The organism is Streptomyces sp. NPDC005761 (assembly GCF_040630635.1).
Lineage (GTDB): Bacteria > Actinomycetota > Actinomycetes > Streptomycetales > Streptomycetaceae > Streptomyces.
This window is the reverse complement of the sequence record NZ_JBEXXX010000020.1, coordinates 57,672-115,342: the sequence shown is the minus strand read 5'-3', so window position 1 is coordinate 115,342 and position 57,671 is coordinate 57,672. Positions and strand designations below refer to the sequence as shown.

The 57,671-nt window shown below is 71.9% G+C and carries 47 protein-coding genes, 1 tRNA gene and 1 pseudogene (2 of these 49 cut by a window edge); 31 read left to right on the top strand and 18 right to left on the bottom strand.

The window, feature by feature from the left end:
- Both ABZ434_RS19930 and ABZ434_RS19925 read left to right on the top strand, forming a co-directional pair.
- Positions 1-961: the 3' portion of an aminotransferase class I/II-fold pyridoxal phosphate-dependent enzyme gene (locus ABZ434_RS19930; protein ID WP_359138245.1), read on the top strand. The gene continues 290 nt to the left of window position 1, outside the view; 961 of the gene's 1,251 nt are visible here — the last part of the coding sequence; its start codon lies off the left edge, out of view; it ends in the stop codon at positions 959-961.
- A 37-nt stretch (positions 962-998) separates the two neighbouring features.
- Complete coding sequence (locus ABZ434_RS19925; protein WP_359138242.1) at positions 999-2,063, top strand: MBL fold metallo-hydrolase; 1,065 nt, start codon at positions 999-1,001, stop codon at positions 2,061-2,063.
- A gap of 12 nt (positions 2,064-2,075) precedes the next feature.
- Here ABZ434_RS19925 and ABZ434_RS19920 read toward each other — a convergent pair whose 3' ends face one another.
- Both ABZ434_RS19920 and ABZ434_RS19915 read right to left on the bottom strand, forming a co-directional pair.
- A complete protein-coding gene (locus ABZ434_RS19920) occupies positions 2,076-2,705 on the bottom strand; it encodes a DedA family protein (RefSeq protein ID WP_359138239.1) in 630 nt (209 codons plus the stop codon).
- On the bottom strand, positions 2,702-3,484 hold the full coding sequence (locus tag ABZ434_RS19915; RefSeq protein WP_359138236.1) for an MBL fold metallo-hydrolase: 783 nt from the start codon (positions 3,482-3,484) through the stop codon (positions 2,702-2,704). Before ABZ434_RS19915 ends, ABZ434_RS19920 begins: the two co-directional genes overlap by 4 nt.
- 175 nt (positions 3,485-3,659) lie before the next feature.
- On the opposite strand from ABZ434_RS19915, the gene ABZ434_RS19910 reads away from it, so the two are divergent.
- On the top strand, positions 3,660-4,064 hold the full coding sequence (locus ABZ434_RS19910) for a hypothetical protein (protein WP_359138233.1): 405 nt from the start codon (positions 3,660-3,662) through the stop codon (positions 4,062-4,064).
- Between the two features lie 140 nt (positions 4,065-4,204).
- Complete coding sequence (locus ABZ434_RS19905) at positions 4,205-6,343, top strand: alkaline phosphatase family protein (protein WP_359138230.1); 2,139 nt, start codon at positions 4,205-4,207, stop codon at positions 6,341-6,343.
- 18 nt (positions 6,344-6,361) lie between these two features.
- On the opposite strand, the gene ABZ434_RS19900 is transcribed toward ABZ434_RS19905, so the two are convergent.
- From ABZ434_RS19900 to ABZ434_RS19890, 3 genes are all read right to left on the bottom strand, one after another.
- The gene (locus ABZ434_RS19900; protein WP_359138227.1) at positions 6,362-7,414 is read right to left on the bottom strand and encodes a LacI family DNA-binding transcriptional regulator; all 1,053 of its coding nucleotides are present in this window, start codon (positions 7,412-7,414) and stop codon (positions 6,362-6,364) included.
- A gap of 74 nt (positions 7,415-7,488) precedes the next feature.
- The gene (locus tag ABZ434_RS19895; RefSeq protein WP_359138224.1) at positions 7,489-8,070 is read right to left on the bottom strand and encodes a DUF305 domain-containing protein; all 582 of its coding nucleotides are present in this window, start codon (positions 8,068-8,070) and stop codon (positions 7,489-7,491) included.
- 71 nt (positions 8,071-8,141) lie between these two features.
- A complete protein-coding gene (locus tag ABZ434_RS19890; protein WP_359138221.1) occupies positions 8,142-9,092 on the bottom strand; it encodes a DUF1996 domain-containing protein in 951 nt (316 codons plus the stop codon).
- 283 nt (positions 9,093-9,375) lie between these two features.
- Here ABZ434_RS19890 and ligA point away from each other — a divergent pair, with 283 nt between their 5' ends.
- The 3 genes from ligA to secD all read left to right on the top strand — a co-directional run bounded on the left by ligA (position 9,376) and on the right by secD (position 15,695).
- Positions 9,376-11,466: an NAD-dependent DNA ligase LigA gene (ligA, locus tag ABZ434_RS19885; RefSeq protein ID WP_359138218.1), complete on the top strand. Its 2,091-nt coding sequence runs from the start codon at positions 9,376-9,378 to the stop codon at positions 11,464-11,466.
- A gap of 385 nt (positions 11,467-11,851) precedes the next feature.
- Positions 11,852-12,682 carry a rod shape-determining protein gene (locus ABZ434_RS19880; protein ID WP_359138215.1) on the top strand — a complete coding sequence of 277 codons (831 nt, stop codon included), beginning with the start codon at positions 11,852-11,854 and terminating at the stop codon, positions 12,680-12,682.
- A 733-nt stretch (positions 12,683-13,415) separates the two neighbouring features.
- Positions 13,416-15,695: a protein translocase subunit SecD gene (gene secD / locus ABZ434_RS19875; RefSeq protein ID WP_359138213.1), complete on the top strand. Its 2,280-nt coding sequence runs from the start codon at positions 13,416-13,418 to the stop codon at positions 15,693-15,695.
- Positions 15,696-15,826: 131 nt separating this feature from the next.
- Here secD and ABZ434_RS19870 read toward each other — a convergent pair whose 3' ends face one another.
- On the bottom strand, positions 15,827-16,636 hold the full coding sequence (locus tag ABZ434_RS19870) for a helix-turn-helix transcriptional regulator (protein WP_359138211.1): 810 nt from the start codon (positions 16,634-16,636) through the stop codon (positions 15,827-15,829).
- Between the two features lie 61 nt (positions 16,637-16,697).
- On the opposite strand from ABZ434_RS19870, the gene ABZ434_RS19865 reads away from it, so the two are divergent.
- The gene (locus ABZ434_RS19865) at positions 16,698-17,003 is read left to right on the top strand and encodes a 4a-hydroxytetrahydrobiopterin dehydratase (RefSeq protein ID WP_359138208.1); all 306 of its coding nucleotides are present in this window, start codon (positions 16,698-16,700) and stop codon (positions 17,001-17,003) included.
- Between the two features lie 56 nt (positions 17,004-17,059).
- Here the strand turns inward: ABZ434_RS19865 and ABZ434_RS19860 are convergent.
- Positions 17,060-17,399 (bottom strand): annotated as a pseudogene (locus ABZ434_RS19860) (LysR family transcriptional regulator); the annotation flags it as partial.
- Positions 17,400-17,639: 240 nt separating this feature from the next.
- Between ABZ434_RS19860 and ABZ434_RS19855 the strand changes: the two are divergent.
- Complete coding sequence (locus tag ABZ434_RS19855) at positions 17,640-18,380, top strand: class I SAM-dependent methyltransferase (RefSeq protein ID WP_359138205.1); 741 nt, start codon at positions 17,640-17,642, stop codon at positions 18,378-18,380.
- 72 nt (positions 18,381-18,452) lie between these two features.
- Here the strand turns inward: ABZ434_RS19855 and ABZ434_RS19850 are convergent, their stop codons facing one another.
- Positions 18,453-19,319 (bottom strand): NmrA family transcriptional regulator, encoded by an 867-nt coding sequence (locus ABZ434_RS19850; protein ID WP_359138202.1) that lies wholly within the window; start codon positions 19,317-19,319, stop codon positions 18,453-18,455.
- 81 nt (positions 19,320-19,400) lie between these two features.
- On the opposite strand from ABZ434_RS19850, the gene ABZ434_RS19845 reads away from it, so the two are divergent.
- Both ABZ434_RS19845 and ABZ434_RS19840 read left to right on the top strand, forming a co-directional pair.
- Positions 19,401-20,345 carry an AraC family transcriptional regulator gene (locus tag ABZ434_RS19845; protein WP_359138199.1) on the top strand — a complete coding sequence of 315 codons (945 nt, stop codon included), beginning with the start codon at positions 19,401-19,403 and terminating at the stop codon, positions 20,343-20,345.
- A 47-nt stretch (positions 20,346-20,392) separates the two neighbouring features.
- On the top strand, positions 20,393-21,322 hold the full coding sequence (locus ABZ434_RS19840; RefSeq protein WP_359138196.1) for a class I SAM-dependent methyltransferase: 930 nt from the start codon (positions 20,393-20,395) through the stop codon (positions 21,320-21,322).
- Positions 21,323-21,332: 10 nt separating this feature from the next.
- Here ABZ434_RS19840 and ABZ434_RS19835 read toward each other — a convergent pair whose 3' ends face one another.
- The 4 genes from ABZ434_RS19835 to ABZ434_RS19820 form a co-directional block, all read right to left on the bottom strand.
- On the bottom strand, positions 21,333-21,815 hold the full coding sequence (locus ABZ434_RS19835; protein ID WP_359138193.1) for an RICIN domain-containing protein: 483 nt from the start codon (positions 21,813-21,815) through the stop codon (positions 21,333-21,335).
- Between the two features lie 97 nt (positions 21,816-21,912).
- Positions 21,913-22,749, bottom strand: a complete 837-nt coding sequence (locus ABZ434_RS19830; protein ID WP_359138190.1) for an aldo/keto reductase — start codon at positions 22,747-22,749, stop codon at positions 21,913-21,915.
- 207 nt (positions 22,750-22,956) lie between these two features.
- Positions 22,957-24,756, bottom strand: a complete 1,800-nt coding sequence (locus ABZ434_RS19825) for a long-chain fatty acid--CoA ligase (RefSeq protein ID WP_359138187.1) — start codon at positions 24,754-24,756, stop codon at positions 22,957-22,959.
- Positions 24,757-25,099: 343 nt separating this feature from the next.
- On the bottom strand, positions 25,100-26,002 hold the full coding sequence (locus tag ABZ434_RS19820) for a LysR substrate-binding domain-containing protein (RefSeq protein ID WP_359138185.1): 903 nt from the start codon (positions 26,000-26,002) through the stop codon (positions 25,100-25,102).
- A 117-nt stretch (positions 26,003-26,119) separates the two neighbouring features.
- Between ABZ434_RS19820 and ABZ434_RS19815 the strand changes: the two genes are divergently transcribed.
- Positions 26,120-27,142, top strand: coding sequence for a bile acid:sodium symporter family protein (locus tag ABZ434_RS19815; protein WP_359138182.1), 1,023 nt, complete (start codon positions 26,120-26,122; stop codon positions 27,140-27,142).
- 143 nt (positions 27,143-27,285) lie between these two features.
- On the opposite strand, the gene fdhD is transcribed toward ABZ434_RS19815, so the two are convergent.
- Positions 27,286-28,482, bottom strand: a complete 1,197-nt coding sequence (gene fdhD / locus ABZ434_RS19810) for a formate dehydrogenase accessory sulfurtransferase FdhD (protein WP_359138179.1) — start codon at positions 28,480-28,482, stop codon at positions 27,286-27,288.
- A 71-nt stretch (positions 28,483-28,553) separates the two neighbouring features.
- Between fdhD and ABZ434_RS19805 the strand changes: the two genes are divergently transcribed.
- From ABZ434_RS19805 to ABZ434_RS19725, 17 genes are all read left to right on the top strand, one after another.
- On the top strand, positions 28,554-29,504 hold the full coding sequence (locus tag ABZ434_RS19805) for a beta-ketoacyl-ACP synthase III (RefSeq protein WP_359138176.1): 951 nt from the start codon (positions 28,554-28,556) through the stop codon (positions 29,502-29,504).
- A gap of 64 nt (positions 29,505-29,568) precedes the next feature.
- On the top strand, positions 29,569-30,246 hold the full coding sequence (locus ABZ434_RS19800; protein WP_359138173.1) for a GntR family transcriptional regulator: 678 nt from the start codon (positions 29,569-29,571) through the stop codon (positions 30,244-30,246).
- Positions 30,247-30,648: 402 nt separating this feature from the next.
- Positions 30,649-31,830 carry an ROK family transcriptional regulator gene (locus ABZ434_RS19795; protein WP_359138171.1) on the top strand — a complete coding sequence of 394 codons (1,182 nt, stop codon included), beginning with the start codon at positions 30,649-30,651 and terminating at the stop codon, positions 31,828-31,830.
- 206 nt (positions 31,831-32,036) lie between these two features.
- Positions 32,037-33,569, top strand: coding sequence for a sugar ABC transporter ATP-binding protein (locus tag ABZ434_RS19790; RefSeq protein ID WP_359138168.1), 1,533 nt, complete (start codon positions 32,037-32,039; stop codon positions 33,567-33,569).
- Entirely contained in the window at positions 33,566-34,615 is a 1,050-nt protein-coding gene (locus ABZ434_RS19785; protein WP_359138165.1) for an ABC transporter permease, read from the top strand. The genes ABZ434_RS19790 and ABZ434_RS19785 overlap by 4 nt, the downstream gene beginning before the upstream one ends.
- Before the next feature lie 69 nt (positions 34,616-34,684).
- On the top strand, positions 34,685-35,725 hold the full coding sequence (locus ABZ434_RS19780) for a substrate-binding domain-containing protein (protein ID WP_359138162.1): 1,041 nt from the start codon (positions 34,685-34,687) through the stop codon (positions 35,723-35,725).
- A 68-nt stretch (positions 35,726-35,793) separates the two neighbouring features.
- Positions 35,794-37,032 carry a Gfo/Idh/MocA family oxidoreductase gene (locus tag ABZ434_RS19775; protein ID WP_359138158.1) on the top strand — a complete coding sequence of 413 codons (1,239 nt, stop codon included), beginning with the start codon at positions 35,794-35,796 and terminating at the stop codon, positions 37,030-37,032.
- A gap of 12 nt (positions 37,033-37,044) precedes the next feature.
- Positions 37,045-38,049 (top strand): sugar phosphate isomerase/epimerase family protein, encoded by a 1,005-nt coding sequence (locus ABZ434_RS19770; RefSeq protein ID WP_359138155.1) that lies wholly within the window; start codon positions 37,045-37,047, stop codon positions 38,047-38,049.
- Positions 38,050-38,440: 391 nt separating this feature from the next.
- Positions 38,441-42,157 (top strand): ThuA domain-containing protein, encoded by a 3,717-nt coding sequence (locus tag ABZ434_RS19765; RefSeq protein ID WP_359138152.1) that lies wholly within the window; start codon positions 38,441-38,443, stop codon positions 42,155-42,157.
- 114 nt (positions 42,158-42,271) lie between these two features.
- Positions 42,272-43,390 carry an inositol-3-phosphate synthase gene (locus tag ABZ434_RS19760; protein ID WP_359138149.1) on the top strand — a complete coding sequence of 373 codons (1,119 nt, stop codon included), beginning with the start codon at positions 42,272-42,274 and terminating at the stop codon, positions 43,388-43,390.
- Entirely contained in the window at positions 43,387-44,286 is a 900-nt protein-coding gene (locus ABZ434_RS19755) for an SCO3242 family prenyltransferase (RefSeq protein ID WP_359138147.1), read from the top strand. Before ABZ434_RS19760 ends, ABZ434_RS19755 begins: the two co-directional genes overlap by 4 nt.
- Positions 44,283-45,161, top strand: coding sequence for a sugar phosphate isomerase/epimerase family protein (locus ABZ434_RS19750; protein WP_359138144.1), 879 nt, complete (start codon positions 44,283-44,285; stop codon positions 45,159-45,161). Before ABZ434_RS19755 ends, ABZ434_RS19750 begins: the two co-directional genes overlap by 4 nt.
- Positions 45,158-45,826 (top strand): EboA domain-containing protein, encoded by a 669-nt coding sequence (locus ABZ434_RS19745; protein ID WP_359138141.1) that lies wholly within the window; start codon positions 45,158-45,160, stop codon positions 45,824-45,826. The genes ABZ434_RS19750 and ABZ434_RS19745 overlap by 4 nt, the downstream gene beginning before the upstream one ends.
- Entirely contained in the window at positions 45,826-46,674 is an 849-nt protein-coding gene (locus ABZ434_RS19740; protein WP_359138138.1) for a TatD family hydrolase, read from the top strand. Before ABZ434_RS19745 ends, ABZ434_RS19740 begins: the two co-directional genes overlap by 1 nt.
- Before the next feature lie 4 nt (positions 46,675-46,678).
- Complete coding sequence (gene eboE / locus ABZ434_RS19735) at positions 46,679-47,854, top strand: metabolite traffic protein EboE (RefSeq protein WP_359138135.1); 1,176 nt, start codon at positions 46,679-46,681, stop codon at positions 47,852-47,854.
- Entirely contained in the window at positions 47,851-49,248 is a 1,398-nt protein-coding gene (locus ABZ434_RS19730) for a nucleotide pyrophosphatase/phosphodiesterase family protein (RefSeq protein WP_359138133.1), read from the top strand. The genes eboE and ABZ434_RS19730 overlap by 4 nt, the downstream gene beginning before the upstream one ends.
- A 49-nt stretch (positions 49,249-49,297) precedes the next feature.
- Positions 49,298-50,467, top strand: a complete 1,170-nt coding sequence (locus ABZ434_RS19725; protein WP_359138130.1) for a sugar phosphate isomerase/epimerase family protein — start codon at positions 49,298-49,300, stop codon at positions 50,465-50,467.
- Positions 50,468-50,545: 78 nt separating this feature from the next.
- On the opposite strand, the gene ABZ434_RS19720 is transcribed toward ABZ434_RS19725, so the two are convergent.
- Entirely contained in the window at positions 50,546-51,850 is a 1,305-nt protein-coding gene (locus ABZ434_RS19720; RefSeq protein ID WP_359138127.1) for a DUF2254 domain-containing protein, read from the bottom strand.
- A gap of 248 nt (positions 51,851-52,098) precedes the next feature.
- On the opposite strand from ABZ434_RS19720, the gene ABZ434_RS19715 reads away from it, so the two are divergent.
- Positions 52,099-52,186, top strand: a tRNA-Leu gene (locus tag ABZ434_RS19715).
- 104 nt (positions 52,187-52,290) lie between these two features.
- Here ABZ434_RS19715 and ABZ434_RS19710 read toward each other — a convergent pair.
- The 3 genes from ABZ434_RS19710 to ABZ434_RS19700 all read right to left on the bottom strand — a co-directional run bounded on the left by ABZ434_RS19710 (position 52,291) and on the right by ABZ434_RS19700 (position 56,572).
- Positions 52,291-53,850 (bottom strand): hypothetical protein, encoded by a 1,560-nt coding sequence (locus ABZ434_RS19710; RefSeq protein ID WP_359138124.1) that lies wholly within the window; start codon positions 53,848-53,850, stop codon positions 52,291-52,293.
- Positions 53,851-53,932: 82 nt separating this feature from the next.
- Positions 53,933-55,579, bottom strand: coding sequence for an FAD-dependent monooxygenase (locus ABZ434_RS19705; protein WP_359138121.1), 1,647 nt, complete (start codon positions 55,577-55,579; stop codon positions 53,933-53,935).
- A gap of 90 nt (positions 55,580-55,669) precedes the next feature.
- Complete coding sequence (locus ABZ434_RS19700; protein ID WP_359138118.1) at positions 55,670-56,572, bottom strand: SDR family NAD(P)-dependent oxidoreductase; 903 nt, start codon at positions 56,570-56,572, stop codon at positions 55,670-55,672.
- Between the two features lie 97 nt (positions 56,573-56,669).
- Here ABZ434_RS19700 and ABZ434_RS19695 point away from each other — a divergent pair, with 97 nt between their 5' ends.
- Positions 56,670-57,335, top strand: a complete 666-nt coding sequence (locus ABZ434_RS19695) for a TetR/AcrR family transcriptional regulator (protein WP_359138115.1) — start codon at positions 56,670-56,672, stop codon at positions 57,333-57,335.
- 214 nt (positions 57,336-57,549) lie between these two features.
- On the opposite strand, the gene sph is transcribed toward ABZ434_RS19695, so the two are convergent.
- Positions 57,550-57,671, bottom strand: the 3' portion of a protein-coding gene (gene sph, locus ABZ434_RS19690) for a sphingomyelin phosphodiesterase (RefSeq protein ID WP_359138112.1). Its footprint extends 862 nt past the window's final position; 122 of the gene's 984 nt are visible here — the last part of the coding sequence; its start codon lies beyond the right edge, outside the window; the stop codon is at positions 57,550-57,552.

Here is a 57,671-nt window from a genome sequence, read left to right as displayed (position 1 = left end):
CGCGCACGGCGGCGACGTACTGGTGCCGCGTCCCTGCCCCGCCTCCTGGATCCCGCAGGCCCGGCTGCTGGGCAGGCCCGCCTACCAGGTCCCGACCCCCGCCGAGTGCGGAGGCGTGCCCGACCCGTACGCGCTCCTGGAGACCGTGCGCCGGGTGCGCGCCGAGGGGGGACGACCACGGCTGCTGCTGATCTCGGTGGTGGACGACCCCACCGCCACGGTCGCCCCGCCGGAACTGGTGCGTGAGGCGTGCGAGGCGGCCGTCGCCGAGGGGCTGCACATCGTCAGCGACGAGACCTGGCGCGACACCCTGCACAGGCCGCACGACACGGTGCTGCTCAGCCCGGCCGAGATGTGCCCCGACGACGTGACGGTCGTCTCCGACCTGGCGGGTGCGCTGACCCCGTCGGCCTGGCCGGTCGCCGTCGCCCGGTTCCCGGACACCGAGCGCTCGGCGGTGCGCCACGCCCGTACGCTCGACGTTCTCACCGCGCTCGGCGCCCTCGTCGCGGGCCCGGTCGCGGCGGCGGCCGCCCATGCGCTGCGCGAACCGGACGCCGTCATCGAACGCGTCCGCCGGGCCGCGGCCCTCCAGGCCCGGGTCGCCGCGGAGGCCCACCGGGCGGTCCTCGCCTCCGGCGCGCTGGCCCGGCCCCCGCAGGCCGGCCGTCATCTGTACGCGGACCTCGGCCCGCTGCGCTCCCGGCTCGCCGCCCGCGGGGTCACGGACTCGCTGGAGCTGGAGGAGTACCTCTCGGACCGGCTCGGTGCCCCCGCCCCCGGCGGCCACCGGTTCGGCGACGAACTGGGCGCGTTGCGGGTGCGGCTGGGCACCGGAGCGCTGCTCGGATCGACCCCGCGGCAGCAGACGGAGTCCCTCACCGCTGCGGAACCCCTCGAATTGCCGCATGTCGCGGCAGCGCTGAGCATGTTCCGGGCAGCCCTCGACGAACTTCGCTGACACGCTGCGCCGACGCTCTCCGAGACGGGAGTCCTCGATGACGGAACAGACTGAGCGCTCCCTCGCCCGGGACCCGCGCCGTGTGACCTGCGGTGAGGTGGTCGCCCCGCGTCCTCTCGGAGAGGTGAGGTCCTGGCCCGGCAGCTTCGCCGACCGGCTCACCGCGCCCCTCCCCGGCATGGCGGGCATGTCCCGGCTGGCCCGAGAACACTCCATCCGGCCCAACGCCGAGGGTCTGCGCGGCATCCACCGGCTGCCGTACGCCCCCGAGCCGCTGCCCCCCACCCCCGCCGGAACCAGTTGCGTCACCTGGGCCGGTCACGCCAGCTGGATCATCCGTACCGGCGGACTGACCGTGCTCGCGGACCCCGTCTGGTCCCGCCGCATCCTCGGCACCCCGGCGCGGATCACCCCCGTCGGCGTGCGCTGGGAGGACCTGCCGAGGGTCGACGCCGTCATCATCAGCCACAACCACTACGACCATCTCGACGCACCCACCCTGCGCCGGCTGCCCCGGCACACCCCGCTGTTCGTCCCGGCCGGCCTGGGCCGCTGGTGCCGCCGCCGCGGCTTCGGCTGCGTCACCGAGCTCGACTGGTGGGAGTCGGCGGAACTGGACGGCGTCCGCTTCGACTTCGTGCCCTCGCACCACTGGTCCAAGCGCACCCTCACCGACACCTGCCGCTCGCTGTGGGGCGGCTGGGTGATCGAGGACACCGCCGGACCCGGCAGGGGAGGGCGGATCTACTTCGCCGGCGACACCGGATACGGCCACTGGTTCACCGAGATCGGCCGCCGCCACCCCGGCATCGATCTCGCCCTGCTGCCCATCGGGGCGTACGAGCCGCGCTGGTGGCTGGCCGACGTGCACGCGGACCCGGAGGAGGCGGTGCAGGCGTACGAGGATCTCGGCGCCCGCGCCATGGCGCCCATGCACTGGGCGACCTTCCTGCTGTCCGCGGAACCCGTACTCGAACCCCTCACCCGGCTGCGCACCGCGTGGCGACGGGCCGGCCACCCGCGCGAGCGGCTCTGGGACCTGCCGATCGGCGGCTCGCGCGTCCTCGACACCACGAGCGAACCGCGTGCGGTCAGCGGCTGACCCGGACCCCAGTCACCGCCCGGACCAGGCGCGCAACCGGTGCCACAGCGCCGGCGCCCCGCTGATGAGCAGCGTCAGGCCCACCGCCGCCACCACGCCCTGCCACGGCTCCGGGAACAGGGAGCCGCCCAGGATCCCGATCAGCTGATACGTGGCGGCCCAGGCCAGACAGGCCGGCACATCGCCCCGCGCGAACCGCTTGAGCGGCATCCGGCTCAGCAGACACGCCAGCATCACCGGGATCCGCCCTGCCGGCACCAGCCGGGACAGCACCAGCACCATCACCCCGTGCTCGTCGAGCTTCTGCTGCGCCTGCGCGAGCCGCTCGGGCGCGGCCCGGTCGCTGATCGCCCGCAGCCACTTGGAACCGTTCTTCGACCGCACCCCGCGCTGCCCCAGCCAGTACAGGCAGATGTCCCCGAGGAACGCCGCGGACGACGCCACCACGAACACGATCAGCAGCGCGAACGGCGACGACCGGTGAACGGCCACCACGGCCGCCGAGCTCACCAGCGCACCCGTCGGCACCACCGGCACCAGGGCGCCGAGCGCGACCAGGAGGAACAGCGAGGGGTAGCCGACCGCCTGCTGCGTCGACTCCGGCGGCAGCAGCACCGTCCGTCCGAGGAACTCGTGTATCACCCGGTGGCTCCCGGCCGCACGTGCTCGCCGTGCTCCAGCCGGTGCACCGCCACCCCGGGAGCCCGCAGCGCCGCCTGGCGCACGAACTCGTCACCCGGCGAGTGGAACTCGTGGGGCCGGACCGCGTCCATCCCGATGGGCCAGTACGTGCCGTAGTGCACCGGCACCGCGGCCCGCGGCGCGATGCGGGCCAGCGCCTCGGCGGCACGCGTCGCGTCGAGGTGACTGTGGCCCAGGTACGGCCCCCATCCGCCGACCGGCAGCAGGGCCACGTCCACCGGACCGACCGCGTGCGCCATGTCGTCGAAGAGCCCGGTGTCCCCGGCGAAGTACGTGCGTGCCTCGCCCTCGACGACGTAACCGAGCGCGGGGGAGCGGTGCGGGCCGACCGGGAGGCGCCGCCCGTCGTGCAGCGCCGGCACGGCCCTGACGCGCACCTCGCCGACGCGCACCTCGTCGCCCGCCGCCACCTCGGTGATCCGCAGCCCGCGCATCCGGCGCAGCACCCGGAGCCCCGGCACCGCCCGGACAGCCCCCAGGGGGACGACCAGCCGGGCGCCCGGGGCGATGCGGGCCAGGGACGGAAGGTGCAGATGGTCGGAGTGCAGATGCGAGATCAGCACGACATCGGCGACCGCGGCCGCCGGGCCGGGCAGCTCACCGCGCCGCCGGCGCAGATGCGCGAAGCGCCGTACGAAGAGCGGGTCGGTCAGGACCCGCACACCGGAGTCCTCGATCGTGCAGGTGGCATGACCCCACCAGGTGATCTCCACCGGCACCAGCCGCCTCCTGTTCTCCGGACCTGCCGACGAGCCTACGGGGCGGACGGCCCCCTCCGGGGCCTCCCCGGCGCGCCCGGGCGCTCTCGAGCGCCCCTTCCCGCCCTGACGTGCGCCTTCAGGTACGGGAATCCGGCCGGTAGGGTCGGAGAACGCCTAGCACGGGGGACCGGTCATGGGGGACGTACGGGTGGCGGCCATCGCCAGTCTCACGCCGCTGGAGGAACTCGACAGCGATCCGTTCCTCGTGGACACCCGCAGCCAGCACGCCATGTGCGCCCGGTGGGCCGCCGACCAGGGCTACGTCGTCACCCGGCAACTGCGCTTCTACGGACTGCGCCCCGACCACCACGCGCTCTGGGCAGACGTCGAGGGCGGTGAGGTCGAACTCTTCGTCGCCCCCACCGACCGGGTACTCGCCCGCGCCATCGCCTCGGTGCCGCAGTTCGCCGCGGAGTGCGAGCGGCGCGGCGTACGCCTGGAGATCGCCGGCCTCGACGAACCGCAGTACAGCTCCCGCACCAAAGCCAGCGTGCATCGCAGACTCTCCATGCCGACCGCCGGGTACGACGGCTGCTGACCAGCGGGCCCACCGCTCACGGCGGCGCCGAGCGCCGGGCCCGCTGTGAAAGGCTGGGGCAGGGCTCGGAACGGCGGGCCCGGACGTGAGGTGGCAGCGGCGTGGGTGACGGGCGATGGCGAAGAGCCGGTAGCGCCCTGATGCGAGTGATCCTGGTGTGGGCGGTCTCGACGCTCACGATGCTGGCGCTCGCCGGGATTCTGCCGGACTTCCAGCTCCAGTCGGACGACGGCGACAGCGTGACCAAGACCGCTTTCACGGCGGCATGGGGCGCGGGCGCGTTCGGCCTGCTCTCGGCGCTGGTCTGGCCCGTTCTCGTACGGGCCCTGCTCATCGTGCCGGCCCTCGTCCTCGGCATGCTGGTCTTCTTCCTCAACGGCTCGCTGCTCCTGATCGCGCTGCGGCTCATCCCGGACGGACGGGGTGTCGCCGCCCCGGAGACGGCCGTCGTCGTCGCGGCCGTCATGTCCGCCGTCGCTTCCGCCACCTCCACGGCACTCGCGGTCAGGGACGACAACGCCTACCGCCGCAGGCTCTCGCGCCTGGCCGAACGCCGTCGCCGCCGCAGCGGCACGGGCGGTGCGGACGGCGAAGGGCCGCCCGGCACCGTCTTCATCCAGCTCGACGGCGTAGGCCACGACGTCCTCGCGCAGGCCGCCGCCGACGGGGTCATGCCGACCGTCGCCCACTGGCTGGCCGGCACCGAGGGCCACCGCCTCCTCCCGTGGCGTACCGACTGGTCCAGCCAGACCGGGGCCAGCCAGCTCGGCATCCTGCACGGCAGCAACCACGACGTCCCCGCCTTCCGCTGGTACGAGAAGGAGACCGGCGACGTCATGGTCTCCAGCAGACCGGCCAGCGCCCTCGAGCTGCAGCGCCGCGCCATCGTGCGCACGCGTGACGGCGGACTGCTCACCCTCGACGGCGCCAGCCGCGGCAACCTCTTCAGCGGCGGCGCCGACCAGCTCGCCCTCGTCCTGTCGATGGCCGCCCGGCGTGGCAAGGGGCGCCGCTCCAGGGCCGGCTACTTCGCCTACTTCTCCGACCCCGCCAACGCCGTCCGTACCGCGCTCTCGTTCGTCGCCGAGGTGGGGCGCGAGATCGGACAGTCGACCCGGGCCCGGATCCGCAAGGAGACGCCCCGGATCAAGCGCGGCGGGCTCTACCCCTTCATCCGGGCCTTCGCGACCGTCGTCGAACGCGATGTGGTGGTCGCCGCCGTCATGGGGGACATGTTCGCCGGACGGACCGCCGTCTACGCCGATCTCGTCGCCTACGACGAAGTGGCCCACCACTCGGGGCCGCGCAGCCGGGACGCCGAGAAGGTCCTCGCCCGGCTGGACCGCTCACTCGCGCTGATCGCCGAGGTCGTCGAACACACCCCGCGTGACTACCGCATCGTGCTCCTGTCCGACCACGGCCAGAGCCCCGGGGAGACCTTCGCCGGAGCGTACGGGCTGACGCTCAAGGACCTGGTGCGTGCGGGCAGCGGGCTGCCCGTGCCCCGCAGGGCCCAGAGCACCCGGAGCGGCTCCGAGGCACGCGACGCGGTCCGGATCGCGCTCCACCGCCCGGTCGCCGCAGGTGAGGAGAAGCAGGTGGCGAAGGCCTCGGAGCCGGTCGTCCTCGCCTCAGGCAACCTCGGCCTGATCTCCTTCCCCGACATCGACGGCCGCGCCTCGCAGGAACAGCTCGACCGCCGACACCCCGCCCTGCTCGGCACGCTCGCCAACCACCCCGGAATCGGCTTCCTCCTCGTCCGCAGCGAGCGCGACGGATCGGTGGTGCTGGGGCGCGACGGCGCGCGGATCCCGGTGGCGGAACTGAAGGACGGACAGGGCCCGCTGGCCCCCTTCGGCCCGGGCGCGGCCGATGCGGTCCGGCGCACCGACACGTTCCCGCACGTCGCCGATGTGATGGTCAACTCGATGTACGACCCCGAGACCGGCACGGTGCACGCCTTCGAGGAGCAGATCGGCTCCCACGGCGGCCTGGGCGGGGAGCAGTCCCGGCCCTTCCTGCTCTGGCCGCCCGGAATGACGGACCCCCTGTACGCGTCCGCCGCCGAAGGCGGGGAACAGGCGGCCGAACTGATCGGCGCGGAGGCCGTGCACCGGGTCCTGAGGCGCTGGCTGCGCGAGGTCTCGGGGCCGCAGGTGCCGGTGGGGCGGGAGGGCAGGCCGAGCCGCCGGACGGGGCGGGGGACCGTGCGGGGTGGCGGTGACGGACTCCGCGGCCCCGGCAGGGAGAGGGATGCGGGCACCGGAGCGCGGGGCTGACCACCCCGGGTGCTCCGGTCAGGCCGACCGGCGCCGGACCAGCGTCGGATGGAAGATCACCGAGGGCGCCGGCGGCCCCGGCTTGCCGATCTGCCTCAGCAACAGCCGCGCCATCTCCGCGGACATCTCCTCCACCGGCTGCCGCACGGTGGTCAGCGGTGGATCGCAGGCCAGGGCCGCGCTGCTGTCGTCGAAGCCGACGAGGGCGACATCGCCGGGCACGTCCTTGCCGGCCCGCTGCAGCACCGGAACGGCGCCCAGAGCCATCAGGTCCGACGCGATGAAGACGCCGTCCAGGTCCGGCCGGTCCGCGAGCAGCCGCCGCATCGCCGCCGCGCCGCCCGCATGAGTGAAGTCGCCCTCCGCGGCCGCCACGTCCCGGATGCCGTGCGAGGCGAGCGCGTCCAGGAAACCGGTGAGCCGTGCCTGACCGGCCGGCATGTCCTGCGGGCCGGACACGGTGCCGATCCGGCAACGGCCCAGCGAGGCCAGGTGATCGGCCGCCAGCCGGGCCCCGGCCCGCTGGTCCGCCTCCACATAGGTGATCGGCGTCGGCCTGCGGGGCTGCCCTGCGAGCACGGCGGGCAGCCGCGTGTCGTACAGCAGCCCCGGGAGCGGATCCTCGGCGTGCGACGAGATCAGCACCACCCCGTCGACATGCCCGTGACGCAGGTAGGACAGCAACTGGTCCCGGGACTCCTGGTCGTCGGCCAGCATCAGCACCAGTTGGATGCCCGCCGGGCGCAGGACCTCCAGTAGTCCGCTGACCACTCGCCCGAAGTAAGGATCGGAGAACATCCGCCCGATGAACGGCTCGGACACGGTGCGCCGCTCCCGTTCGGAGACGACGAGCGCGATCGAGTCGGTGCGCCGGGTCACCAGCGAGCGGGCGGCACGGTTGGGCACATAACCGGTGGTGCCGACGGCCTCCTCCACCATCCGCCGCAGCACCGGGTCCACGGTGGTCGCCCCGTTGATCACCCGGGACACCGTCGCCCGTGACACCCCGGCCACCGTGGCGACGTCCTCCAGCGTGGCGGGACGGGCGGGCTGGGGCACGTCGGCAGTCATGCTGTCTTTATACCGGGTGGTACGAGCGGTGCGGAAACGGCCGTGGAGGCCCGGGGCGTACGTCGGCCGGGACATCAGGGCGCGCTCTTCGACAGGCCCGGGAGCCGGTCGAGTTCGGCTCGGCGGGCCGAGACGAGGGCGGCGGCGAGACGCCTGGCGTCGGGGCGGGTGCCGGCCTGCGTCTCGGAGCGCGACACCTGCGCGGACTGGCTCAGATGGTCACGGATCTGCGCCACGAGAAAGCGGTCGAGGGCGCCGCCGTCGAGGGTGCGGGCCCGTTCGAGATCGCGCTCCGTGACCATGCCCGGCATGTCGTGACCCTCGTGCACATTGGTGTCCGGCAGCCCCATTCGGGACAACAGCGGTCGCAGCCGCGCGAGTTCGTCGTTCTGCGCGATTCTCAGGCCGGCCGCCCAACTCCGTACACGCGGGTCCCCGGTGCTGTTCGCGGCGAGTGTCAGCAGCGCGACGGCCTGTTCGTTCATCGGTGTCATCAGCTGGACCCAGGCGGCGTCCGTCGGATCGGCCGGGACACGGAGCGGCGGAGCGGATGGTGCGGGGCTCGGCCGGGCCGGGTGCTCGGATTCCGCCGGGGCGGCGCAGCCGGCCAGGAGGAGAAGCAGGGGCAGCGCTGCTGTGGTGCGGGCCGCCTTCATCACGAGGTCCTCGGGGAAGGGCCCGTCCGGGGCCTGGGGCCCCGGGCGGGCATCGGACGGGTTCCGGGCGGTCAGGGGGTGCCGTCGGCCCCGCACTTCACGATGGCGTTGATGCAGTCGCGGACGCGCTGAGCCATCTCGGCCTCGGGCCACACGTTGAAGAAGTCGCCGTGCATCGTGTAACCGGGACCGGACGCCAGCCGGAGGCGCGCCGGGTCGCCGTTGACGGGATACCGCAGCACCTGGCGGAGTTTGGGAACCGGCACCGGGTGGGTCGACGGGCAGTCACCGCCGACCGGGTACGCCATGTGGCTCTTGTGGTCGGCCGAGTCGAGGTCCCTGCCGTTCCAGCACTGGGGGAAGTCCAGATACGACTCCAGCATGGCGCCCGCCGGACAGTTCACGAAGTTGTGGGACGGGTTGACCTCCCCGTGGTGCAGGCACGACCAGCGCGAGATCGTGTTGTCGTCGGGCCCGGTCGCCTTCGCGTTCCCCGCGACGATGCGCAGACCGCGGGGGAAGGGCTGGATCCGCCGGATGACGTCGTCCCGGACCCCTTCGCCCAGGTAGTAGAAGGTCGTGCCGGTGGGTTCGACCTCCTTGGTTCCGTCGTACAGGGTCGGCACCCAGTAGGACGACAGGTCCGTGTCGGGGGCGCAACTGGTCCTGGCCCTCTCCAGCGAGGCGAGGTCGGAGTTGCCGTTGGTCGAGTCGTTGCCGAAGAAGCTGTGCATGTGGGAGGCCCCGGGCAGGCCGGGGAAGACGATCGGGTCGTCGGGGGCCCGGTGGGTGTAGGGGCACTCGGCGAGGAACTCGGCCACCCGGACGACGTCGGCGGCCGCCTTCGGGGCGTTCGGGATCGCGGCGGCCGTCGCGGGCCCGGCCGACGCGTTGCCGTTGGTGGCCTGGAGGAAGGACAGGGCGAGCGCGGCGGCGACGAGCGCCGCGGTGCGGTAGCGCCGGGACGGAGAAGTTCTGCGGTGGCTGTCTTCGCCGGGGGGTCGGCGACGGAAGATGAGCACGGCACTCCTGTTCGGGGGAAGTGGGGTTCCTTGACCATGCGAGAGAGCGCTCTCTCGAAGGAACGTAGAAGTGTGTTCCGGGCATGTCAATAGAGACCGCAGACCTGCAATTTGCTTTCCTTTGAACCTGGTTGAGGTATCCATGCGGTGGGAGAGCGCTCTCTCAAGCTGGGTTCCGAGGCAGGGTGATGCTCAGGGACGGGCGGCGGCCGGAGGCAGCTCGGGAGCGCTGTCAGCCGCTCGCCACCAGGGCGTTGTCAGTGGTGGGCGGCAGGATGGGGGCATGACGAACTCAGCTGTTGTGCTCGCCGATACCGCTGCCTACGCCGCCGCGGTCGAAGAAGCGTCGCAGGCCGCCGCCGCGTACTACGCCACGGGCGAGAGCACGCTCGACGACGATGCGTACGACCGGCTGGCGCGCGGGATCGCCGCATACGAGCAGGACCACCCGCAGGATGTGCTGGCCGAGTCGCCGACCGGCAAGGTGGCCGGTGGCGTCGCGGTCGGGGACGTGCCGCACACGGTCCCGATGCTCTCCCTGGACAACGTCTTCTCGGCCGAGCAGTTCGCCACCTGGACCACCTCCCTGGAGCGCCGGATCGGGCGGCCGGTCACCGCCTGGAGCGTCGAGCCGAAGCTCGACGGCCTCGCGGTCGCGGCCCGTTACCGCGCCGGGCGACTGGAGCAGTTGATCACGCGTGGCGACGGCACGGCCGGCGAGGACGTGTCGCACGCGATCGGCACCGTCGTCGGACTGCCCCGGCAGCTCGCCGAGCCGGCGACGATCGAGATGCGCGGCGAGATCCTGATGACGGCCGAGCAGTTCGAGCAGGCCAACACGCTGCGCACCGAACACGGCGGCGCGCCCTTCGCCAACGCGCGCAACGGCGCTGCGGGCACCCTGCGCGCCAAGGACCGGCCCTACACGGTGGAGATGACGTTCTTCGCGTACGGCGCCCTCGCGCTGCCCGACTCCGGCGAGCTCACCGCCACGCTGGCCGAGCTGCCCCACAGCGAAACCCTCGAACGGGTCGCGGGCCTCGGGGTGCACACCGCGGCGGACACGGCGGTCGCGCCGCGTACCGTCACCACCGTCGGGGAAGTCCAGGCACGGGTCGAGGAAGTCGCCTCGCTGCGCGCCTCGTTGCCCTTCGGTATCGACGGCATCGTCATCAAGGCGGACCTCGCCGCCGACCAGCGCGACGCGGGCTCGGGCACCCGGGCGCCGCGCTGGGCCATCGCGTACAAGCTGCCGGCCGTCGAGAAGGTCACCCGGCTGCTCGGCGTCGAGTGGAATGTGGGCCGTACCGGCATCATCGCGCCGCGCGCCGTGCTGGAGCCGGTCGAGATCGACGGATCGACCGTCAGCTACGCCACCCTGCACAACCCGGCCGACATCACCCGCCGTGACCTGCGGATCGGCGACCACGTGATGGTCTACAAGGCGGGCGACATCATTCCCCGTATCGAGGCCCCCGTCGCCCACCTGCGGACGGGCGACGAGAAGCCGGTCGACTTCCCCGAAGCGTGTCCGCAGTGCGGTTCCGAGATCGACACCAGCGAGCAGCGCTGGCGCTGCGTCCGTGGACGCGACTGCCGGCTGGTGGCCTCCATCTCGTACGCGGCAGGACGCGACCAGCTCGACATCGAAGGCCTCGGAGCGACGCGGGTGGTCCAGCTCGTCGACGCCGGCCTCGTGGCGGACTTCGCCGATCTGTTCACCCTGGAGCGCGAGCAGTTGCTCGCGCTGGAGCGGATGGGCGAGACCAGCACCGACAATCTGCTGGCCGCGATCGAGGCGGCGCGCGCCCAGCCGCTCTCCCGGGTCTTCTGCGCCCTCGGGGTGCGCGGCACCGGGCGTTCCATGTCTCGGCGGATCGCCCGCTACTTCGCGGACATGGACCGGATCAGAGCCGCCGACGTGGAGACGCTCCAGCGGGTGGACGGCATCGGCAAGGAGAAGGCCGCAGGCGTCGTCGCCGAGCTGGCGGAGCTTGCGCCGCTGATCGAGAAGCTCGTGGCAGCCGGGGTCACCATGACCGAGCCGGGGGCGACGCCGCCGCCGGAGCCGGGTGTGGAGAGCGAGGCGGTCGAGGGCGGGGGCGGGGACGGGGGGCCGCTGGACGGCATGACCGTGGTGGTCACCGGAGCGATGACGGGTGCGCTGGAGAAGCTGTCGCGCAATCAGATGAACGAGCTGATCGAGCGCGCCGGCGGGAAGTCCTCCTCCAGCGTTTCCAAGCGCACCACACTCCTGGTGGCCGGTGAGAAGGCCGGCTCCAAGCGCACCAAGGCGGAGGACCTGGGAGTGCGGATCGCCGCCCCAGAGGAGTTCGCCGCGCTGATCGCGGAGTTCCTGCCGGCCGAGGTGTGAGCATGCGGCCGCCGGAAGCGTGGTGTGTCCGGCGGCCGGGGCGGGGCCGTGCGTCGGGCGGGCTGAGGCGGTGCCTCGGGGGGCGGGGGAGGAGCCGGGCGGCCGTGCGTCCGGCGAGTCGGGCGGCGGTGCCTCGGGCGGCTGAGGTGCTCGGGGGCCGTGTCTCCTGTCGCCGGAGGCGGGCGCGCGGTGCGGACAAGGAGGCGGGCCGTGCTGAGGAGGTGGGGGAACCGTTGACGCCTCGCGCATCACCCCGTCCTTCGATTCGGTGAGGGAGTGGCTTTCTTTGCCTCCCTATTGCATAGTGAGGGTTCGGCCATGCCTCGCTATCAGCGTGTCAATGGGTGTGTGAACGGCCGCCGTAGCAGGCCGGGGGTGAGGGGCGATGCGTTCTTTGCGCGAGGGACAGCGACCGACTCGTTCCGTTCACCGGCAGCTTCCGCAGCACCGGGGCCTCACCCGCGGGCTCGCGCTCGACCTCGGCAGTTCGCGCACGCGCGCCTGGGTCCCCGGCCAGGGCGTCGTCGCGGACACCGGCTCCGACCCGGCCGGTGAGTACGGCCACGGCGGCCGTCCGGTCCGCCGTGGACGCATCGTCGACGCGGACTCCTGCGGCCGGATGCTCGGCCGGATCGCCGACAGGGCCCTGGGCGCCGACCGCAGCGACACGGTGATCGTCCTCAGCCACCCCGTCCTCGCCGGATCCGGACACCGCGCCGCCGCCCGGGACCTGCTCACCGCGCTCGGCCCGTCGAGCGTCATCGTCCTTGACAGTGCCAGAGCCGCTGCCGCCTGTGCCGGACCGCAGGACGGCGGCCCGCTCCTCGTCGTCGACATCGGTGCCGAGCTGACCGAGGCGACCCTCCTGGTCGACGGAAGGGTCCGTGACGCGCGCCTGGCCGAGACGGGTACCAGCGACCTGGAACCAGGTGAGCCACCCACCGACGTCGTCCGGGCCGTCCTCGACATGGTCATGGCCATGTGGCACCAGGACCGGCACGGCGCGCTGCTCGGAGCCCTGCGCAGGGGCCCCCTGCTCGCCGGAGGCGGTGCGCTGCGCCCGGACGTCACCAACCGGATAGCCCTCCGTCTCGGCAGCCCCGTCCGCCTCACGGACGATCCGGCGACCACGGTCGTGCGCGGTGCCGGACTCATCCTCGGCTCCGTGCTCCGCCACGCCTCGGCGGCACCGGCCATCCCCGGCCGATCCGGGTGACCCCCCTCCCGGGGCCGCCCCCGGGCAGCGCGCCCGGCGGGAGCACGCCCGACATCTCGGCGCCCCACGGACGCACCGCGGCGGCCCGGCAGTTCCTCGCCGCGCTGCTCCTCGCCGTCCTCGCCGTCGCGGGCGCCTCACCCGCGGCCACCGGAGCCGGGCTCCCCACCCGCTCGCCGGCCGGTCCGCCGTCCACCGCCGAAGGGCCCGCCGGAAACAGCCGGCTGCCCGCCGCCCACGCCGACCGCTCCCAGCGCCCGGACCGCACCGCGCGGACCCACCCCGCCGGCCGTCCATCCGGCGACCGCGACCGCCGCGACCTCCTCCGCACCGGCGCGGCCACCGCCGTGGGCGTCCACCGTCCCGGACCGGCCCCAGGGCCACAACCGTGGGCCGCCGCAGAGCACCCCCGTGCCCCGCAGCTCCTTCCGCCGCCCGGCCCCGGCACCCTGTCACCGTTCCCGCCCGGGATCCCGCTTCCGCAGCCCGGCCCCGGCTCCGCGCCCGTCCCGCGCTTCGAGGCCGCCGACCGTCGCCTTGCTGCGCTCCCCGGCGTACGTGGGCCTCCGAGGGCCGCCGTTCGCCGGCCCGGGGACCTTTCACCGGTCCCTACCCCCAACACATCCGTGCCGTTCCCACCGTTCTGGGCCGTGTCCTCGAAACCGGCATGACCCAGCGCCCTTCGGGGTGACCCGGGAGGGGCGTGCGCGGCTGCCCCTCGGAGGAAACACACATGACCCGCGCCACCATGGTGCGGGCGGTTCTGGCTGCGGCCGTACTGCTCGTCTCCGTGCTCATCACGCTGACCATGTCCCCCAGACTCGGCCTCGATCTCCAGGGCGGCACCCGTATGGTGCTGCAGGCCAAGGACTCCGGCACCGCGAAGGCGGACCGTAAGACCACCGACCGCACCCTGGAGGTGCTGCGCAAACGCATCGACTCGCTCGGTGTCACGGAGCCGACCCTGACCCGTTCCGGCGAGGACCGGATCATCGTCGAACTCCCGGACGTCCAGGACCCGCGTGAGGCCGCCGACGTCATCGGCAGGACCGCGCAGCTCACCTTCCACGCCGTACAGCATCCCGGCGCCCCGGCCGGCGAAGGGCTGACCCTCCCCGACGAGGAGGGCCGCACCCTTGCCCTCGGCCCCGCCGCCCTCTCGGGCGCGGGAGTCAAGGAGGCATCCGCCGCGTTCGACACCCAGCAGGGCACGGGATGGTCCGTCGCCCTCGGCTTCAACAAGGACGCCGGCCGGGACTGGACCCGGCTGACCGGGGACGCGGCCTGCCACCCCGTCCAGGACGAGAGGCGCCGCGTCGCCATCGTCCTCGACAAGAAGGTGATCTCCTCGCCGCAGGTCTCGCCGACCGTCGCCTGCGGTACCGGCCTGCCCTCCGGATCCACTCGGATCACCGGCTCCTTCAGCGCCGACGAAGCCCGTGAACTCGCCCTGCTGATCCAGGGCGGAGCGCTGCCCGTGCCCGTGGAGATCGTCGAGCAGCGGACGGTCGGCCCGACGCTCGGCGCCGCCGCCATCGACGCCAGCGCCCGCGCCGCCCTCATCGGCGCCGCGGCCACGGCGCTGTTCATCACCGTCGTCTACCGGCTCTTCGGCGCCCTCGCCGCCGTGGCTCTAGGCGCCTACGGAGTGATCTCGTACGCCGCACTGGTCGCGCTCGGAGTCACTCTCACCCTGCCCGGACTCGCGGGGTTCGTCCTGGCCATCGGGATGGCGGTCGACGCGAACGTACTCGTCTTCGAACGCGCCAGGGAGGAACACGCACTCCGCCCGGGCAAGTCGCTGCGCACCTCGCTCACCGCCGGGTTCCGGCACGCCTGGAGCGCCGTCGCCGACTCCAACGTGACGACGCTCATCGCGGCGGGGCTGCTCTTCTTCCTCGGCTCGGGACCGGTCAAGGGCTTCGGTGTCACGCTCGGCATCGGCGTCCTCGCGTCGATGTTCTCCGCGCTCGTCATCGCCCGCGCCCTCACCGAGACGGCGGCCGGCTCCCGGTTCGTCAGCGACTACCGGGGCGTCAACGGCATCGCGAGCCCGGGCCGGGTCCGGACCTGGATCAACCGCCGCGACCCACAGCTGATGCGCTCCCCGCGGCGCTGGCTGCTGGTCTCCGCCGTCCTGATCGCGGTCGCGGTGGCGGGCATCCTGGTGCGCGGCGTCAACCTGGGCGTCGAGTTCACCGGCGGCCGGCTCGTCGAGTACGCCACCAGCCGCCCCGTCGACGTGGAGAGCGCGCGCACCGCCCTGGCAGGCGCGGGCTTCGGTGACGCCGAGGTCACCACGGCGGGCGCCGGTGACATCTCGGTTCGCACGGGAGACCTCGACAACCACGAGGAGCACGCTCTGCGCTCCGCTCTCGCCGCGGAGGGCGGCGGGACGACCAAGGTCCGCGACGAGCTCATCGGGCCCAGCCTGGGCGACGAACTGCGGCGCAACGCCCTGATCGCGCTGGCCATCGCCGTGCTCGTCCAACTGGGCTATCTGGCGATCCGGTTCCGCTGGACGTTCGCCGTGGCCTCCGTCGGGGCGCTCGTCCACGACGTCATCATTCTGGTCGGCGCCTTCGCCTGGCTGGGACGCACCGTCGACGGCATCTTCCTGGCGGCGCTCCTCACCGTCATCGGGTACTCCGTCAACGACTCGGTCGTGGTCTTCGACCGGGTCCGGGAGCTGTGGGCGAAGGCCCGCAGGACGCCACTCCCGGACGTGGCGAACCGGGCCGTCCTGCAGACCGTTCCCAGAACCGTCAACACCGGTATGGGCGCCCTGTTCATCCTCGTCGCGCTGGCGGTGCTGGGCGGCGACTCCCTCGCGGACTTCGCACTCGCCCTGCTGATCGGCATCCTCGTGGGGACGTACTCGTCGGTCATGACCGCTGTCCCGGCCGCGCTCCTCCTGGAGCGCGCAGTCAAGGCCCCGCCGCCCACCCCCACCCCGCGCAAGAAGTCCGGGGCGGGGCGGCGGGATCCGCTCGACAACGGGGCGCGTGTGTAACGCACGTTCGCACGGCGCTGCCTCGCGCCGGTGGCGTCGCCCCTGTGCCGTTCGACCGGCACGGGGTCGACGCGCGCCGGCCGCGGCACCCGGCCCGGCCCGGGCCGACGCCCTGTGGGCGCTGCTCGTCGTCAGTGGATGAGCGACCGCAGGTAAGCGGCCGTGGCCGCGTCGGCCGGCAGCAGTGTCTCGATGGCCAGCTCCGCGACGGTCACGTCCATCGGGGTGTTGAACGTGGCGATGGACGCGACGAAGGAGAGCAGCTGCCCGCCGTGCTCGATCACCAGGGGAAGGGCGAAGGGCACCGAGGAGGAGGGCCCTGCCCGGTCCGCGTCGCCCGCCACCTCCGCCGGTACGGGATAGCCCGCCACCTCCTCGTACAGTGCGCGCAGCTCCGCCGAACGGACCAGCGCGATCTGACGCTCCATCTGGGCCAGCAGATCGGCCCGCCACTCCCGCAGGTTGCGGATCCGCGGGGCCAGCCCCTCCGGGTGCAGAGTGAGCCGCATCGCGTTGAGCGGCGGGGCGAGCAGATGCTCCGCCACCCCGTCCAGCATGCGGGTCATCCCCTGATTGGCGGCGACCACGGTGTAGAGGCCGTCGACGACGAACGCCGGGTACGGGTCGTACCCCTGGAGCAACCGGTCCATGCCCTCGCGCAGCGCGCCCATCGCCGGGTCGTCGAGCGCGGTCTCCGTGAAGCGCGGCGCGTATCCGGCGACCACCAGCAGGGCGTTCCGTTCCCTCACGGGCACGTCCAGATGGTCCGCCAGGCGCAGGACCATCTCCTCGCTGGGGCGTGAGCGGCCCGTTTCGATGAAGGAGATGTGGCGGGCCGAGGAATCGGCCCGGAGCGCGAGCTCGAGCTGGCTGATGCGGCGACGCTCCCGCCAGCTGCGCAGCAGCGGCCCTACCCCCGTGTCAAGCGCGACAGTTGTCATACCGAGACCGTAACGTCACCGGCATCGTTGACCAGCAAGGCCCTACTGAGGGAGCCATCGCATGCCCGCCGCACCGCTGCCGAAGGACGAGATCGAGAACCGGCTGCGCGACCTGCCCGGCTGGACGCTGGAGGGGGACCGGATCACCCGCACCTACCGGCTCCCCTCGCATTTCGCCGCCACCGGCCTCACCGTGCATGTGGCCCGGATCCAGGACGAGCTGAACCACCACTCCGACCTGACGCTCGGATACAACACGGTCGCCCTGATCGTGAACTCCCACGACGCGGGCGGAAAGGTCACGGAGAAGGACCTGGCCCTGGCCGCCAGGGTCGAGGCGATCGCCTCCGGACACGGCGCGGAGTAGCGCCCGCCCGGCGGGTCAGGACGCGGCACCGAAGCGGGGATGCGCGGCGAGCCAGGGGTGTACGTGGACACCGGCGCCGCCGGGTGCGCCGGGGCAGCCGGTCGTCCAGCCCGCCGGGCAGCAGACCGTGCGTACCGCCCAGCCGGAACCGCTCCAGGGCCCCCACGCGTCGGCGAACCGCACCGCCTCCTCCTGGAGCTCGCTGACCGCCGGCAGCACCACCCGTGCCCGCTCCAGCACCAGTTCGCCCAGGGATGTCGGCCGCGCACCCCTGTGATCCCGGTCGAACAACGGACCGCCGAGCGCCTTCTCGATTCGCCGCAGCCGCGCGCTCAGGGCAGGCTGCGCCGGCCCGAGAGCGGCGGCCGCCTCGGTGAGGCTTCCGGTGTCGGCGATGGCACGTACCGTCCAGGTCGCCGAACCAGGATGCGTAGGTGTCCGTCGTCGGGGCGTCCGGCAGGGAGGCCGTCGCCGAAGAACCGGCCGATGTCCGGGCCCCGCCGCGCCCGGACCGCACCGTTCGCAGATGGCGCAACTCCCGGTCCATGACGGCACGTTATGGCCCCGTGGCCCGCCGGGCATTACGGGCGTAACCTCCACGCCGCGCGAACCGGGCCGTGGCGTACAGTCGGCCGGATGCTGGACTACGACGACGAGGCAGCCGTCTACGACGCCACGCGCGGCGGCGTGCCCCGGGCGGAGGCCGCCGCGGGTGCGGTGCTCGGCCTCGTCCCGGACACCGCCCGCACCCTGCTGGACATCGGCTGCGGTACGGGACTGGTCACCGAGCGGATCGCCGGCGGCCGCCCCGGGCTGCGGGTGTTCGGCTCCGACGCCGCCCACGGCATGGCCCGTGTCGCCCGGCAGCGCGTCGCTGCCGTGGTGCTCGCCGACGCGCGCCGGCTGCCCGTGCCGGAGGCGGCGCTCGACGCGGTGACGGCCGTCTGGCTGCTGCACCTGCTGCGCGAGGAGGGCGCCGCGCGGGCAGTGGTGGCGCAGGCGGCGCGGGTGCTGCGGCCCGGCGGCGTGTTCGTCACCACCGTCGACAAGGACGCGGGACACGATGTCGGCAGTGACATCGACGAGGCGTTCGCCCCTTACCTGGCGCCGAGCCCGTCCGACGGGGCGGAGCGGATCATCGAGTACGGCGCCGCACACGGTCTCGACGCCGTGGGCAGCGCCGTGTTCCGCGGTCACGGACAGGGACGCACCCCGCTGAGCGCCGCACACGGTGTGCGGCGCGGGTACTTCACCTCGCGCCTCGCCCTGCCCGGGGCGGCGGCCGAACAGCTCGCACAGGCCCTGACCGCGCTGCCCGGGCCCGACCGCCGGCGCGCGGACCCGCAGTACCGGCTGATGGCGTTCCGCCGCCGGTAGGGCGTGTGCTGACTGCCGGCGATCGCGGTGACCCCTGCGGGCGGCGCCGCGCCGTTCGCCGTCGGACGCCGGCTACGCGTCCCAGGCGCCGTCCCGCGCCGCCTCGGCGGCGAAGGCGCCGAACGGCTTCGGGTCGCGGCCCAGCGCCTGCTTCACCCCGTCGGTCACCGGTGTGTTGTGTCCGTCCAGCAGGAACGTGAACAGCCCGGCCAGGAAGCCCGCTTCGGCCTCGGGGACGCCGTACTCCGCCAGCATCGTCGCGTACCGGTGGCCCGTCACCGGGACGTACCGCACCTCGCGCCCCGTCGCACCGGTGAGTTCGGCGGCGGCCTCGGCGAAGGTCAGCGCCCGGGGGCCGGTCAGTTCGTGGACGACGCAGGCGGCGACGTCCCCGCAGAGCGCGGCGACCACCACATCGGCCAGGTCGTCGGCGTCCACGAACGGCTCGGCACAGTCGGCCGCCGGGAACGCCAGTTCACCACCGAGCACTCCGTCGAGCAGGGCCCCCTCGCTGAAGTTCTGCGCGAAGAACGCCGAGCGCACCACCGTGAGTCCGGCGTCACCCGCAGCCGCGCGCAGGGCCTCCTCCGCGACCACGGCCTGCGGTTCGCCCCGCCCCGAGAGCAGCACCAGCCGCCGCACCCCGCACCGCCCGGCGATCTGCCCGAACGCCGTCATCGCCTCGGGTGCGCCCGGCGCCGCCAGATCGGGGTAGTACGCGACGTACGCCGCGTCCGCGCCGCTCAGCGCGGCCTCCCATCCCGACGGGTCCGTCCAGTCGAAGGGGACCTCGCCGCGGCGTGATCCGGCGCGTACGGGCACCCCGCGCGCCGCCAGCCGTTCCACCACCCGGCGACCCGTCTTTCCCGTCCCGCTCGTCACCAGCATCGGGCGTACGGCGGGGAATTCCTGCTTCCGGTTCTCCGTGTTCCGTGTCATGACCCCAGACTCTCCGTCTCGCCCGTCCCGCTCCATCCCCGAGCCGCTCAGCTCCCTACGCGTGCGTCTACGCTGCCCCGCATGGACGCACTCGCCGGACTGCTGGACGGGCCGCGCGCCCGGGGCGCCTTTCTGCTGCGGATGGTGATGGAACCGCCCTGGTCCGTACGGATCGAGGACCGGGCCCCGCTCTGCCTGATGTCCGTGACCGCGGGCCAGGCGTGGATCGTTCCCGGCGGAGGAGCCGAACCGGTGCTGCTGCGCCCGGGAGACTTGGCCGTCGCGCGCGGCCCGGAGCCGTACACCGTCGCGGATCTGCCGGACACCGGACCCCGGGCACGCATCGGCCCCGGCGGCACCTGCACCACGCTGCGCGGGGAGCCGCTCGCCCAGTCGATGGACCTGGGGGTGCGCACCTGGGGCAACGCACGGGACGGTTCGACGGCCGTCCTCGTCGGTACGTACCTGCTGGACGGCGAGATCAGCGGACGGCTCCTCGACGCGCTGCCCCCGCTGATCGTCCTGCCCTCCGGCGGCCGGGCCGGGCCGCTGCCTGCGCTGCTCGACGACGAGATCGCGCGGGACGAACCGGGGCAGAGCGTGGTGCTCGACCGGCTGCTGGACCTCCTGCTGATCGACGCCCTGCGCACCTGGTTCTCCCGGCCGGGCGCCGAGACCCCCGCCTGGTACCGGGCCATGGGCGACCCCGTCGTCGGCCAGGCGCTGAGGCTGCTCCAGGACGAACCCGCACACCCCTGGACGGTGGCCGCACTGGCCACCCGGACCGGCGTCTCCCGGGCCGGGCTCGCGCGGCGTTTCACCGAGCTGGTGGGGGAGCCCCCGATGGCCTACCTGACAGGGTGGCGCCTCGCCCTCGCGGCGGACCTGCTCCGCGAGACGGACGCCACCGTCGAGGCGGTGGCCCACAAGGTCGGCTACAGCCAGGCGTTCGCCTTCAGCACCGCGTTCAAACGCGTCCGGGGTGTCAGCCCACAGGAGTACCGGAAGGGCGGCGCCTTGCCATAACGGCAACAAAGTTTGCCCCGCGGACGCGGTGTGGTGAGGCTGTTCCCATGAGCAAGCACACCGGCCACGGTCACCACCACGACGGCAGCCACGCGCAGGACCACCAGCACGGCGGCGCGCACCACCACGGTGCCGCCGACCCCGACTGGGACGTCATGGGTCCGCTCCTGGAGCAGAACGCCGAACTGAGCAGCGAGCAGTACACGCAGGCGGCCCGCTGGATCGCCGGCCTGCCCGACGCCCCGAAGGTACGCAAGGTCCTGGACATCGGCAGCGGGCCCGGCGTGGTCTCCTGTCTGCTCGCCGAGGCGTTCCCCGAGGCGGAGGTCGTCGCCGTGGACGGCACCCCGGCCCTGCTGGAGCGCACCCGCGACCGGGCCGGACGTCTCGGGCTGGGAGCCCGGGTCAGCACCCTGCACGCCGAGCTTCCCGGCGAGCTCGCAGGACTGGGGCAGGCGGACCTGATCTGGGCGGGCAACACCCTGCACCACATGGGCGACCAGCGAGCCGTGCTGGCCGGCTTCGCCGCGCTGCTCAACCCCGGGGGCACCGTCGCACTCGTCGAGGGCGGCCTGCAACCGCGTCAGCTCCCGCGCGACCTCGGCTTCGGGCGGCCGGGCATCGAGGCCCGCATGGAGGCGATCCAGGCCGAGGCGTTCGAAGAGATGCGTGCGGACCTGCCCGACGCCCGCCGGGAGAACGAGGACTGGGCCGCCCTGTTCACCGCGGTGGGCCTCACCCCTCAGGGCACCCGGAGCTTCCTGCTCGACCTGCCCGCCCCGCTCGGGGACGTGGCGCGTGACCATGTCATCGCCGAACTGACCCGCCGCCGCGACGGGCTGCGCGACCGGCTCGACGCCGATGACATCGCGGTGCTGGACCGGCTTCTCGACCCCGAGGACCCGGCCGGACTGCACCGCCGCCGCGACACCTACCTGCTGCTGGCCCGCACGGTCCACCTGGGCCGCCGCGCCTGAGCGGGAGAACTCACCGGGGCGCGCTGCCCGACACCGGCTCCAGCCGCCACCACTGGCCGGGGGAGTCGGTGTCCTCCCACTGCTGGACCGGCGCGCCCTTCGCCGTGCTGCCGTCGGCGACCTCCAGGACCAGACCGCTGACGAAGCTCACCAGAGTCACCGTGCCGGGGGCCTCCAGATGCCGTTCGATCTGCCACTCCTGGGCACCGAAGTTGTTCGCCCGCCACTGCTGGATCACGGCCCCGTTCTCCGTGGAGGCGCCACGCACGTCCAGCCGCTTGCCGCTGTGGGCGTTGACCACGTGGTGCAGGGCCGCGCCCTCGTGGACGGGGGTGAACTCCCAGTGCTGTGCGGCCGATCCGTCGACGTCGTTCTGCTGCACCGGCGCGCCGCCGCCCTTCGCGGCGTCCCGCACCTCCAGCACCAGTCCGCTGCCCACGTTGCGGAGCCGGTAAAGACCCGCCCCGACGACGGGCGCGGTGTCCCCGGTCATGTCCGGTGTTCCCTTCGTGCGGCTGATACGGCGAGACCGCCGCCCGGCTCCGGGCCGGGCGGCGGTCACAGGTCTATCGACGGCGGTACGTCACGTCCTACGCGCCGGCGTTGAACTCACCCGGGTTCGGGCCGAGCCGCTTGCCCTCGTCCAGCGCCGCGAACGCGGCCAGGTCGTCCGCGTCCAGTTCGAAGCCGAACACGTCGATGTTCTCCGCGATCCGCGACGGCGTCACGGACTTGGGGATCACCACGTTGCCCGTCTGGAGGTGCCAGCGGAGCACCGCCTGGGCGGGGGTGCGGCCGTGCTTCTGGGCGACCGCGACGACCGTCGGGACCTCCAGGAGGCCCTTGCCCGAACCCAGCGGCGACCATGCCTCGGTCGCGATGCCGTGCCGGGCGTGCAGTGCGCGCGACTCGGCCTGCTGGAGCTGCGGGTGCAGCTCGATCTGGTTCAGGGCGGGCACCACGGACGTCTCGCCCAGCAGGCGCTCCAGGTGCTCGGGGAGGAAGTTCGACACGCCGATGGCCTTCGCGCGGCCGTCGGCGTAGATCTTCTCGAACGCCCGGTAGGTGTCGACGTAGGCGTCCTTGGCCGGTACCGGCCAGTGGATCAGGTACAGGTCGACGTAGTCGAGGCCCAGCTTGTCGAGGGAGGCGTCGAAGGCGCGCAGCGTCGCGTCGTAACCCTGATCCGAGTTCCACAGCTTCGTGGTGACGAACAGCTCTTCGCGGGCGACCCCGGAGGCCGCGATCGCCTTTCCGGTGCCCACCTCGTTCTGGTAGATCGCGGCGGTGTCGATGCTGCGGTACCCGGCCTCGATGGCCGTGGCGACCGCTGCCGTGGCCTCGTCGTCCGGCACCTGCCAGACTCCGAAACCGAGCTGCGGCATCTCGACGCCGTTGTTGAGGGTGAGGGAGGGGACCTGGCTCACGAGCGGTCGATCCTAACGTTGTGGGGGTGGGACTCCCAGGGTGAACGATCAAGGCGGCCCGCACATTCCCGCGCACGCCGTTTTCACCGGAACGGTACTCGCCGGGCGTCCCTCCCGAGCCGTATGTGAGGGTGCGTGCCGCCCGAGCCGTACGTTCCGGGCGTGCCGTCGCAACGGTACGGAGAGCCGGGCACGGGCCGGAGGCGGTCAGCGGTAGAGCGCGTCCACCTCGGACGCGTACGCCGTCTCGATCGCCTTGCGCTTGAGCTTCAGGGACGGCGTCAGCAGCCCGTGCTCCTCGGTGAACTGGTGGGCCAGGATGCGGAAGGTACGGATCGATTCGGCCTGGGACACCGCGGTGTTGGCGGCCACCACCGCCCGCCGGACCTCCATCTCCAGATCCGGGTCCCTCACCAGTTCTCCCGGAGACAGCGCCTGCCGCCCCTGCATGGCGAGCCAGTGCTCCACGGACTCCTGGTCGACGGTGACGAGCGCCGCGATGTACGGCCGGTCGTTGCCGACCACGATGCACTGCGCCACCAGCGGATGCGCCCGAACCCGCTCCTCCAGCCCGGCCGGCGAGACGCTCTTGCCGCCCGACGTCACCAGGATCTCCTTCTTGCGCCCGGTGATCGTCAGATAGCCGTCGTCGTCCAGCGCCCCCAGGTCGCCGGTGGCCAGCCAGCCCTCGTTGAGCACCGCGGCGGTGGCTTTCGGGGCGCCCAGGTACCCCCCGAACACATTGGCGCCGTACACCCACACCTCGCCGTCGTCCGCGATGTGCACGCTCGTCCCGGGGATCGGCTGCCCCACCGTTCCGTACCGGGTGCGCTCCGGCGGGTTGGCCGTGGCCGCGGCCGTGGTCTCCGTCAGCCCGTACCCCTCGTACACCGTCACGCCCGCGCCCGCGAAGAACAGCCCGAGCTGCCGTTCCATCCCCGAGCCGCCCGACATGGCGTGCCGGATCCGGCCGCCCATCGCCTCGCGCACCTTCTTGTACACGACCTTGTCGAAGAACTGGTGCTGCATCCGCAGTCCGGCGGACGGGCCGGGGCCGGTGCCGAACGCCCTCGCCTCCATCGCCTCCGCGTACTTCACCGCGATGTCGACGGCCTTGTCGAACGGCCCGATCCGGCCCTCCGCCTCGGCCTTGCGGCGGGCACCGTTGAAGACCTTCTCGAAGATGTACGGCACCGCCAGGATGAAGGTGGGACGGAACGACACCAGGTCCGGCATCAGGGCCTTCGCGGACAGCTCCGGCTGGTGGCCCAGCTTCACCCGGCCGCGGATCGCCGTGACCTCCACCATCCGCCCGAAGACGTGCGCCAGCGGAAGGAAGAGCAGCGTCGCCGCCTCGTCGCCCGGCTTGGAGTGGAAGACCGACTCCCAGCGGGACGCCATCGTCTCCGTCTCGAACATGAAGTTGGCGTGCGTGATCACACAGCCCTTCGGGCGTCCCGTGGTGCCCGAGGTGTAGATGACGGTCGCGACCGACTCGGGCGTCACCGCGCGCCGGTGCCGGTGCACGACCTCGTCCTCGACGTGGGCACCGTCCTCGACCAGCTCGGTCACGGCCCCGGCGTCCAGCTGCCACAGCCGCTGCAGCTGCGGCAGCCGGTCGATCACCGAGGCGATCGTCATCGCATGGTCCTCGTGCTCGACCATGACGGCCACCACCTCGGCGTCGTGCAGCATCCACAGGACCTGCTCGGCCGACGACGTCGGATAGACCGGCACGGACTGCGCGCCCACCGCCCACAGGGCGAAGTCGAAGAGGGTCCACTCGTAACGGGTGCGCGACATCAGGGCGACGCGGTCGCCGAACCGCACTCCGTGCGCGATCAGCCCCTTGGCCAGCGCCAGCACCTCGTCACGGAAGGTCGCCGAGGTGACATCCCGCCAGCGTCCGTCCGCGTCCTTCCGGCCGAGAGCGACCCGGTGCGGATCTTCCTCCGCGTAGTCGAACACGACATCGGCGAGCCCGCCTACGTGGGGCGCGGCCGCCATGGGTGGGACAGTGAACTCACGCAATGACCTGCTCCTTGTGGCGCTCCGCACAGCGCCGTGACGCTACCCCACCGGACGCCGCCACGGGAGTGCCGGGAACGGTGCGCGCCAGGTGCCCCATGCACTGGTCAGGTGGTGAAATCCGGCCAGATGGGCAAGGCCCGGGCATGCTTCCGACCATGAAGTAAGTGGCTCGCGCGGGAATCTCCACCGAATCTGTACGCCGCGATCACGCGGTTGTGTGTGGCTGTGCGCGACTGGTCCGCATTCGTGCGGCCGCCCGGGTGGGCCGCTCCGGCAGGTACCTCCGCGTCCCGTTCATCCTCCCCCTCCCCGCCCCCCGTCATGCGCGGCCCTGCGCACTGACCGCACCGACACCGCCGCGCGGACGGACCAGTCGGTCGCCGCCCGCCAGGATCGCGGCGGCCAGCGCGTCCGCGGCCTGCTGCGCACCACCCCGGTGCCGGCCGTGCAGCAGGACGAAGTCCACGTCGCCGAGCTCCGGGAGCCCCGCCCTGGCCGCCACCGGTGCCAGCCCCGGGGGGATCAGGCCGCGACTGTGAGCCATCACCCCGAGCCCCGCGTGGGCGGCCGCGATCAGTCCGCTGAGGCTGCCGCTCGTACAGGCGACCCGCCACGAGCGGCCCTGCCCCTCCAGAACCTCCAATGCCCGGGCACGGGTGATGCCCGGCGGCGGGTAGAGGATCAGTGGCACCGGCCCGTCCGGGTCGATCCGCAGCCGCGGCGCACCGATCCAGACCAGCGCGTCCTGCCAGACCAGCTCCCCGTGGGTGTCCCCGGTCCGCCGCTTGGCGAGGACCAGGTCGAGACGGCCCGCGGCCAGCTGCTGGTGCAGCGTCCCCGACAGCTCGACGGTCAGTTCCAGCTCGACCTCCGGATGGTCGCGGCGGAACGACTGGAGGATCTCCGGGAGCCGGGTCAGCACGAAGTCCTCCGAGGCCCCGAAGCGCAGCCGACCCCGCAGCCGGGTGCCGGTGAAGAACGCCGACGCCCGCTCGTGGGCCTCCAGGATCGTCCGTGCGAAGCCGAGCATCGCCTCGCCGTCCACCGTGAGATCGACCCGGTGTGTGTCGCGGGTGAACAGCTGGCGCCCTGTCGCGTCCTCCAGCCGCCGCACGTGCTGGCTGACCGTGGACTGCCGCACCCCGAGGCGGCGCGCGGCCGCAGTGAAGCTGAGCGTCTGGGCGACGGCGAGGAAGGTGCGCAACTGCGCCGGGTCGTACATGGCGCCACGTTATCGCGAACCGTGATCACAGTCAGAGCGGTATACGGGATTCCCGATGTCGGTGATCGGAAGCAGGATGGGGAGGGCACGATCCTGACCGAGAGACACGTGGAGCACATGAGCCGCCGCACCCCGCAGTTGCCGTCCTGGCTGCCGGTCGACCCGTACATCATGGCGTTGATCGGCACCGTCGTACTCGCGGCTCTGCTGCCGGCCTCCGGCACCACCGCGGATGTGGCGGGCGGCGCCTCCACCGGGGCGGTCGCGTTCCTCTTCTTCCTCTACGGTGCCCGGCTGTCCACCGCGGAGGCCGTCGAGGGCCTCAAGCACTGGCGGCTCCACCTCACCGTGCTGGCCTGCACCTTCGTCGCCTTTCCGCTCCTGGGCCTGGCGAGCAGGGGGCTGGTGCCGTACGTGCTGACACCCCAGCTGCAGAGCGGCTTCCTCTTCCTGTGCCTCGTCCCCTCGACCATCCAGTCGTCGATCGCCTTCACCTCGATCGCCCGCGGCAACGTGCCCGCGGCGATCTGCGCGGGCTCCTTCTCCTCGATCGCCGGCATCTTCGTCACCCCGCTGCTCGCGGCGGCGCTCCTCGGCAACAGCGGGGGCGGGTTCTCCGCGGACGCCCTGCTGAAGATCGGTGTCCAGCTGCTGCTGCCGTTCGTCGCGGGGCAGCTGCTGCGCCGCTGGATCGGCGGCTTCCTCGCCCGGCACAAGAAGGTCCTGGGCTATGTGGACCGGGGCTCGATCCTCCTGGTCGTCTACACCGCGTTCAGCGAGGGCATGGTCGCGGGCATCTGGCACCAGGTCACCCCGGCCCGGCTCGGAGCGCTGCTCGCCGCCGAGGCGGTGCTGCTCGCGCTGATGCTCGCGGTGAGCTGGTTCGGGGCCAAGCGGCTCGGCTTCGGCCGCGAGGACCGCATCGCCATCCAGTTCGCCGGCTCCAAGAAGAGCCTGGCCTCCGGCCTGCCGATGGCCAGCGTCCTGTTCGGCGCACAGGCGAGCCTCGCCGTGCTGCCGCTGATGCTCTTCCACCAGATGCAGCTCATGGTGTGCGCGGTGATCGCGAAGCGACGTGCCCGGGACCCCCTGGAGTTCCCGGAGGGTGCGGGGGTGCGGGAGGCCGCCCCCGTGGGCTGAGAGGCCGGCTCAGGGGGCGCTCCCCGCCAGCCGGCCCCGCGGCTGTCGGGTGACCTCCGACCGGGTGGCCACGCACCGGAGCGTGGCCACTTCCCGGCCCGGGGCCACGGCAGCCCCTCACCTGTGCGGCGGGGCGGGGCACCTCAGTCCTGCGCGGCCGTCGCCTCCAGGGCGATGCGGTGCTCTCCCGCGTACACGTTCATGGACGGCCCCCGCAGGAAGCCGACCAGGGTCAGGCCGGTCTCGGCCGCCAGGTCCACCGCGAGGGACGAGGGCGCCGAGACGGCCGCCAGCATCGGGATGCCGGCCATCACCGCCTTCTGCGCGAGCTCGAACGACGCCCGGCCCGAGACCAGCAGGATAGCCCGGGACAGGGGCAGCCGGCCGTCGGTCAGGGCCCGGCCCACCAGCTTGTCGACCGCGTTGTGCCGGCCGACGTCCTCCCGTACGTCGATCAGCTCGCCCGTCTCGGAGAACAGCGCCGCCGCGTGCAGACCCCCGGTCCGGTCGAAGACCCGCTGCGAGGCACGCAACCGGTCGGGGAGGGTGGCCAGGAGCGAGGGCCCGACCCGGACCGGGGGAGAGTCGGAGACGGGGTGCCGGGTCGTGGTGCGCACCGCGTCCAGGCTGGCCTTGCCGCACAGACCGCAGGAGGACGTCGTGTAGACGTTGCGCTCCAGCGTGATGTCGGGGACCACGACCCCGGGCGCGAGCCGCACATCCACCACGTTGTACGTGTTCACCCCGTCGGCCGTCGCCCCGGCGCAGTACACGATCGACTGCACCTCGGAGCCCTCACCGATCACGCCCTCGCTCACCAGGAAGCCGGCCGCGAGCGCGAAGTCGTCGCCCGGGGTGCGCATCGTGATGGCGAGCGGCTTGCCGTTGAGCCGGATCTCCAGGGGTTCCTCGGCGACGAGGGTGTCCGGGCGGGTGGAGACCGCTCCGTCCCGGATGCGGATGGTGCGGCGGCGCTCGGTGACCCGTCCCATGACAGTCAGACCCGATTCTGTACGTGGTTGGAAGCCGAAACGGCCTTTGACGCAGAGGTTGCCGTGGGTCACCGGGTCGTCGTGCGGCGAGGTGACCGTGACGACCTCATTGTCCTGCACATGGAGCGTGACGTTGCAGCCGACTCCGCGGTACGCACGGACGGTGGTGGTCTCCGTCCGGGCCGGCTCGTCCCAGGCGGCGAGGCGGGAGCGGGGGAGCAGCGGGAGGTGCGGGAGAGGAACTGGAGACGCTGCTAAGTCGACAGAATGTTGTCTACAGTATGCGGTCAGGCTGATCAAGGCTGTCGTCAAGCCTCCAACCTCCGGCCGGTATTCCTGTGGGATCACGTGCCCTTGTACCGGGCGGTAGCGACCAAGACTGGATGGTTCCTGCCATAAGTAGCGAGGGGAACCTGAATATGACCGGCTCACGTGTCGTGGCGCTCGGCCACTATCAGCCCGCCAAGGTGCTCACCAACCACGACCTGGCGGCCATGGTCGACACCAGTGACGAGTGGATCACCAGCCGTGTCGGAATCAAGACCCGGCACCTGGGCGGCCCCGACGAGCCGGTGGACGAGCTGGCCGCGCACGCAGCGGCCAAGGCGCTCGCTGCCGCAGGCCTTCAGCCGGCCGACATCGACCTGGTCCTGGTTGCCACCTCCACCGCGATCGACCGCTCGCCGAGCATGTCGGCCCGGGTCGCCGCGCGCCTGGGCATGTCCTCGCCCGCGGTGATGGACATCAATGTGGTCTGCTCCGGCTTCACCCACGCCCTCGCCACCGCCGACCACGCCGTCCGGGCGGGTGCCGCCACACGTGCGCTCGTGATCGGTGCCGACAAGATGGGCGACATCGTCGACTGGTCCGACCGTTCCAGCTGTGTGCTGATGGGTGACGGCGCCGGTGCCGCTGTCGTGGTCGCCGACACCGGGGTGGACGGCAGGCCCGGGATCGGGCCTGTGCTGTGGGGTTCCGTGCCGGGAATGGGTGATGCGGTAAGGATCGAGGGCACACCGCCGCGCTTCGCCCAGGAGGGCCAGTCCGTCTACCGCTGGGCCACCACCCAGCTGCCGCCCATCGCGCGCAAGGTGTGCGAGAAGGCAGGAATCACCCCCGAGGATCTCGCCGCGGTGGTACTGCATCAGGCCAATCTGCGGATCATCGAACCGGTCGCCAGGAAGATCGGTGCGGTCAACGCGGTCATCGCCCGGGATGTGGTGGATTCAGGCAATACATCCGCGGCCTCGATCCCGATGGCCCTGTCCAAGCTGGTGGAGCGGGGCGAGGTGGCCAGCGGTGCCCCGGCGCTGCTTTTCGGCTTCGGCGGGAACCTCAGCTACGCGGGACAGGTGATCCGCTGTCCATGAGGGGTGCTGTGCTCGGTAGACTGTAGACGATAAGCAATTGCTCGTCGCCCGGAGGGGGACCGCGATGTTGTCCACAGGACTGCCGCAAGGGGCTGTGCCGAAGCTGGAACGGCCCGGTCCGCTGCGCGAGCGCGTCTACGAAGCGCTGCTCGAACTCATCACCACCCGGGCGCTCCGCCCCGGCCAGCATCTGGTCGAGAGCGAGCTGGCCGGACACCTCGGCGTGTCCCGGCAGCCGGTACGTGAGGCGTTGCAGCGGCTCAACACCGAGGGGTGGGTCGATCTGCGGCCCGCCCAGGGTGCGTTCGTCCACGAACCCACGGAGGAGGAGGCGGATCAGCTCCTCTCGGTCCGTACGCTCCTGGAGGCGGAGGCCGCCCGGCTGGCAGCCGCCAACTCGGGCACCGCGGGTATCGCCGAACTGGAGGAGCTCTGCGCCAAGGGGGAGCAGGCGGTCGCCGACGACGACGTGGATCTTGCGGTGGCGACCAACGCCGCGTTCCATGCCAAGGTCATGGAACTGGCCGGCAACGTCGTCCTCTCCGAACTGGCCGGCCAGGTGGACCGCCGGGTCCGGTGGTACTACACCCCCGTCGCCCGGCAGCGTGGTACGCAGTCCTGGATCGAGCACCGGTCCCTGATCGCCGCGATCTCCTCGCGTGACGAGCAGCGGGCGACCGCGATCATGCGGGCCCACACGGAGCACACCCGCCAGACGTACCACCAGCGCGAAGAGAGCTGACCGCGTTCACCGGGACGGCACCGGCGCCGTGGCCGGCTAGTCGTTTCTCGCCGGCCACGACACCGCCTGGCCTCGTCCGCCGCTGACTGCCCCGCGGGCGGCCCGGTAGGTGCAACCGGGTGCGCTCGAGAGTCGCTCGCCGCCTTCCGCCGTTCTTCGACCCGCCGTCCGATTCAGGACGCCGGGGCCGAATCGAGCCGTCGGTGACCAGGGGCATCGCCCTGTCCGGGCGATGGTCCGGCCGCGCTCTCCGCAGTGCCGCGCCCTCGCCTTTGTCCTCAGGGTGGAGAAAGTTGTGGTGGATTCCTGCGCAACTTCTTCCCACCCTCAGCAACCGCTGCTACGTTCCCCTCCAAAGCCCGACGGACAGGCCGATGTGGCGGGGAGGGGCGCGTGAGACGAATGACGGCACGACCCGCGAATGCGCATCAGGCGCGACTGCTCCGGCTGTTGCGCGACGGCGGGCCCAACTCACGGGCACAGCTGGGGGATCAGGTCGATCTCTCCCGCTCCAAGCTCGCCGTCGAGGTGGACAGACTGCTGGAGACCGGCCTTGTCGTGGCCGACGGACTCGCCGCATCCCGCGGCGGGCGTCGCTCGCACAACATCCGGCTCGCCCCGGCACTGCGCTTCCTCGGCGTCGACATCGGCGCCACCTCGGTCGATGTGGCGGTCACCAACGCGGAGCTGGAGGTCCTGGGCCACCTCAACCACCCCATGGACGTACGTGAAGGCCCCGTCGCCATCTTCGAGCAGGTGCTGGCCATGGCGGCCAAGCTCCGGGCCTCCGGCCTCGCCGAAGGGTTCGACGGCGCGGGCATCGGCGTACCCGGTCCGGTCCGCTTCCCCGAGGGGATCCCGGTCGCACCGCCGATCATGCCCGGCTGGGACGGCTTCCCGGTCCGCGAGGCGCTCAGCCAGGAACTGGGCTGCCCCGTCATGGTCGACAACGACGTGAACCTGATGGCGATGGGGGAGCAGCACGCGGGCGTCGCCCGCTCCGTGGGCGACTTCCTCTGCGTCAAGATCGGAACCGGCATCGGGTGCGGCATCGTCGTCGGCGGAGAGGTCCACCGCGGTACGACGGGCAGCGCCGGCGACATCGGCCACATCCAGGTCGAGCCCGACGGCCGCCCGTGCGCCTGCGGCAACCGAGGCTGTCTGGAAGCACACTTCAGCGGCGCCGCGCTGGCTCGTGACGCCGAGGACGCGGCCCGTGCCGGACAGTCCCCGGAGCTCGCGGCGCGGCTGGAGGCGTCCGGAAAGCTCACCGCCGTCGACGTCGCCGCCGCCGCGGCGGCCGGCGACCCCACCTCGCTCGACCTGATCCGCGAAGGCGGAAACCGGGTCGGACAGGTCATCGCGGGACTCGTCAGCTTCTTCAACCCCGGTCTGGTGGTGATCGGCGGTGGGGTGACCGGACTGGGCCACACGCTGCTGGCCAGCGTCCGGACCCAGGTCTACCGGCAGTCCCTGCCGCTGGCCACCGGAAACCTCCCGATCGTGCTGGGCGAGCTCGGACCCGCTGCCGGAGTCATCGGCGCGGCCAGGCTCATCAGCGACCACCTCTTCTCACCTGCGTGAACCGTCACCCGTCCGCTCCTTCACCCGCCCCACTCCTCACCGGTCCGCATCAAGGCCCGACGGCACCATAGGCACCGCCCCGCGCCCAGGCCGGGGTCCGGGTGACACACCCGGGACAGCACTGCGCCCTGCCCGCTCACCGGCCCTTCCCCCCTGCTCCCGGACTCGCCCGCGCAGGGGCACCCCATCCGCCGAGGGGATTCGTCATGGCTTCAGAACCACCGCTGCTCACCATGTCCGGCATCACCAAGTCCTTCCCCGGCGTGCGCGCCCTCGACGGCGTGGACCTGGAGGTCCAGGCCGGCGAAGTCCACTGCCTCCTCGGTCAGAACGGCGCCGGCAAGTCCACGCTCATCAAGGTCCTCGCAGGCGCGCACCAGCCCGACGACGGCGAGATCACCTGGTGCGGCACACCTGCCGTGCTCAAGTCGCCGATCACCGCGATGCGCCTCGGGATCGCGACCATCTACCAGGAACTCGACCTGGTCGAGGGCCTGTCGGTCGCCGAGAACGTCTTCCTGGGCCATGAGCACACCAGCGCCGGCTTCGTCGTCCGCACGCGTGAGGGCCGCACCGCGGCCGCCGCCCTCCTGAAACGCCTCGGCCATCCGGAGATCGACCCCGCCCGCCAGGTCGGTGAGCTCTCCGCGGCCCAGCAGCAGATCGTCTCGATGGCCCGGGCGCTCTCGCACGACGTACGCCTCATCGTGATGGACGAGCCGTCCGCGGCCCTCGACCCCGACGAGGTCGACAACCTCTTCAGGATCGTCGCCTCGCTGACTGCGGAGGGCGTCGCCGTCGTCTACATCTCGCACCGCCTGGAGGAGATCCGCCGGATCGGCGACCGGGTGACCGTGCTCAAGGACGGCCGGGCCGTCGCGGTCGGACTCCCCGCCGAGTCCACGCCGACACGCGACATCGTTGCCATGATGACCGGCCGCAACGTCGAGTACGTCTTCCCGCCCCGGCCCGAAGCCGTCTCCGAGGACGCCCGGCCCGCTCCCGCGCCGGTCCTCACGGTCGAAGGCCTCACGAGGAAGGGCGAGTTCGCCCCGGTCGACCTGGAGCTGAGGCCCGGCGAGATCGTCGGCCTCGCCGGTCTCGTCGGCTCCGGGCGCTCGGAGATCCTGGAGACCATCTACGGCGCCCGGAAGGCCACCGCCGGACGGGTCTCGGTCGCGGGCAAGCCTCTGCGGCCCGGCAGCGTACGCTCCGCCGTCGCCGCGGGTATCGGCCTCGCCCCCGAGGAACGCAAGGCGCAGGCCTTGCTGATGCTCGAATCGGTCACCCGGAACGTCTCCGTCTCTACCATGTCCCGTTTCTCCAGAGCGGGTTGGCTCGACCGGGGAGCCGAACGCGAAGCGGCCCGCGCCGCCACCCGTGAACTCTCCCTGCGCCCGGACAACCCGGACGCCCCCGTCCGCACCCTCTCCGGCGGCAACCAGCAGAAGGCGGTCCTCGCCCGCTGGCTGCTGCGCGGCTGCCGGGTGCTGCTGCTCGACGAACCGACCCGCGGTGTGGACGTCGGCGCCCGCGCCGAGCTCTACGCCGTGATCCGACGGCTGGCCGACGAAGGCCTGGCCGTACTGCTCGTCTCCAGCGAAGTGCCCGAAGTCCTGGGCCTCGCCGACCGGGTGCTGGTCCTCCGTGAGGGCCGCGTCGTCCATACGGCGGACGCCGGGGAGCTCGACGAGCACCGCGTACTCGACCTCGTGATGGAAGGGAGCCCGACGTCATGACGCAGCCCGTCTCATCGGCGCAGCAGAGCGGGCCGGACAAGAGCGCCGCGCCCGTGTCCGCCCCCGCGTCCCCGAAGAAGGACGGATCCCCGCGTGCCTTCGGGCTGCGCGTGGACGTCCGCAACCTCTCCCTGCTCGGTGTCCTCGCCGCGCTGATAGCGGTCGGCGGGATCACCGAACCCGACGCGTTCCTGGACACCGGGAACCTTCAGCTCATCCTGACCCAGTCGTCCGTGATCGGCGTCGTCACCGTCGGCATGACCTTCGTCATCATCAGCGGGGGCATCGACCTCTCCGTCGGCGCCATGGTGGCTCTCGCCTCCGTATGGGCGACGACGCTCGCCACCCAGGACTTCGGCTTCGCGGGCATCCTCTTCACCGCCGTCCTGGTCGGACTCGGCGCCGGACTCGTCAACGGTGTGCTCATCGCGTACGGCCGGCTGGTGCCGTTCATCGCGACGCTGGCGATGCTCGCATCCGCCCGCGGACTGGCCCTCCACATCACCGACGGCAAGACACAGATCGTCACCGTCAAGTCGGTGCTCGACCTGGGCCTGCCGGACGCGTACGTCCTCGGCGTCCCGCCGCTGGTCATGATGTTCGCCGTGGTCACCGTCGTCGGCTGGCTCGTGCTGAACCGTACGACCTTCGGCCGCCGCACGGTCGCCGTCGGCGGCAACGCGGAAGCGGCGCGGCTGGCCGGCATCGACGTGCGCCGGCAGCGGCTCTACCTCTACCTGCTGTCCGGGCTCTGCTGCGGCATCGCCGCCTTCATGCTGATCATCCTGTCCGGCTCCGGCCAGAACACCAACGGCAACCTCTACGAGCTCGACGCCATCGCCGCCGCGATCATCGGCGGCACTCTGCTCAGTGGAGGCCGCGGCACCATCGTCGGCTCCGTCCTGGGCGTCCTCGTCTTCACCACGATCACCAACATCTTCGCGCTCAACAATCTGCAGAGCGATGTCCAGCAGATCGCCAAGGGCGCGATCATCGTCGCCGCCGTCCTCGTCCAGAGCCGGACGTCGGCCCACAAGGAGACCTGACCCCCGTCTCCTTCAGCTCGACCCCCTGTTCCGCATCCCACGCCGCAATGGATGAAGGGTTTGACAGCCATGCCAGAAACCAGTCGCAGAGGACTGCTCCTCGGTACCGCCGCAGTCTCCGCAGGCGCCTTCCTGACCGCCTGTACCAGCAACGAGCCCAAGGAGAAGGACACCGCCGCGCAGAGCAACGCGCCTGCCGCGGACGACAAGCCGGGCAAGCCCGTCACCATCGGCTTCGCGGGACCGCAGGCCGACCACGGCTGGCTCAACGCCATCAACGAGAACGCCAGGTCGCGGGCGAAGAAGTACTCCGAGGTGACGCTGGAGACCACCGAGGGCTCCAACGACACCGCCGCGCAGATCGGCCAGGTCAAGACCCTCATCAACAAGAAGGTCGACGTCCTCGTCATCCTCCCCGCCGACGGCAAGGCACTCACCCAGGTCGGCCTGGAGGCCATGCGGGCGGGCATCCCCGTCATCAACCTGGACCGCATCTTCGCCTCCCCGCAGGCCTACCGCTGCTGGGTCGGCGGCGACAACTACGGCATGGGCCTCAACGCCGGCACGTACATCGGCGAACAGCTCAAGGACAAGCCCGACGCCAAGGTCGTCGAGCTCGCCGGCCTCGACAACCTGGAGCTCACCAAGCAGCGCAGCCAGGGCTTCGCCGACGCGCTGAAGAACTACTCCAACATCAAGCTGGTGGCCCGTCAGGCCGCCGACTTCACCGTCGAGTCCGGCCAGGCGAAGATGTCCCAGCTCCTGCAGGCGCAGAAGCAGTTCGACGCGCTGTGGAACCACGACGACGACCAGGGCGTCGGCGCGCTCCGGGCCATCCAGCAGGCCGGCCGCGACGAGTTCCTGATGGTCGGCGGAGCCGGGGCCAAGTCCGCCATGGACGCCATCAAGGCCGACAACAGCGTGCTGAAGGCCACCGTCCTCTACCCGCCGACCATGGCGGCATCGGCCATCGACCTGGCGCGTGCGCTCGGCCAGGCCAAGGGGGTGGCCGGGCTCGCCGAGCTGGAGATCCCGACCAATCTCACCCTGTACTCGGCCGTGGTCACCAAGGAGAACATCGACCAGTACCTGCCGACGGGCTTCAACTGAGCCGTCCCGCGGGAGGGTGCTGACCCTCCCGCCGCACCCACCGAACCACCGACGAGGAGGAAGCCCGGATGGCCCGTAGGGAAGAGACGGAGCAGGAGTCGGCCGCGCCGCCGACGTACCGGCCGACGGCGAGCGCACCGACGCTCGGGGTCGGCATGGTCGGATACGCGTTCATGGGCGCCGCCCACTCGCAGGGGTGGCGCACCGCGGGCCATGTCTTCGAGCTGCCGATGAGGCCGGTGCTCGCCGCGATCTGCGGACGCGACCGGACGGCGGTCGAGGCCGCCGCCGGCCGGCACGGCTGGGCGGCGGCGGAGACCGACTGGCGGTCCCTGATCGCCCGGGACGACGTCCAGCTCGTCGACATCTGCACCCCCGGCGACAGCCATGCGGAGATCGCCATCGCCGCCCTGGAGGCGGGCAAGCACGTGCTGTGCGAGAAGCCGCTCGCCAACACGGTCGCGGAGGCGGAGGCCATGACCGAGGCGGCGGCGCGGGCCGCCGCCCGCGGCCAGGTCGCGATGGTCGGCTTCAACTACCGCAAGGTGCCCGCCCTCACCTACGCGCGAAAGCTCATCGCCGAGGGCCGGCTCGGCACCCTGCGGCACGTCCGGGCCACCTACCTCCAGGACTGGCTGGTCGACCCGGCCTCCCCGCTCACCTGGCGGCTGAGGAAGGAGCAGGCGGGCTCCGGCGCCCTCGGCGACCTGGGCGCGCACATCGTGGACCTCGCACAGTTCCTGGCGGGGGAGCTGCTGGTGGCGGTCTCGGCCGTGAGCGAGACCTTCGTCCGCGAACGCCCGCTGCTCGCCGGGCCGTCGGGGGGCCTCGGCGGTGTCGCGGCCGCCGGGGAGTACGGCACGGTGACGGTGGACGACGCGGCGCTGTTCACCGGCCGGCTCGCCTCGGGCGCCCTCGCCTCCTTCGAGGCGTCCCGGATGGCCGCAGGGCGCAAGAACGCGCTCCGCCTGGAGATCAACGGGGAGCTCGGCTCGCTCGCCTTCGATCTGGAACGCCTCAACGAACTGTCCTTCCACGACCACACCGAGCCCGCCACCACGGCCGGCTTCCGGCGCATCCTCGTCACCGAGCCCGAGCATCCGTACCTGGAGGCCTGGTGGCCGCCGGGGCACGCACTCGGTTACGAGCACACGTTCATCCACCAGGCCCGCGACGCGGTGCGCACCATCGCCGAAGGGGCGGCTCCCGTCCCGTCGTTCGCCGACGGGCTGCAGGTGCAGCGGGTGCTGGCGGCGGTGGAGGAGAGCGCCGCGAAGAACTCCGTACTCACCCCCGTACAGTCCTAGGAGGTCCTGCGCATGCCCCGTCCCTTCACCCTCTTCACCGGTCAGTGGGCCGATCTGCCCCTGGAGGACGTCTGCCGCCACGCCCGTGACTTCGGCTACGACGGACTGGAACTCGCCTGCTGGGGGGACCACTTCGAGGTGGACAAGGCCCTGGCCGACCCCGGATATCTGGAGAGCCGGCATCAACTGCTCGACAAGTACGGGCTGAAGTGCTGGGCGGTCTCCAACCACCTGGTCGGCCAGGCCGTCTGCGACAGCCCGATCGACGAGCGCCACCAGGGGATCCTGCCCGCCAGGATCTGGGGGGACGGGGAGCCCGAAGGGGTGCGCCGCCGCGCCGCGCAGGAGATCAAGGACACGGCCCGGGCGGCCGCCGCCTTCGGTGTGGACACGGTCATCGGCTTCACGGGCTCGTCGATCTGGCACCTGGTCGCGATGTTCCCGCCCGTTCCGCCGCACATGATCGAGCGGGGGTACGAGGACTTCGCGGAGCGCTGGAATCCGATCCTCGACGTCTTCGACGCGGAGGGTGTGCGGTTCGCGCACGAGGTGCATCCCAGTGAGATCGCGTACGACTACTGGACGACGCACCGCGCGCTGGAGGCGGTGGACCACCGGGCGGCGTTCGGGCTGAACTTCGACCCGAGCCACTTCGTCTGGCAGGACCTGGATCCGGTGGGCTTCCTGTACGACTTCCGGGACCGGATCTACCACGTGGACTGCAAGGAGGCGCGCAAGCGTCTGGACGGCCGGAACGGCCGGCTCGGCTCCCACCTGCCGTGGGGTGATCCGCGGCGCGGCTGGGACTTCGTCTCGGCGGGGCACGGGGACGTGCCCTGGGAGGACGTGTTCCGGATGCTGCGGTCCATCGGGTACGAGGGGCCGGTGTCCGTGGAGTGGGAGGACGCCGGGATGGACCGGCTGGCGGGGGCACCTGAGGCCCTGACGTCACTGAAGCGGTTCGATTTCGACCCGCCGGCCGCGTCGTTCGACGCGGCGTTCGGCGGCAACGGCTGAGCGTTTCCGGGGGCGCTGCCCCCGATCCCCGGTCCTCGATCGCGGGAGGGGCTTGAGCGCGCCCGGCAGGGAGCGAGTCCTCAGCCTCGCCGGTGTACGAGGCGCGGGGTCCGGGGCGCGGCCCCGGAGACGGGAAAGGGCGGGGTGGGGCGATCCTGCCTGCCCGCACGCCTCTTTGTCCTCGCCAGGGAAAAAGTTCGACAAGAACGCTGTGCAAGGGCTTTCCGTCCAGGACGAACGGGTCTACCGTCCAAGACGTGTACATGACATAGATCTCGGTCATACCCCCGTCACCGAAGCCGCACAGGCCCGGCTGACCTGCGCGGCAGTCCCCGCGCATCACGGAACGGCAGCACCCGCCCGTACCACCGGCACTCTCCGGAGGACACTCGTGCACAGAACTCGCAGCGGCAGCCGAACCAGGCTCCGTGTCCGAAAATCCCTCGCCCTGTTCACCGGCGGCCTCCTCGCCGCCGCCACCCTCAGCCTGAGCGCCGCCTCGGGCACGGCCGCCGCCCACGAGGAACCGGCCCCGGCCCCGGCCGCGGAGGACTTCCAGCAGGTCACCCTCGCCAAGGGCGCCGCCGAGACCGGCGAGCCCATGTCGCTCGCCGTGCTCCCCGACCGCAGCGTGCTGCACACCTCCCGCAGCGGCGAGCTGCGCATCACCGACAGCGCCGGCAACACCAGGATCTCGGGCGTCCTGCCCGTCTACTCGCACGACGAGGAAGGCCTCCAGGGCATCGGGGTCGACCCGAAGTTCAGCGAGAACCGGGCGATCTACCTCTACTACGCACCCCCGCTGGACACACCGCCGGGCGATGCCCCCGAGACCGGCACCGCCGCCGACTTCGCCCCGTTCGACGGCGTCAACCGGCTCTCCCGCTTCGTCCTCGACGAGGACGGCACGCTGGACCTCGGCAGCGAGAAGAAGGTCCTGGACGTCCAGACGTCCCGCGGCATGTGCTGCCACGTGGGCGGCGACATCGACTTCGACGCCGACGGCAACCTGTACCTGTCGACCGGCGACGACACCAACCCCTTCGCCTCCGACGGGTTCACCCCCATCGACGAGCGCCCCGACCGCAACCCGGCGTTCGACGCCCGCCGCTCCGCCGGCAACAGCAACGACCTGCGCGGCAAGATCCTCCGCGTCAAGGTCGCCGACGACGGCTCGTACACCGTCCCGGACGGCAACCTCTTCGCGCCGGGGACGGACAGGACCCGCCCCGAGATCTACGCGATGGGCTTCCGCAACCCCTTCCGCTTCTCCGTCGACAAGGCCACCGGCATCGTCTACGTGGGCGACTACGGACCGGACGCCGGCGCCGCCGATCCCAAGCGCGGACCGGCCGGACAGGTCGAGTTCGCCCGGGTCACCAAGGCCGGCAACTTCGGCTGGCCCTACTGCACCGGGGCCAACGACCCCTACATGAACTACGACTTCGCCACCAAGACCTCCGGCGCCGCCTTCGACTGCGCGGCCCCGAAGAACACCTCGCCGCACAACACCGGCCTCGTCGACCTGCCCCCGGCCCAGGCCGCCTGGATCCCGTACGACGGCGCTTCCGTACCGGAGTTCGGCACCGGCTCGGAGTCCCCCATGGGCGGACCCGTCTACCACTACGATGCGGACCTCGACTCGCCCGTGAAGTTCCCCGAGGCGTACGACGGAGACTTCTTCGCCGGAGAGTTCGGCCGGCAGTGGATCAAGCGCATCGAGCAGGACGCCGACGGCAAGGTCGAGTCCATCAACGACATCCCGTGGTCCGGAACACAGATCATGGACATGGCCTTCGGACCCGACGGCGCGCTGTACGTCCTCGACTACGGCCTCTCCTGGTTCGGCGGTGACGAGCACTCCGCGCTCTACCGCATCGAGAACGCCACAGGAGGCCGCTCCCCGATCGCCGAGGCGTCCTCGAACAAGACGTCGGGCACCGCACCACTGAAGGTGCAGTTCTCGTCGGCCGGCACATCCGACGGGGACGGTGACGCCCTCACCTACGCCTGGGACTTCGGCGACGGAGGCACCTCCACCGCCGCGAACCCCGTGTACACGTACAAGAAGAACGGCACCTACGTCGCCACCGTCACCGCGAAGGACCCCTCGGGGCGCACCGGCGCGGCCAGCGTGCACGTGACCGTCGGCAACACGGCACCGACGGTGAACCTGGAACTCCCCGGTGACGGGCAGCTGTTCACCTTCGGGGACGCGATCCCGTTCAAGGTCACCGTCACCGACCCGGAGGACGGCACGATCGACTGCTCCAAGGTCGAGGTCCGCTTCGTGCTCGGTCACGACAGCCACGGCCACCCCATCACGACGGAACACGGCTGCACCGGCACCATCAAGACCGAGATGGACGGCGGACACGATCCGAACGCCAACATCTTCGGGGTCATCGACGCCTCCTACACCGATGGCGGAGGCGGCGGCCAGGCCGCACTGACCGGCCACGACCAGTCGCAGCTCCAGCCGCGCCACCGCCAGGCCGAGCACTTCAACAACTCGTCCGGCATCAAGACCTACGACAAGGCGAACGCCGAGGGCGGCAAGACCGTCGGCGACATCGACAACGACGACTGGATCTCCTTCAAGCCGTACATCCTCGGCGACTCCACCAAGCTCACCGCCCGGATCTCCTCCGGCGGCGCGGGCGGCTTCCTCGAAGTACGCACCGGCTCGGCGACCGGGAAGATCCTCGGCTCCGCACCGGTGCCGGTGACCGGCGGCTGGGAGACCTTCCAGGACATCGACGTCCCCCTGCGCGGAGCCCCGAAGAAGGCCACCGAACTCTTCCTGGTGTTCAAGGGCGGTGAAGGCGCGCTCTACGACATCGACGACTTCGAACTCTCCAACACTCCGCCCGACAGGACGGCCAAGCGCGTCCTGGTCTTCTCCAAGACCGCCGGCTTCCGCCACGACGCGATCCCCGAAGGGATCGCCGCACTGAAGGAGCTCGGCAAGGACAGCAACATCACGGTCGACGCCACCGAGGAGGCGGGCCAGTTCACCACGGCCAACCTCGCCCGCTACGACGCAGTCGTCTTCATGTCGACGACCGGTGACGTCCTGAACACCGACCAGCAGAAGGCCTTCGAGAACTACATCGCCACCGGTGGCGGCTACATGGGCATCCACGCCGCAGCCGACACCGAGTACGACTGGGCGTTCTACGGCGGACTCGTCGGCGCCTACTTCTCCGGCCACCCCGCCATCCAGCCCGTCACCGTCCGCGTCGAGGACCACAAGCACCCGGCCACCGCCCACCTCGGCGAGGCCTGGGAGCGGACCGACGAGCTGTACAACTACCGCACCAACCCGCGCGACAAGGTGAAGGTCCTCGCCACGCTCGACGAGACCACCTACACCGGCGGCACCATGAAGGGCGATCACCCGATCACCTGGTGCCAGGCCTACGAGGGCGGCCGGTCCTTCTACACCGGGCTCGGGCACACCAAGGAGTCCTACGCAGACGCGGACTTCCGCAAGCTCCTCCTCGGCGGAGTGCGGTACGCGGCCGGCCAGGTCAAGGCCGACTGCAAGCCCGGCACCGGCTACCGGTCGATCTTCAACGGCAAGACCCTCGAAGGCTGGAAGCAGGCAGGACCCGGCACGTTCGACGTCGTCGACGGCGAACTGCGCTCCCAGGGCGGCATGGGCCTGCTCACCTACCAGGCCAGGGAACTGAAGTCGTACTCCCTGAAGCTCGACTGGAAGATGGCGGGCGACGACAACTCCGGCGTCTTCGTCGGCTTCCCGGAGTCCGATGACCCCTGGTCCGCGGTGAACAACGGCTACGAGGTCCAGATCGACGCCTCCGACGCCGTCGACCGCACCACCGGCTCCGTCTACACCTTCAAGGCGGCCAACACCAAGGCACGCGACCAGGTATTGAGGCCGCCGGGCCAGTGGAACAGCTACGAGATCAAGGTCCAGGGTGAACGGCTCCAGATCTTCCTCAACGGAGTGAAGATCAACGACTTCACCAACACCGACCCCGTCCGCAGCCTCGAGGACGGCTACATCGGCCTCCAGAACCACGGGGCCGACGACCAGGTGTCCTTCCGCAACATCCAGCTGAAGGAACTGCCCTCGGCGTAGGGCGGTCCCGGCCGGTGGCGGGCGGGGCTCGACGCCCCGCCCGCCACCCACGGCCCCTCACGCACAGCGCCACCAGCTCTGCCCAGCCAGGACCCCCAGCCAGGGAGGCAGCCCGTGTCAGCACATGCCGTTCGTACCGGAGTCTGGTTCATCGGAGCACGCGGCTCCGTCGCCACCACCGCCACGGCGGGGTGCGCAGCGGTCGCGGCGGGACTCCACCCGGCGGCCGGCATGGTCACCGAGACGGCCCCGTTCGCCGACAGCGGCCTGCCGCCCGTGGCCTCCCTCGTCTTCGGCGGCCACGACACCCTGGACTGCCCCCTCCCCAAACGGGCCGAGGCACTCGCCGCCGGGGGAGTGCTGCCGCACGGACTCCCCTCGGCCGTGCGGTCCGAACTCGCCGCCGCCGACGCGGAGATCCGTATCGGTGGGCCCCTTCCGGGTGACACCCGCACGGACGAGGAGCTCATCGCCGCGTTCACCGCCGACCTCACCGGCTTCGGCCGCCGCAACAACCTGGCGAGGACCGTCGTCGTCAACGTCTCCTCCACCGAACCGGCGCCCGCCGCAGACGCCGCACGGCTGCCCGCGAGCGCGCTCTACGCCGCCGCGGCGCTTCGGGCCGGCTGTCCCTACGTGAACTTCACCCCCTCCACCGGGCTGCGGACGCCCGCCCTCCAGGACGCCGTCGCGGCCTCGGAACTTCCTCACGCGGGCCGCGACGGCAAGACCGGCCAGACGCTGCTGCGCTCCGTGCTCGCCCCGATGTTCGTCCAGCGCGCCCTGCCCGTACGGGCCTGGTCCGGCACCAATCTGCTGGGAGGCGGGGACGGGGCGGCGCTCGCTGACCCGGCCGCCGCCGCGGCGAAGAACGCCGGAAAGGAACGCGTCCTCGCCGACACACTCGGTGCCGCCCCCGAGGGCGAGGTCCACATCGACGACGTCCCCGCGCTCGGCGACTGGAAGACCGCCTGGGACCACATAGCCTTCGACGGTTTCCTCGGAGCGCGCATGGTGCTCCAGACCACCTGGCAGGGCTGCGACTCCGCCCTTGCCGCACCCCTGGTGCTCGACCTGGCCCGGCTGCTGGCCCGCGCCCATGAGGTGGGCCTGACCGGCCCGCGGCCCGAACTCGGCTTCTACTTCAAGGACCCGGACGGGGGTCCCGCCGCGCTCTCCGAGCAGTACCTGCAACTGCTCGCCTTCGCCGAACAGCTGCGGGGCGACAAGTGACGGCACGCGCCTGGGCGGAACTGCTCAGGGTCTCCGCACTGTTCACCGTCCCCGGCGACGCCCTCGCGGGCGCGGCGGCCCTCGGACGGCGCCCCGACCGTTCCACCGCCCTGGCCATGGGCGCCTCGCTCTGCCTGTACGAGGCGGGCATGGCCCTCAACGACTGGGCCGACCGCGACGAGGACGCCGTCGACCGCCCGCACCGGCCGATCCCCTCGGGCCGCATCACGCCCCGCGCCGCGCTCACGGCCGCCGGCGTCCTGACCGGGGCCGGTCTGGCGCTCGCCGCCTGTGCCAGCCGCCCAGCCCTCACCGTGGCCACCGGCCTCGCGGCCACCGTCTGGGCGTACGACCTGCGGCTGAAGCACACCCCGGCGGGTCCGGCGGCGATGGCGGCGGCGCGGGGACTGGACCTCCTGCTGGGAGCGACGGCCACGGGGCTGGCCTCGGCACCCGGATCGGCGCGCGCGGCCCTGCCCGCCGCCGCCCTGCTCGGCGCGCACACCTACGCGGTCACCACCGTCTCGCGCCACGAGACACAGGGCGGCTCCACGACCGCACCCCTCGCCGCGCTCGCGGCCGTCGCCGGAATCGGGGGAGCCGTGGTGCGCGAGGGGCGGGCCTCCTCCCGGGGCACGAGGCGGGGCGCCCCCACGCGCCTCCTCCTCACCGCGCTCACCGGCGCCTACCTCCGCACCGCCGCCCGCCCCCTCACGCACGCCGCGCTCAACCCGTCGCCGCCCCTCACCCAGCGCGCCGTCGGCAGCGGCATCCGGGCGATGATCCCGCTCCAGGCCGCCCTCGCCGCCCGCGCCGGAGCCAGCGGGTCCGGGCTCGCCGTCATGGGGCTCGTCCCCCTCGCCCGTGCCCTCTCCCGGAAGGTGAGCCCCACATGACACTCCGCCTCGGATACGGAACCAACGGGCTCGCCGACCTCCGCCTGGACGACGCCCTCGGGCTCCTCGCCGACCTCGGCTACGACGGCGTCGGCCTGACCCTCGACCACATGCACCTCGACCCGATGGCCCCGGACCTCGCCGCCCGCACCCGCCGCCTCGCGGCCCGCCTCCAGGAGCTGGGGCTCGGCGTCACCGTGGAGACCGGGGCCCGCTACGTCCTGGACCCGCGCCGCAAACACGGCCCCTCGCTCCTCGACCCGGACCCCGACGCCCGCGCGGCCAGGACCGCGCTGCTCGTCCGGGCCGTCGACGTCGCCGCCGGGCTCGGCGCACACGCCGTGCACTGCTTCAGCGGAATCACCCCCCCGGACACGGCACCCGACACCGCCTGGCAGCGGCTCACCGGCGCACTCGCCCCCGTCCTCGACGCCGCCGAGCGCGCCGGAGTGCCCCTCGCGATCGAGCCGGAGCCCGGACACCTCCTTGCCAATCTCGCCGACTTCCACCACCTCCGGGTGCTGAGCGGCGACCCCGCACCCCTCGGACTCACCCTCGACATCGGCCACTGCCAGTGCCTGGAGCCCGCCCTGCCCGTCGACTGCGTACGCGACGCCGCCCCCTGGCTGCGCCACGTCCAGATCGAGGACATGCGCCGCGGTGTCCACGAACACCTCCCCTTCGGCGACGGCGAGATCGACTTCCCGCCCGTACTCGCCGCGCTCGACGCCCTCGGTGACAGCGGATACGCCGGCCTCACGGTCGTCGAACTGCCCCGCCACTCCCACGCCGGGCCCGAACTCGCCCGCACCTCACTCGACTTCCTGAACAAGCACCGCCCACCGAACGCGACCGCCGAAGGGAGCACACCATGACGACCACCCCGACGACCCCGCTCCTGTCCCGCAAGGAACTCGACTCCTTGCTCGGCGGAGCCGCCCGCGCCTGGCTCGACGAAGCCCTCGCCGAGGCCGCACACACCGCAGGCCACGCGGACACCGCACCCGCGGACAGCTACGCCGTACCGCCGTGGGAACTGCGGTACGCCGCCGCCGGACGGCACTGCGGACTCCAGCACGCCGACTCCGTACGCGCCCTGCTCCTCGCCGAGGCCCGCGCCGGTCTGCCGGCCCTGACCCGGATCTACGAACAGGGCACCGCCGCCGAACGCCGCGCCGTCCTGCTCACCCTGCCCGCACTGGACCTCGGCCCGAGCGCCCTGCCGCTCGTCGAGGACGCCCTGCGCACCAACGACACCACCCTCGTCGCCGCGGCCGTCGGCCCGTACGCCGCCGCCCACCTCGACCCGCACAACTGGCGCCACGCCGTGCTCAAGTGCCTGTTCACCGGCGTCCCCGTCGAGGCCGTCGGCGGCCTGGCCGCGCGATCGCGAGGCGACGCGGAACTCGCCCGGATGCTGGGCGACTTCGCATCCGAACGCATCGCGGCCGGCCGGCCCGTCCCCGCCGGCCTGCACCACGTACTCGCCCTCACGGCCCCCGGCCCCGCCGCACCCGCCGCCCCCACGGAGGAGTCCTGATGCGCATCTTCGACCCCCACATCCACATGACCTCCCGCACCACGGACGACTACCGGGCGATGTACGAAGCGGGGGTCCGCGCCCTCGTCGAACCTTCCTTCTGGCTCGGCCAGCCCCGCACCTCCCCGGCCAGCTTCTTCGACTACTTCGACGCCCTGCTCGGCTGGGAGCCCTTCCGCGCGGCCCAGTACGGCATCGCCCACCACTGCACCCTCGCCCTGAACCCCAAGGAGGCGAACGACGCCCGCTGCACCCCGGTCCTCGACGCCCTGCCCCGCTACCTCGTCAAGGACTCCGTCGTCGCCGTCGGCGAGATCGGCTACGACTCGATGACCCCGGCCGAGGACCACGCACTGGCCGCCCAGCTCCAGCTCGCCGCCGACCACGGCCTGCCCGCGCTCGTCCACACCCCGCACCGCGACAAGCTCGCGGGCCTCCGCCGCACCATCGACGTCGTCCACGAGTCCCACCTCGCCCCGGAACGGGTGCTGCTCGACCACCTCAACGAGACGACGGTGAGGGACGCGCTCGACAGCGGGTGCTGGGCCGGCTTCTCCATCTACCCCGACACCAAGATGGACGAGGACCGCATGGTCGCGGTCCTCAAGCTCCACGGCACCGAGAAGGTCCTCGTCAACTCCGCGGCCGACTGGGGGAAGAGCGACCCGCTGAAGACCCGCCGGGTCGGCGACGCCATGCTCGCCGCCGGCTTCACCGACGACGACGTCGACCAGGTGCTGTGGCGCAACCCCGTCGCCTTCTACGGGCAGAGCGGCCGCCTCCACCTCGACACCGCCGCTCCCGAACCGCTCCACGAGGGCAACTCCATCCTGCGCGGCGGGGAGTGAGGCGATGCGCTTCCGCCACCCCGACAACACCGTGGTCCACCTCGCGTACTGCACCAACGTCCACCCCGCGGAAACCCTCGAAGGCGTCCGTGCCCAACTGCGCGACCACTGCGAACCCGTACGCAAGAGGCTCGGGCGCGACCGCCTCGGCATCGGCCTCTGGCTCGCCAGGGACGCCGCCCGCACCCTGATCAACGACCCCTCGCAGCTGCGCTCCCTGCGCGCCGAGCTCGACCACCGCGGCCTCGAGGTCGTCACGCTCAACGGCTTCCCGTACGAGGGCTTCGGCGCCGAGGAGGTCAAGTACCGGGTGTACAAGCCGGACTGGACCGACCCCGAGCGGCTCGCCCACACCACCGACCTCGCCCGGCTGCTCGCCACGCTCCTGCCCGACGACGTCACCGAGGGCACCATCTCCACCCTCCCCCTGGCCTGGCGCACCCCGTACACGGGCGACCCGGAAGCCGCCCGCACCGCCCTCGCCGCGCTCACCACCCTCGGCGAGCGCCTCGACGCCCTTGCGGAGCTCACGGGGAAGTCCATCCGGATCGGCCTCGAGCCCGAACCCGGATGCACCGTCGAGACCACCGCCGACGCCATCGCCCCCCTCACCGCCGTGAGCCACGCACGCATCGGCGTCTGCATCGACACCTGCCACCTCGCCACCTCCTTCGAGGACCCCCGCACCGCCATCGACGCGCTCACCGCGGCCGGCATCCCCGCCGTCAAGGCCCAGCTCTCCGCCGCCCTGCACGCCGAGCACCCCCACCTGCCCGAGGTGCGCACCGCACTCGCCGCCTTCGCCGAACCCCGCTTCCTGCACCAGACCCGCGTCCACACCGCCGCCGGACTGCGCGGCACCGACGACCTCGACGAGGCGGTCACCGGCGAGACGCTGCCCGACAGCTCCCCCTGGCGTGCCCACTTCCACGTGCCACTGCACGCGCCACCCGCGCCCCCGCTCACCTCCACCCTCCCCGTGCTCCGCGCCACGCTGAGCCGGCTCGTCGGCGGGGCACGGCCGCTCACCCGGCACCTGGAGGTCGAGACGTACACCTGGCAGGCGCTCCCCGCCGAGCTCCGTCCCCGCACCCGCGCCCAGCTCGCCGACGGCATCGCCGCCGAACTCACCCTCGCCCGCGACCTCCTGACCGACCTCGGCCTCAAGGAACTGCCATGACCACCGACGGGACGACCAGCACACCCACGCCCCTCCTCGTCCTCGACGTCGTCGGGCTCACCCCCCGCCTCCTCGACCACATGCCCCACCTCAAGGCCCTGGGACGGTCCGGCACGCATGCCCCCCTGGGCACCGTGCTCCCCGCCGTCACCTGCGCCGCCCAGTCCACCTTCCTCACCGGCACCACCCCCGCCGAGCACGGCATCGTCGCCAACGGCTGGTACTTCCGCGAACTCGGCGACGTCCTCCTGTGGCGCCAGCACAACGGACTCGTCGCGGGCGACAAGCTCTGGGACGCCGCCCGCCGGACCCACCCCGGCTACACCGTCGCCAACATCTGCTGGTGGTACGCCATGGGAGCCGACACCGACTTCACCGTCACCCCACGCCCCGTCTACTACGCCGACGGCCGCAAGGAACCCGACTGCTACACCCGGCCGCCCGCGCTGCACGACGAACTCACCGAGAAGCTCGGCACCTTCCCCCTCTTCCACTTCTGGGGGCCCGGGGCCGATCTCGTCTCCTCGCAGTGGATCATCGACGCGACGCGGCACATCCTCGACACCCGCCGTCCCGACCTGGCCCTGTGCTACCTCCCGCACCTCGACTACGACCTCCAGCGCTACGGCCCCGACGACCCGCGCGCCTTCAAGGCCGCCGCCGACCTGGACCGGGCCGTGGCCCCGCTCCTGGACGACGCCCGTCGCGAGGGCCGCACCGTCGTCGCCCTGTCCGAGTACGGCATCACCCGGGTCGACCGGCCCGTCGACATCAACCGCGCGCTGCGCCGCGCCGGACTCCTGGAGGTCCACACCCAGGACGGCATGGAGTACCTGGACCCGATGACATCGCGGGCCTTCGCCGTCGCCGACCACCAGATCGCGCACGTCTACGTACGCCGTCCCGAGGACCTCGAAGCGGCCCGCGAGGCCCTGGCCGGCCTCCCGGGGATCGAGCAACTCCTCGACGACGAGGGCAAGAAGGCCCACGGGCTCGACCACCCCCGCTCCGGCGAGCTGGTCGCCGTCGCCGACCCGGACGCCTGGTTCACGTACTACTACTGGCTCGACGACGACCGCGCACCCGACTTCGCGCAGCTCGTCGAGATCCACCGCAAGCCCGGCTACGACCCCGTCGAACTCTTCATGGACCCCCAGGACCCGTACGTACGGGTCAAGGCGGTCACGGCCGTGGCCCGCAAGAAGCTCGGCATGCGCTACCGCATGGCGGTCGTACCGCTCGACCCGTCACCCATCCGCGGCAGCCACGGCCGCCTCCCCGCGAGCGACGAAGAAGGTCCGCTCATCCTCTGCTCCACCCCCCACGCGTTCACCGGCCCGGTCCGGGCCACCGATGTGAAGTCCCTGCTCCTCCAGCTTGCCGGCCTCGCGTGAGTCCGGTCCGATTCCAGCGCCGCGAGCACCTTCGAGAAGGAGAAAGACCGTGACCGTGTACAACGACGAATCCGGAACGGACGGCGCCCTGCGCCGCAGCCTCGGCATCGACCGCCGCCGCTTCCTCAGTACCTGCACCGCCGCCGGGGCAGCGGCGATCGCCGCGCCCGTCTTCGGCGCATCGCCTGCCTTCGCCCAGCCCGCTTCCGGTCCGGGACACGATCACGATCATGGTCACGGGCGTGGGCAGGATCTGGTTCCGGCGCACAAGCGCGGCATCATCCTGTACACCGTGCGCGACGCCACGGGCCGGGACCCCCTGAGCACCAGCCTTCCCTCGGGCTTCCGTGACGTCTTCAAGGAGCTGGCCCGCTACGGCTACAAGCAGGTCGAGTTCGCCGGCTACGGCCAGCACGCCAACGCACCCGGCGGCAGCAACCTGGAGACGGTGGAGGGTGCGAAGCTGCTGCGGTCGTGGCTGGACGACTACGGGCTGCGGGCCCAGGGCAACCACGGCTTCATCCCGGGGTCCTGGCCGCTGAACCAGAGCGACCTGGACCAGTTCAAGCGGCACCTCGAGATAGCCAACATCCTGGGCATGGACCACATGGGCACCGGTGGCGACCCCACCGGCAGCGCCTACCGTGCCGACTGGGACGTGGCCGCCGACAAGTGGAACGCGCTGGGGCAGATCGCCCACCGCGCGGGCATCAAGCTGTACACCCACAACCACGACGCGGCCTACGGATTCCTCCTCGACGGCGGTCCGCTGGACGAACAGGGCCGGCCCACCCGCAGCTCGGGCATCCGCAAGCTCGAGTACTTCCTGAAGGTCACCGACCCGAAGACCGTGTGGCTGGAGATGGACGTCTACTGGGCGCACGTAGCGCAGTACAAGTTCCACACCTACACCGCGCTCGACGGATCGGTGCGGGAGAACGTCTTCGACCCCGCGGCCGTGGTGCGCCGCCACAACAAGCGCTACCCGCTGTTCCACGCCAAGGACGGCGTCATCAACACGGCCAACGGCCAGGGCTACGACATGGTCCCCTTCGGCACCGGGGTCATCGACTACCGGACCTTCTTCCGCCGCGTGGGGCAAGCGAACTACCGCAACCCGATGGTCGAGCAGGACACCGCACCGAGCTCGACCGACCTGGCGCAGTCCCTCAAGCAGGCACGGATCAGTTACCAGGGCATGGCGGCGCTGCGCAAGTAGAACCAAGGGGCGGCCCGCCCAACCCCGCCCCTCCCCATGAGGCGGGGGAGGGGCGGGCCGCGCCCGCAGCCCGTCCCCTCACCCGATTCCCTGCCGGTCGGGCAGCAGCGCGAAGTCCCGCTCGGCGGGTTCCGGCACCGTACGCTCCACCGCCTGGACCAGCAGCGCACGGTGCCGGATCAGCGGACCCTGGCGCTCCGGCCCGGCCAGCAGCACCAGGTCGTCGATCCCCGCCAGCAGCCGCCGGGTGACCTGTGGGCTGTCCGCCGCGCACCGCCGCACCTCCTCGAACCCGAGGTCGACGAGGTCCGTCCACCCCGGCACGTCCTGAATGAGCCGCACGGCCCCCTTGCGGTCCCGGTGGTGGACGGCACCGAGGGGGAGCTTCGCCACGGCGGCGAGGAACTGCACGATCCGGTCGAGGCACTGCACGGCGGTGGTCGGATCGTTCACCGCCGACGACAGGGCACGCAGAGCGATGTCCGACAGCTGCCGCAGCCCGAACGCCAGGTCCTGACTGAGGGTGCGCTCGACCCCGACGGACACCGTGTACCGCAGCGCGCCCCGGGCCGGCACGACCCCGCCGTGCACGGCAAGCACCGGCGTACCCGGCACGACGAAATCCCCGAGCCGCGGGATGAGCCGCAGCACCACGTCCTGCCGCCGGGCGATCCGGACCAGCCGCGCCACGTTCACATCGCGCAGCACACCGGCCTGCCCCTCGTGCAGGATCTGCCCGGTCTCGGCAGGAATCACGCTTTCCTGCGGCTCTCCGACGGGCATCCGCCGCAGCACATGGAACGAGTCCCGGGTGATCCGGTCGACGACGGGGCCGACCTGCATCAGGCGGAGCGTGGAGCTCACGTACGCGATGAAGAGCAGCAGGCTGAGCCCGACGAGCACGGCAGTCAGCACGCTCTGCACGAAGGGGACGGACACGACGCGGCGCGGATCGACCGTGCTCTCGTACGAACTCAGGACCAGCAGCGAGAACACGAACGTCGCCAGGAAGACGGACAGCGTGAGCTTGCTGATCCGGCTGCGTACGAAGATCCGCACGACCCGGGGCGTGAGCTGCCCGCTCGCCATCTGCACGGCCACCAGCGAAATGCTGAAGACCACACCGATGAAGGTCATCATCGCCGAGCTCACCGTGACGACGATCGTCTTCGTGTCCTCGGCGATCGCGACGAGGTCCTTGATCTCGTCGTACGCCCGCTCGTCCTTCAGATAGGACACGATCTGCTCGTCGACGGCCGAGGCGACGAGCCAGAGCACGACGGCGCAGATCAGCGTCAGGGTCGGAGCGAACCAGAAGGTCTCGCGCAGATGCTCACGCAAGGGCGACAGCGCGCGGGGTGGCCGGTAGCCGCGATCACTCATGCCCGCGAACGTAACCCGGCCTGCCCGCGCACCGGCGGACGCGGCCGACGACCCTCCGGGGCGTACTCTGCGTACGAGACCGTCGACGGAGCGTACGTGAACGGCAGCTGTCGGGCCCGCCTCCGCCCCGCCGAGGTCCGCTCACCGCGGCGACCAGGGCGATGACCACCGAATATGCAGGTGAGAGCCACCCCAAACCCCTGGTATTGTTTTCTTTGTCGCCGCGGGAAACCGGGGCCGACCACCTGGTCCGGGTGGCGGAATGGCAGACGCGCTAGCTTGAGGTGCTAGTGCCCTTTATCGGGCGTGGGGGTTCAAGTCCCCCCTCGGACACCAGCAGCGAGACCCCTGTTCATCAGGGGTCTTCTTGCGTTATGGCCCCGCAGCGTCACCCCATCGCCGGCCGCGTCAACCGGACGCTCCCGCGGTCGTCTCCCCACTCAGGCCGACGACAACTGTTCCGCTATCTCCTTGACCCAGGCAGCGCTCCTCGACGGGTCGTTGAGGGACTCCGCCCATTCGTCCGCGGTCTGCCCGTGCTTGACGGGGCCGGATTTGAGTGCCACGAGAAGGGCTCTGGCCGAGTCCCGCACCTCGGTGGTGGTGCCGCTGCTTCCCTCGATGTCCACGCCCGCAGCCAATCCGTAGATCTTGCGCGCCATGGCCTGACGTTCACCGTTCTCCACCTTCTTCCAGAACTTCAGGGCCTCCTTCAGCGCATCCTCACGGGAGGCGGGCTCCGCCGGAGTCTCACCCGAGGCCCAGCGCTCGGGGTGGCGGGCCCCGTCGTACCGCTTCATCCCCGCGCGGCCGGCCTTGTAGGCGGTGACGCCGAGGATGAGGCCGGCCGCCCCCGCGGCGAGCCCCCAGCCGACCGGGTTGCTCGCGAGTCCGGCCCCTCCCGCTGTGGCGGCGACCGCCGTGACGATGCCGCCCGCGGCCTTGGTGGACTCGCCCACGGCGGTGAACGCCTGCTTGCCCATCTTGTTGCGCTGCTTCCCGAGCGCGTACGTGTGCACCGCGTTCATCGTGTTCATGTCCTCGGCGCGCCGGACGTCCCCGGCGGCGTCCCGGGCGGCACCCATCGCTGCCCAGGCCGCATCGATGGCCTCGGAAACGCGCACCAGCCGGTCGTCGCCCTCGTGGTCCCAGTGGGCATCAAGCGCGACGTAGGCGTCGTCCGCGGCCGACTCGGCCTCCTGCCGCGCCTGGTTCAGCCGGGCCAGCGCCCCCTCGTCGGTGCGGTCGGGCCTTCCGAGCTCCTTCAGGGCGCGGTACTTGCGGGCTGTCAGCCCGACGCGGGTGGCCGCACGGGCCCCCTTCACAGCGCCGACGACGCTGGAGCCGACACCGCTCGCCTCGGCCGCTGTCGCGGCGTGCGCCGCCTTCTGCGCCTTGGTCAGCTCCTTGGCGACGGCGAGTGCGTAGGTCCCCGCGCCGGCGGCGCCGACCAGCGCGTCGGCCGTTTTCGAGTTGGCCTTCTTGTCCGCCGTGTGGAAGGCGGCCCCGCTCTTGTGTTTCCGCGCGTCCTTCCTGGCTTTGGCGGCCTCCATGCCGCTGAGCACGGCTCCGGCGGTCTCCGTGACGAGGTTCTCCGAAGCGGCGGCGGTCCCCGAGGAGCCGGCGGAGTGCTTGAGGCCCTCGTCGGCTGTCGCGGAGGCCTGCTGGGAGAAGCCCGCGTTGGCCGGGACATGGACGCCTTTGACGAACGTGTCGATGAATTCGAGGTTCTTCTTGAGCCTGTCGAGGACCGCGGCGATGCGGTCGCGATAGCTCTTCGAACCGGTGGCAGCGGTGCCGTCAGCCGGTTCCTTCCCCTTCGCCGCCCCCTTGGCGCGCTGGACCGTCGCGGTCGCGGCGCGATTGCCGAGGCCGGCCTGGATCTCCAGAAGAGGGCGCTCCCGCGGGAGGTGCGACGGACTCCCGGCCCGGCTCCGCCGGGCCGGCACCGGGGCAGCCACGGACTGCCGGGTCGAGGTGCGGTGGGCCGGGGTGCTCATTGACGTACCTCTCCTGGGCCGGACCGGGCGAGTGGAGACTAGCCACGCACGGCCAACAGAAGGGGTACGGCGGGCAGATCCTTCACGTACGCAGGCCGAGCGGGTCGCCGCCTTCACCGTCACCCGAGAGGCTCGCGGACAAGGCCGCGAAATGACCCGACACGGCCTCCGCGGTGCCGGAGAGCGGGAAGCGGGCCCCGAGATGACCGTCGGGGCGGATGACGAAGCCGGTCGGACCGTCGGGCCGGTAGAGCCGGGCGAACTCACCTGCGGCATCGCGGTACCCGGCGGTCTCGGCCGGGGCATCGCGGCCCACGACGGTGACCGTGTGCAGGCCGCCCGCCCCGGCCCCCTCGACAAGGCCGGATTCGGTGCCCTTCTCCGCGTACAGGACCAGTACCTGGCCCGTGAGTCCGCGCAGCACGTCGAACAGGCGCAGCGGATAGGTGGCCACCGGCGTGGACAGCCCCGCACAGTCCGGAGCGCGATCGCCGGGCTGAGGCGCGTCGTCGGGCCCGTACGGAGCCGCGGCGAGGGGACCGTCCCGGTACCCGACGAGCAATTGGGCCTCGCGGAGCATCATCGTCTCCATGTCGTCGGCGTCGTTCTCCATGCCCCGCGTGGCGTGGCGGACGGTCCGGCCGACGACCTCCTCGCCGACCGGGCGGCGCTCGGCGTCATAGCTGGTGAGCAGCGCGGAACCGGCTTCCCCGCGGATGACGAGGGCGAGTTTCCAGGCCAGGTTGCAGGCGTCCTGGATGCCGGTGTTCATGCCCTGCGCCCCGGTGGGCGGATGGATGTGAGCGGCATCGCCCGCGACGAAGACCCGGCCGTCGCCGTACCGGTCGACGATCCGGTGGCTGATACGGAATACGGAGGCCCAGCGCATCCCGGACAGCGTCGCCGGCCTGGGGGCCAGCCGGTCGACGACGGCCTGGATGTCGGAGAGCCCCGGCACGCGCCCGCCCTCCAGCCCGTGCGCCACTTCGGCGCCGTCCGGTGGACGGGTGGAGAGTTCGGGCGGCACCAGCATCGACATCCGGTACCGCCCCGCCCCGGGGAGCGGAATGCAGACGAGCAGGTCATCGGTGGAGCCGTCGTCGCCCGTGTGGCTCGCGCGCACCCCGTAGCCGTCCGGCAGGTCCCAGTCGGCCACGACATCGGCCAGCATGTACTCCTCGGCGAACGCCCCGCCCTCGAACGAGAGCCCCAGCCCCTTGCGCACGGTGCTGTGCGCGCCGTCGCAGCCGATCAGGAACCGGGCGCGGACCTCCTCGTCGACGCCGTTCGCGGTGCGCAGCCGCGCCGTGACCCCGTCCGCGTCCTGGGTGAAGGACAGCAACTCGGTCTCACGCTCGATGACGGTGCCCCGGCCGGCCACGTACTCCTCGAGGATGCGCTCGGTCTCGTACTGGGGGAGCGCGGCGAAGCCGTACGGAACCTCGGGCGGCAGAGCGAGATCGATCCGCGCCACCTCGCTCCCGTTGACGTGGATCAGCTGGCCGCGCATCGGGACGGCAGCCTCCAGCACGGTGCGCACCAGCCCCATCCGGTCCCAGATCTCCAGGGTGCGCGGCTGGATGCCGACCGCCTTGGCGTACGGGAGACGGGCCGGCAATCGGTCGACGAGACGGCACGACACCCCGCGACGGCGAAGCTCGGCGGCCGCACTCAGCCCGACGGGCCCCGCGCCCGCGATCAGTACGTCAGTGGTGTGGTCGCGTGCCACGGATGCCTCCCGGTGCCTGGCCCCCGACGGATCGCTCACCCCATGGTCGCCCGGGGTGGTACGGGCGGCGAGTTCTGTGGGGTCACCGCTTCACCGCACGGGAAACGTCACCCCGGTGAGCTCCTCGGAGACGGTCCACAGACGCTGCTGAGTGACCTGGTCGTGGGAGTCGGGGCTGGAAGTGACCAGCTTCGGGTAGCCGCGGATCTCCCCCCGGTTGCCGGGGCCGTAGTACTGCCCGCCGGCGACCACAGGATCGGTGGCGGCGCGCAGGGTGGGCAGGGCGCCCATCTCGGCCTTCTGGAGGAGCAGCGGCGCGAGCCAGGTGACGGGCATGCGGAGCGCGGCGGGCACGTTGCGCATGAGCTCCGTGTTGGACACGCCGGGATGGGCGGCCACCGCGACCGTGGTCCCGAGGGGCGCGAGTCGGCGCTGTAGTTCGTACGTGAACATCAGGTTGGCCAGTTTGGCCTGGCCGTAGGCGCCGACTCGACTGTAGGAGCGCTCCCACTGCAGGTCGTCGAAGTGGATGGCGGCCCGGATGCGGTGGCCGGTGCTGCTGACCGTCACGACACGGGAGCCGGGGACGGGCAGAAGCCGGTCCAGCAGCAAGCCGGTCAGGGCGAAGTGGCCGAGGTGGTTGGTGCCGAACTGCAGCTCGAAGCCGTCTGCGGTGGTCTGCCGTGGTGTGTACATCACGCCCGCGTTGTTGATCAGAAGGTCGATGCGCGGGTGTGTGGCGCGCAGGTCGGCCGCCGCGGACCTGATCGAGTCCAGGGAGGTCAGGTCGAGTTCCTGGACGGTGACGTCGCCGGTGATGCGGGCTGCGGCCTGCTTTCCCTTCTCGACGTCGCGGACGGCCAGCACCACCGTCGCCCCGTGGGCGGCGAGCATCCGGGCGGTGTCGAAGCCCAGCCCGGTGTTGGCGCCGGTCACGATCGCCACCCGGCCGCTCTGGTCAGGGATGTCCTGCTCGGTCCAGCTGGCACTCATGACGCACTCCTAAAGAACCGTCGGTCTGTTACGAGGACCGTAAAAGACCGGTGGTCTCCTGTCAAGGAACCGGTGGTCTTTAAGTTAGGCTGAGGGCGTGACCTTTCAGCGGGCGCGGAGCGAGGAGCAGCGGGAGATCCGCCGCCGGACGATCCTGGACACGGCGGCGGCGATGCTCGACGAGATGCCGGTGGCCGACCTGAGCCTCAATGAGCTCAGCCGGCGGGTGGGCCTGGCCAAGTCGAACGTCCTGCGGTACTTCGAGTCACGCGAGGCGGTGCTGCTCGAACTGCTGGACGTCTTCCTGGAGAGCTGGCTGGCCGAGCTGGCGGACGAGCTGGCCGCGGGCATCGAGGCGCAGGCGGCCCCGGAGGTGCGGGCGGGCCGGCTGGCCGAGATCCTCAGCGGGTCGCTGGCGGGCCGGGTGGTGCTGTGCGACCTCTTCGGCGCGCAGGGCGGTGTGCTCGAGCACAACGTCTCGGTCGAGGTGGCCAAGCGGCACAAGCGGTCCTCCCTCGCGAGGCTCGCGGCCATGTCCGACCTGGTGCGCCGCTACGTCCCCGAGCTCGGTGACGGCGCGCAGCTGTTCTGCCTGATGAGCCTGGTGTCCGCGGGAGCCCTGTCGGCATACGTGCCGCCGCCACCCAGCATTCTCGCCGCCTACGCGGACGAGCCCGCCCTCGGCGTGCTCCACATGGAGCTGCGCGACGCTCTGCGGATCTCCTTCACCTCGACGCTGCTGGGCGTGCTGCCGCGCGCCTGAACCTGTGCGTCTCTGTGCTTCGGGCGAAGTACGGGCGATGATCCGGGAGGACCTCCGCTGTCGCTGCACAGGTCCGCTGCACAGAGGGGAGTACCTCCAGGCGAACCGGTGTGCGCCATGGAAGCGGGACGGCTCGGCGGCCCCGCCCCGAGGCGCCCGGCCCCGGGGCGGTTCTACCGGTGGTCGGCGAGCGGCGTCAGTGTGCGCCGGCCGGCTACTGTCCCGACGCCACCACCGGGTAGTGGTCCGAGAGATTCGTGTACGTGTAGTCCGTGCCCCAACTGGACACGGTCCAGGGCGCGCTGTTCTCCGTGACCACCTCGTTCGTCCACCCCG

What these genes read in the sequence shown, in the direction of transcription:
- ABZ434_RS19925 (WP_359138242.1), top strand. Translation starts at nt 999, where the DNA reads ATGACGGAACAGACTGAGCGCTCCCTCGCCCGGGACCCGCGCCGTGTG.
- ABZ434_RS19910 (WP_359138233.1), top strand. Translation starts at nt 3,660, where the DNA reads ATGGGGGACGTACGGGTGGCGGCCATCGCCAGTCTCACGCCGCTGGAG.
- ABZ434_RS19905 (WP_359138230.1), top strand. Translation starts at nt 4,205, where the DNA reads ATGCGAGTGATCCTGGTGTGGGCGGTCTCGACGCTCACGATGCTGGCG.
- ABZ434_RS19900 (WP_359138227.1), bottom strand. Translation starts at nt 7,414, where the DNA reads ATGACTGCCGACGTGCCCCAGCCCGCCCGTCCCGCCACGCTGGAGGAC.
- ABZ434_RS19895 (WP_359138224.1), bottom strand. Translation starts at nt 8,070, where the DNA reads ATGAAGGCGGCCCGCACCACAGCAGCGCTGCCCCTGCTTCTCCTCCTG.
- ligA (WP_359138218.1), top strand. Translation starts at nt 9,376, where the DNA reads ATGACGAACTCAGCTGTTGTGCTCGCCGATACCGCTGCCTACGCCGCC.
- ABZ434_RS19880 (WP_359138215.1), top strand. Translation starts at nt 11,852, where the DNA reads ATGCGTTCTTTGCGCGAGGGACAGCGACCGACTCGTTCCGTTCACCGG.
- secD (WP_359138213.1), top strand. Translation starts at nt 13,416, where the DNA reads ATGACCCGCGCCACCATGGTGCGGGCGGTTCTGGCTGCGGCCGTACTG.
- ABZ434_RS19870 (WP_359138211.1), bottom strand. Translation starts at nt 16,636, where the DNA reads ATGACAACTGTCGCGCTTGACACGGGGGTAGGGCCGCTGCTGCGCAGC.
- ABZ434_RS19865 (WP_359138208.1), top strand. Translation starts at nt 16,698, where the DNA reads ATGCCCGCCGCACCGCTGCCGAAGGACGAGATCGAGAACCGGCTGCGC.
- ABZ434_RS19855 (WP_359138205.1), top strand. Translation starts at nt 17,640, where the DNA reads ATGCTGGACTACGACGACGAGGCAGCCGTCTACGACGCCACGCGCGGC.
- ABZ434_RS19850 (WP_359138202.1), bottom strand. Translation starts at nt 19,319, where the DNA reads ATGACACGGAACACGGAGAACCGGAAGCAGGAATTCCCCGCCGTACGC.
- ABZ434_RS19845 (WP_359138199.1), top strand. Translation starts at nt 19,401, where the DNA reads ATGGACGCACTCGCCGGACTGCTGGACGGGCCGCGCGCCCGGGGCGCC.
- ABZ434_RS19840 (WP_359138196.1), top strand. Translation starts at nt 20,393, where the DNA reads ATGAGCAAGCACACCGGCCACGGTCACCACCACGACGGCAGCCACGCG.
- ABZ434_RS19835 (WP_359138193.1), bottom strand. Translation starts at nt 21,815, where the DNA reads ATGACCGGGGACACCGCGCCCGTCGTCGGGGCGGGTCTTTACCGGCTC.
- ABZ434_RS19825 (WP_359138187.1), bottom strand. Translation starts at nt 24,756, where the DNA reads ATGGCGGCCGCGCCCCACGTAGGCGGGCTCGCCGATGTCGTGTTCGAC.
- ABZ434_RS19820 (WP_359138185.1), bottom strand. Translation starts at nt 26,002, where the DNA reads ATGTACGACCCGGCGCAGTTGCGCACCTTCCTCGCCGTCGCCCAGACG.
- ABZ434_RS19815 (WP_359138182.1), top strand. Translation starts at nt 26,120, where the DNA reads ATGAGCCGCCGCACCCCGCAGTTGCCGTCCTGGCTGCCGGTCGACCCG.
- ABZ434_RS19805 (WP_359138176.1), top strand. Translation starts at nt 28,554, where the DNA reads ATGACCGGCTCACGTGTCGTGGCGCTCGGCCACTATCAGCCCGCCAAG.
- ABZ434_RS19800 (WP_359138173.1), top strand. Translation starts at nt 29,569, where the DNA reads ATGTTGTCCACAGGACTGCCGCAAGGGGCTGTGCCGAAGCTGGAACGG.
- ABZ434_RS19795 (WP_359138171.1), top strand. Translation starts at nt 30,649, where the DNA reads ATGACGGCACGACCCGCGAATGCGCATCAGGCGCGACTGCTCCGGCTG.
- ABZ434_RS19790 (WP_359138168.1), top strand. Translation starts at nt 32,037, where the DNA reads ATGGCTTCAGAACCACCGCTGCTCACCATGTCCGGCATCACCAAGTCC.
- ABZ434_RS19785 (WP_359138165.1), top strand. Translation starts at nt 33,566, where the DNA reads ATGACGCAGCCCGTCTCATCGGCGCAGCAGAGCGGGCCGGACAAGAGC.
- ABZ434_RS19780 (WP_359138162.1), top strand. Translation starts at nt 34,685, where the DNA reads ATGCCAGAAACCAGTCGCAGAGGACTGCTCCTCGGTACCGCCGCAGTC.
- ABZ434_RS19775 (WP_359138158.1), top strand. Translation starts at nt 35,794, where the DNA reads ATGGCCCGTAGGGAAGAGACGGAGCAGGAGTCGGCCGCGCCGCCGACG.
- ABZ434_RS19770 (WP_359138155.1), top strand. Translation starts at nt 37,045, where the DNA reads ATGCCCCGTCCCTTCACCCTCTTCACCGGTCAGTGGGCCGATCTGCCC.
- ABZ434_RS19750 (WP_359138144.1), top strand. Translation starts at nt 44,283, where the DNA reads ATGACACTCCGCCTCGGATACGGAACCAACGGGCTCGCCGACCTCCGC.
- ABZ434_RS19745 (WP_359138141.1), top strand. Translation starts at nt 45,158, where the DNA reads ATGACGACCACCCCGACGACCCCGCTCCTGTCCCGCAAGGAACTCGAC.
- ABZ434_RS19740 (WP_359138138.1), top strand. Translation starts at nt 45,826, where the DNA reads ATGCGCATCTTCGACCCCCACATCCACATGACCTCCCGCACCACGGAC.
- eboE (WP_359138135.1), top strand. Translation starts at nt 46,679, where the DNA reads ATGCGCTTCCGCCACCCCGACAACACCGTGGTCCACCTCGCGTACTGC.
- ABZ434_RS19730 (WP_359138133.1), top strand. Translation starts at nt 47,851, where the DNA reads ATGACCACCGACGGGACGACCAGCACACCCACGCCCCTCCTCGTCCTC.
- ABZ434_RS19720 (WP_359138127.1), bottom strand. Translation starts at nt 51,850, where the DNA reads ATGAGTGATCGCGGCTACCGGCCACCCCGCGCGCTGTCGCCCTTGCGT.
- ABZ434_RS19710 (WP_359138124.1), bottom strand. Translation starts at nt 53,850, where the DNA reads ATGAGCACCCCGGCCCACCGCACCTCGACCCGGCAGTCCGTGGCTGCC.
- ABZ434_RS19700 (WP_359138118.1), bottom strand. Translation starts at nt 56,572, where the DNA reads ATGAGTGCCAGCTGGACCGAGCAGGACATCCCTGACCAGAGCGGCCGG.